39 protein-coding genes and 1 tRNA gene (1 of these 40 cut by a window edge) are annotated in these 41,430 nt (G+C 63.2%); 22 read left to right on the top strand and 18 right to left on the bottom strand.

The window, feature by feature from the left end:
• Positions 1-564 precede the first annotated feature (564 nt).
• Genes trxA through selB form a run of 3 tightly spaced genes read left to right on the top strand, consistent with a single transcriptional unit; the run spans position 565 to position 4,122 of the window.
• Positions 565-891, top strand: a complete 327-nt coding sequence (trxA, locus tag VIG32_10135; GenBank protein HEY8298368.1) for a thioredoxin — start codon at positions 565-567, stop codon at positions 889-891.
• 15 nt (positions 892-906) lie between these two features.
• On the top strand, positions 907-2,244 hold the full coding sequence (selA, locus tag VIG32_10130; protein ID HEY8298367.1) for an L-seryl-tRNA(Sec) selenium transferase: 1,338 nt from the start codon (positions 907-909) through the stop codon (positions 2,242-2,244).
• Positions 2,245-2,250: 6 nt separating this feature from the next.
• Complete coding sequence (gene selB / locus VIG32_10125) at positions 2,251-4,122, top strand: selenocysteine-specific translation elongation factor (protein ID HEY8298366.1); 1,872 nt, start codon at positions 2,251-2,253, stop codon at positions 4,120-4,122.
• Between the two features lie 250 nt (positions 4,123-4,372).
• On the opposite strand, the gene VIG32_10120 is transcribed toward selB, so the two are convergent.
• Positions 4,373-4,669 (bottom strand): DUF6504 family protein, encoded by a 297-nt coding sequence (locus VIG32_10120; GenBank protein ID HEY8298365.1) that lies wholly within the window; start codon positions 4,667-4,669, stop codon positions 4,373-4,375.
• Positions 4,669-5,754: a hypothetical protein gene (locus VIG32_10115; GenBank protein ID HEY8298364.1), complete on the bottom strand. Its 1,086-nt coding sequence runs from the start codon at positions 5,752-5,754 to the stop codon at positions 4,669-4,671. Before VIG32_10115 ends, VIG32_10120 begins: the two co-directional genes overlap by 1 nt.
• A 53-nt stretch (positions 5,755-5,807) precedes the next feature.
• Here VIG32_10115 and clpB point away from each other — a divergent pair, with 53 nt between their 5' ends.
• Both clpB and VIG32_10105 read left to right on the top strand, forming a co-directional pair.
• The gene (gene clpB, locus VIG32_10110) at positions 5,808-8,435 is read left to right on the top strand and encodes an ATP-dependent chaperone ClpB (protein ID HEY8298363.1); all 2,628 of its coding nucleotides are present in this window, start codon (positions 5,808-5,810) and stop codon (positions 8,433-8,435) included.
• Positions 8,432-9,001, top strand: a complete 570-nt coding sequence (locus VIG32_10105; GenBank protein ID HEY8298362.1) for a DUF1003 domain-containing protein — start codon at positions 8,432-8,434, stop codon at positions 8,999-9,001. The genes clpB and VIG32_10105 overlap by 4 nt, the downstream gene beginning before the upstream one ends.
• On the opposite strand, the gene typA is transcribed toward VIG32_10105, so the two are convergent.
• The 3 genes from typA to VIG32_10090 all read right to left on the bottom strand — a co-directional run bounded on the left by typA (position 8,988) and on the right by VIG32_10090 (position 12,143).
• The gene (gene typA, locus VIG32_10100) at positions 8,988-10,814 is read right to left on the bottom strand and encodes a translational GTPase TypA (protein HEY8298361.1); all 1,827 of its coding nucleotides are present in this window, start codon (positions 10,812-10,814) and stop codon (positions 8,988-8,990) included. The two genes, VIG32_10105 and typA, sit on opposite strands and share 14 nt — an antisense overlap.
• A gap of 176 nt (positions 10,815-10,990) precedes the next feature.
• On the bottom strand, positions 10,991-11,425 hold the full coding sequence (locus VIG32_10095; protein HEY8298360.1) for a response regulator: 435 nt from the start codon (positions 11,423-11,425) through the stop codon (positions 10,991-10,993).
• A gap of 73 nt (positions 11,426-11,498) precedes the next feature.
• Positions 11,499-12,143: a response regulator transcription factor gene (locus VIG32_10090; GenBank protein HEY8298359.1), complete on the bottom strand. Its 645-nt coding sequence runs from the start codon at positions 12,141-12,143 to the stop codon at positions 11,499-11,501.
• A 236-nt stretch (positions 12,144-12,379) separates the two neighbouring features.
• On the opposite strand from VIG32_10090, the gene VIG32_10085 reads away from it, so the two are divergent.
• From VIG32_10085 to VIG32_10070, 4 genes are all read left to right on the top strand, one after another.
• Positions 12,380-13,357, top strand: a complete 978-nt coding sequence (locus VIG32_10085) for a helix-turn-helix transcriptional regulator (protein HEY8298358.1) — start codon at positions 12,380-12,382, stop codon at positions 13,355-13,357.
• 148 nt (positions 13,358-13,505) lie between these two features.
• A tRNA-Sec gene (locus tag VIG32_10080) sits at positions 13,506-13,599 on the top strand.
• 293 nt (positions 13,600-13,892) lie between these two features.
• A complete protein-coding gene (locus VIG32_10075; protein ID HEY8298357.1) occupies positions 13,893-14,405 on the top strand; it encodes a hypothetical protein in 513 nt (170 codons plus the stop codon).
• A 578-nt stretch (positions 14,406-14,983) separates the two neighbouring features.
• Positions 14,984-15,193 carry a hypothetical protein gene (locus VIG32_10070; GenBank protein HEY8298356.1) on the top strand — a complete coding sequence of 70 codons (210 nt, stop codon included), beginning with the start codon at positions 14,984-14,986 and terminating at the stop codon, positions 15,191-15,193.
• 579 nt (positions 15,194-15,772) lie between these two features.
• Here VIG32_10070 and VIG32_10065 read toward each other — a convergent pair.
• Positions 15,773-16,513, bottom strand: a complete 741-nt coding sequence (locus VIG32_10065) for a hypothetical protein (protein ID HEY8298355.1) — start codon at positions 16,511-16,513, stop codon at positions 15,773-15,775.
• 6 nt (positions 16,514-16,519) lie between these two features.
• Complete coding sequence (locus VIG32_10060; protein ID HEY8298354.1) at positions 16,520-16,642, bottom strand: hypothetical protein; 123 nt, start codon at positions 16,640-16,642, stop codon at positions 16,520-16,522.
• On the opposite strand from VIG32_10060, the gene VIG32_10055 reads away from it, so the two are divergent.
• Entirely contained in the window at positions 16,622-17,053 is a 432-nt protein-coding gene (locus VIG32_10055; GenBank protein HEY8298353.1) for a hypothetical protein, read from the top strand. The genes VIG32_10060 and VIG32_10055 overlap by 21 nt on opposite strands.
• 21 nt (positions 17,054-17,074) lie before the next feature.
• On the opposite strand, the gene VIG32_10050 is transcribed toward VIG32_10055, so the two are convergent.
• Positions 17,075-18,760: a DEAD/DEAH box helicase gene (locus VIG32_10050; protein ID HEY8298352.1), complete on the bottom strand. Its 1,686-nt coding sequence runs from the start codon at positions 18,758-18,760 to the stop codon at positions 17,075-17,077.
• 74 nt (positions 18,761-18,834) lie between these two features.
• Between VIG32_10050 and VIG32_10045 the strand changes: the two genes are divergently transcribed.
• Positions 18,835-19,725 carry an alkaline phosphatase family protein gene (locus VIG32_10045; GenBank protein ID HEY8298351.1) on the top strand — a complete coding sequence of 297 codons (891 nt, stop codon included), beginning with the start codon at positions 18,835-18,837 and terminating at the stop codon, positions 19,723-19,725.
• 7 nt (positions 19,726-19,732) lie between these two features.
• Here the strand turns inward: VIG32_10045 and VIG32_10040 are convergent, their stop codons facing one another.
• Positions 19,733-20,902: an AI-2E family transporter gene (locus tag VIG32_10040; GenBank protein HEY8298350.1), complete on the bottom strand. Its 1,170-nt coding sequence runs from the start codon at positions 20,900-20,902 to the stop codon at positions 19,733-19,735.
• Between the two features lie 103 nt (positions 20,903-21,005).
• On the opposite strand from VIG32_10040, the gene ettA reads away from it, so the two are divergent.
• Positions 21,006-22,676, top strand: a complete 1,671-nt coding sequence (gene ettA / locus VIG32_10035) for an energy-dependent translational throttle protein EttA (protein HEY8298349.1) — start codon at positions 21,006-21,008, stop codon at positions 22,674-22,676.
• 355 nt (positions 22,677-23,031) lie between these two features.
• Here the strand turns inward: ettA and VIG32_10030 are convergent, their stop codons facing one another.
• Entirely contained in the window at positions 23,032-24,030 is a 999-nt protein-coding gene (locus VIG32_10030; protein HEY8298348.1) for an NADP-dependent oxidoreductase, read from the bottom strand.
• Positions 24,031-24,149: 119 nt separating this feature from the next.
• Between VIG32_10030 and VIG32_10025 the strand changes: the two genes are divergently transcribed.
• Positions 24,150-24,344: a hypothetical protein gene (locus tag VIG32_10025; GenBank protein ID HEY8298347.1), complete on the top strand. Its 195-nt coding sequence runs from the start codon at positions 24,150-24,152 to the stop codon at positions 24,342-24,344.
• Here the strand turns inward: VIG32_10025 and VIG32_10020 are convergent.
• From VIG32_10020 to VIG32_10005, 4 genes are all read right to left on the bottom strand, one after another.
• A complete protein-coding gene (locus VIG32_10020) occupies positions 24,341-25,162 on the bottom strand; it encodes a GNAT family N-acetyltransferase (GenBank protein ID HEY8298346.1) in 822 nt (273 codons plus the stop codon). The genes VIG32_10025 and VIG32_10020 overlap by 4 nt on opposite strands.
• Position 25,163: 1 nt before the next feature.
• Positions 25,164-25,943 (bottom strand): anti-sigma factor, encoded by a 780-nt coding sequence (locus VIG32_10015; GenBank protein ID HEY8298345.1) that lies wholly within the window; start codon positions 25,941-25,943, stop codon positions 25,164-25,166.
• Positions 25,940-26,452, bottom strand: a complete 513-nt coding sequence (locus VIG32_10010) for a sigma-70 family RNA polymerase sigma factor (GenBank protein ID HEY8298344.1) — start codon at positions 26,450-26,452, stop codon at positions 25,940-25,942. Before VIG32_10010 ends, VIG32_10015 begins: the two co-directional genes overlap by 4 nt.
• Positions 26,453-26,599: 147 nt before the next feature.
• On the bottom strand, positions 26,600-27,607 hold the full coding sequence (locus VIG32_10005) for an adenylate/guanylate cyclase domain-containing protein (GenBank protein ID HEY8298343.1): 1,008 nt from the start codon (positions 27,605-27,607) through the stop codon (positions 26,600-26,602).
• Between the two features lie 75 nt (positions 27,608-27,682).
• Between VIG32_10005 and VIG32_10000 the strand changes: the two genes are divergently transcribed.
• Genes VIG32_10000 through VIG32_09980 form a run of 5 tightly spaced genes read left to right on the top strand, consistent with a single transcriptional unit; the run spans position 27,683 to position 35,672 of the window.
• The gene (locus VIG32_10000) at positions 27,683-28,075 is read left to right on the top strand and encodes a hypothetical protein (GenBank protein ID HEY8298342.1); all 393 of its coding nucleotides are present in this window, start codon (positions 27,683-27,685) and stop codon (positions 28,073-28,075) included.
• 59 nt (positions 28,076-28,134) lie between these two features.
• Positions 28,135-30,129, top strand: coding sequence for a glycoside hydrolase family 20 zincin-like fold domain-containing protein (locus tag VIG32_09995; protein HEY8298341.1), 1,995 nt, complete (start codon positions 28,135-28,137; stop codon positions 30,127-30,129).
• Entirely contained in the window at positions 30,122-32,128 is a 2,007-nt protein-coding gene (locus tag VIG32_09990; GenBank protein ID HEY8298340.1) for a hypothetical protein, read from the top strand. The genes VIG32_09995 and VIG32_09990 overlap by 8 nt, the downstream gene beginning before the upstream one ends.
• 9 nt (positions 32,129-32,137) lie before the next feature.
• Entirely contained in the window at positions 32,138-33,514 is a 1,377-nt protein-coding gene (locus VIG32_09985; protein ID HEY8298339.1) for a dipeptidase, read from the top strand.
• Positions 33,515-33,542: 28 nt separating this feature from the next.
• Positions 33,543-35,672 (top strand): hydantoinase/oxoprolinase family protein, encoded by a 2,130-nt coding sequence (locus VIG32_09980; protein ID HEY8298338.1) that lies wholly within the window; start codon positions 33,543-33,545, stop codon positions 35,670-35,672.
• A 2-nt stretch (positions 35,673-35,674) separates the two neighbouring features.
• Here the strand turns inward: VIG32_09980 and VIG32_09975 are convergent, their stop codons facing one another.
• The 4 genes from VIG32_09975 to VIG32_09960 all read right to left on the bottom strand — a co-directional run bounded on the left by VIG32_09975 (position 35,675) and on the right by VIG32_09960 (position 38,791).
• Positions 35,675-36,106, bottom strand: coding sequence for a type II toxin-antitoxin system VapC family toxin (locus VIG32_09975; protein HEY8298337.1), 432 nt, complete (start codon positions 36,104-36,106; stop codon positions 35,675-35,677).
• Entirely contained in the window at positions 36,106-36,387 is a 282-nt protein-coding gene (locus tag VIG32_09970; GenBank protein ID HEY8298336.1) for a type II toxin-antitoxin system Phd/YefM family antitoxin, read from the bottom strand. Before VIG32_09970 ends, VIG32_09975 begins: the two co-directional genes overlap by 1 nt.
• Before the next feature lie 106 nt (positions 36,388-36,493).
• Positions 36,494-38,020: an amino acid permease gene (locus tag VIG32_09965; GenBank protein HEY8298335.1), complete on the bottom strand. Its 1,527-nt coding sequence runs from the start codon at positions 38,018-38,020 to the stop codon at positions 36,494-36,496.
• 57 nt (positions 38,021-38,077) lie between these two features.
• Complete coding sequence (locus tag VIG32_09960; GenBank protein HEY8298334.1) at positions 38,078-38,791, bottom strand: class I SAM-dependent methyltransferase; 714 nt, start codon at positions 38,789-38,791, stop codon at positions 38,078-38,080.
• 63 nt (positions 38,792-38,854) lie between these two features.
• Between VIG32_09960 and VIG32_09955 the strand changes: the two genes are divergently transcribed.
• The 4 genes in view from VIG32_09955 to VIG32_09940 are tightly spaced (each overlapping or abutting the next) and all read left to right on the top strand, a layout consistent with a single transcriptional unit that may run on beyond the window.
• Positions 38,855-40,207, top strand: a complete 1,353-nt coding sequence (locus VIG32_09955; GenBank protein ID HEY8298333.1) for an FAD-dependent oxidoreductase — start codon at positions 38,855-38,857, stop codon at positions 40,205-40,207.
• A complete protein-coding gene (locus VIG32_09950) occupies positions 40,204-40,506 on the top strand; it encodes a hypothetical protein (GenBank protein HEY8298332.1) in 303 nt (100 codons plus the stop codon). The genes VIG32_09955 and VIG32_09950 overlap by 4 nt, the downstream gene beginning before the upstream one ends.
• A complete protein-coding gene (locus VIG32_09945) occupies positions 40,503-41,429 on the top strand; it encodes a BadF/BadG/BcrA/BcrD ATPase family protein (protein HEY8298331.1) in 927 nt (308 codons plus the stop codon). The genes VIG32_09950 and VIG32_09945 overlap by 4 nt, the downstream gene beginning before the upstream one ends.
• A protein-coding gene (locus VIG32_09940) for an N-acetylmannosamine-6-phosphate 2-epimerase (protein HEY8298330.1) crosses the window boundary here: on the top strand, positions 41,426-41,430 show its 5' portion. The gene runs 667 nt beyond the window's last position; the window shows 5 of its 672 coding nt (coding positions 1-5); the start codon lies at positions 41,426-41,428; its stop codon lies beyond the right edge, outside the window. Before VIG32_09945 ends, VIG32_09940 begins: the two co-directional genes overlap by 4 nt.

Below are 41,430 nucleotides of genomic sequence, written 5' to 3'. Positions count from 1 at the left end.
GATCCGCCTCAACGTTAAGGAGATTCGTCAAACCGGCCGCGACGCAAAGGGCGTAAAACTCCAGCGTCTCACCGAAGGCGACGAAGTCATCGCCCTCACCAACCTCGGCAAACAAACCGAACAACTCACCGACATAACCGGCGAACCCCAACAACCAGAACTCTAAAAGCCGCCGTGGTTCGACAAGCTCACCATGACAACAGCACCAACCTCACCATGACAACGACGCTCACCTCATTTTTTGTCATCCTGAGCTTGTCGAAGGACGGAGCTTGTCGAAGGACGCGGTTCGACAAGCTCACCATGACAACGACACCACCCTCACCCATGACTACGACACCAACCTCACCATGACAACGACGCCCACCTCACCATGACAACGACGCCCACCTCACCATGACAAACGACGCCCGCCTCACCATGACAACGCGTCACGCGCCACCCGGGGCCCCTGCCTGTCATCCTGAGCTTGTCGAAGGACGTGGTTCGATACGCTCACCGCGGGGATGAAACCGAGTGGTTGGGGATGTGGTTTACAGACGATGGAGGAATGTTAAGAATACAATGAGTGCATTAGCCGATGTTTCGCAGTCCGATTTCCAGCAAGAGGTGCTGGGCAACGATCAGCCGGTGTTGGTCGATTTCTGGGCGCCCTGGTGCGGACCGTGTAAGATGCTCGCGCCGGTCGTCGAGAAAGTCGCCGCCGCTCACGCCGGCAAGGCGAAGTTCGTGAAGTTGAACTCCGACGACAATCCGAGCCTGGCGGGCCAATATCAAGTCTCGGGGATTCCGTGCTTGATTCTCTTTAAGGGCGGCCAGCCCGTAGATCGCATCGTCGGATACGTCTCGGAGCAGACGATCACGTCGATGCTCAGCAAGCACGTCGCCTAACATCCGGTAGAATCGATGACTGCGTTGCGCGGCCTTCCGGCCGTGCATCGTCTTCTCGGCGAAGCGTCGATCGCTCCGTATCAAGCGCTTCTGGGCCGCGATAGCGTCAAACGCGCGATCGACGTCGAACTCGATCGCGCGCGTCATTCCGAGCCGTTGCCCGAATACGCCGCGCTCGTCGCCGGAATCGTCGAGCGCCTGGAACGCGCGCGTATGGAGACGCTGCTGGCGGCGATCAACGGTACGGGCGTCGTGCTGCACACCAATCTCGGCCGCGCCCCGCTCGCGAGCGAGGCGCTCGCTGCAGCCGCGCTGGCCGGGCGCGGATACTCCAATCTCGAGTTCGATCTCGCCACGGGAACGCGCGGTTCGCGCTACGCCCGCGTGAGCGATCTGCTGCGAACGATCACGGGTGCGGAAGACGCGCTCGTGGTCAATAACTGCGCGGCGGCCGTGCTGTTGATGCTCGACACGTTTGCGAAGGGCCGCGAAGTCGTGATAGCGCGTAACCAGCTCGTCGAGATCGGCGGCGGCTTTCGCTTGCCCGACGTGCTCGAGCGCAGTGGAGCGATGCTGATCGAAGTCGGCGCGACCAACAAGGTCTATCTCCAAGATTACGAACGCGCGCTCTCGCCCCGCACCGCGCTGCTCATGCGCTCGCACGCCTCGAATTTCGCGATGACCGGCTTCACGCACGACGTCGATCCGGCGGAACTTGCCGCGTTGGGGGCCCGTGCCGGTATTCCCGTCGTGGAAGATTTGGGCAGCGGCGCGCTCGTCGACCTTGCGGAGTACGGGCTTCCGCACGAACGAACGGTGCAGGAAGCGGTGACGCAAGGGATGGACGCGGTCGCGTTCTCCGGCGATAAACTGCTCGGCGGCCCGCAGGCCGGAATCGTCGTCGGCAAGGCGACACTCATCGCACGCCTTCGCTCGAATCCGTTGGTGCGCGCGTTGCGCGTCGACAAGCTCACGATCGCCGTGCTCGACGCGACGCTGAGATTATATGTAACGCCCGAGTCCCGTGAACGCATCCCATTTTATCGCATGATCGCGACCTCGCACGATGCGCTGCGCGAGCGCGCGCAACGCTATCTCGAAGCCCTACCCGAGAGCGCGGTGCAGGTTGCTCCGAGCATCGCCTACGTTGGCGGCGGGTCGCTTCCGCAAACGAGCATCGCTTCGCTGGCGATCGTCGTGCGGGCGGCATCGCCCGAGCGCGCCGCCGCGCGGCTGCGCTGCAACGACCCCGCAATCGTCGCGCGCGTCGAAGACGGCCGCGTGCTGCTCGATCTGCGCACCATCGCTCCCGATGAGGACGCGGCGGTTATTTCGGCCCTTCGTTTAATCTAGGCGCCAATGCACATCATCGGAACTGCCGGACACGTCGATCATGGCAAGTCGACGCTCGTTGCCGCGTTGACCGGGACCAACCCCGATCGCTGGATCGAAGAGCGACTGCGGGGCATGACCTTGGATTTGGGCTTCGCTCATCTGCACCTCGACGACGGGGCCGACGCGGGCATCGTCGACGTTCCGGGTCACGAACGATTTCTGCATAATATGCTTGCCGGCGCCGCCGGAATGGAGCTGTTGCTGCTCGTGGTCGCGGCCGACGAAGGCGTGATGCCGCAAACGATCGAGCACCTGCAGATTCTGCGCTTTCTCAACGTGCGCGGCACGATCGTCGTCGTTACGAAAGCCGACCTGCTCGATGCCGACGATCTCGCGTTTGCCGGCGAAACGATTGCGGAATCGCTGCGCGGGACGATCGCCGAGGGCGCGCCGCGCGTAGCCGTCTCCAGCCAAACCGGCGCGGGCCTCGATGCGTTGCGCGAACGGATCGCCGCGGGACTGCGCGCGCTGCCGCCGCGCAACCCGCAAGCCCCAGCGTATCTTCCGATCGATCGCGTCTTCGCTCTTGCCGGCCATGGCACGGTCGTGACCGGTACGTTGATGCAGGGAACGATGCGGGTCGGCGATACGCTCAAACTCGAACCCAGCGCGAAACTCGCGCGCGTGCGCGGTCTGCAAACCTTTGGCCGGTCCGTCGAAAGCGTCGATGGCGGCACGCGCGCGGCGGTCAACGTCAGCGGCGTCGATGCCGGCGAGATCGCGCGCGGAGAAGTGCTCGCCGCACCGCAATTTACCGCCACGCAGTCGTTCGCGCTGACGTTCGAGCCGCTTGCGGGTTCGATAGAGATCCTCAAGCGGCGCAATCCCGTACGCGCCTATATCGGCGCTGCGGAATTGCTCGGAACGCTGGTTTTCGATCGGGCTCCGGCGACGCTCGAGCCCGGGCGCGCGCAGCTGTTTTTGCGCCGGGCGACGATTGCCTATCCCGGCACCGCCGTCGTTCTGCGCCGCATGTCGCCGAAAACGTTGCTGGGCGGGGGGCGGATCGAAAGTACGCTCGACGCGCCGGCCGGTGGCGATCCGGCGCGCGAACCCAACTCGAACGAGGAAGCGGTGCTGGCGGTTCTGCGCAATGCCGGTTTGAACGCGCCGGCAGTCGACGCGATCGGACGGGCCGCGAATCTGCTCGACCAAACCGCGCACGAAACGCTCGAACGGTTGGCGCAAAGCGGTGAGGTGTTGCTCGTAGCGCGGCCGGCCGGCTACGTGGACGGTGCGATCGCGCAAACGTTCTTCGAGCGCGTTCGCGCGCACATCGAAACGCAGCTTCGGGGCGAACCATGGGCGATGGGTCTTACGTCGATCGCGCTGGCTCGCGCGCTGCGCACCGAGGAATCGATCGTCGTACGGCTGCTCGCCGCATTCGCCGACGACGGGCGTCTCGCCAACCGTGCCGGTTACTACGCCACGCCCGACCATACGCCGAAGCTGAGCGACGAACAGCGCGCGTTTTTCGATGGCGCGGTCCCGATCGATCCCGAACAACCGCTCGTTCCGGCATCGCTGGCCGCCGTGGTAGCCGAGGTAAAACAGTCGCGCGTCGAGGGCGTTGCCAGAGCTTTCGATACGTTGCTGGCGCGCGGCGCCTTGATAAAAGTCGGCGAGTCGCTCTATCGCGGAACGCAAATCGCGCAGATCCACACAACGATCGACGCGTTTCTCAAACGCGAGAAGCAGATGACGATGGCCCAATTCCGCGACCTCGCCGGTACGTCGCGCAAGTACGCAGTCCCGCTGCTCGAATGGTTCGACGCCCGCGGCATCACCGTACGCAGCGGCGACTACCGCATGCTGCGCACCCGCAAAGACGCCTAGCCGCTTGTCATGCCGAGCCTATCGAAGCACGACGATGGGACGCGGCAGTGCTGTGAGCGGTTTGCTTTGTCATGCTGAGCCTGTCGAAGCACGACGAGTGGGCGTGGTAATGCTGTGAGCGGTTTGCTTGTCATGCTGAGCTTGTCGAAGCACGACGAGTGGGCGTGGTAATGCTGTGAGCGGTTTGCTTGTCATGCTGAGCTTGTCGAAGCACGACGAGTGGGACGCGGTAATGCTACGATGCGTGGGGTTAGTCTTCGAGGGTGTAGAGGTGCCAGCGGGGGTGGTTGCGTTTGGCTTGGCGTTCGAAATAGATCGACGCTTTGCGGCCGTCGGTTAGGATCACGTCGAAGTAGTGGCGTTTGACGTAGGTGTCGCCGCGGTCGACCTTGGTGGATTTCCGCATCTGGGCGGTGGATGCGATCGATAGGAGTTCGTCGCGCCAGCGAAAGGCGGCCGGCAGCGCCGGTTCGCCGCGTGCGAGGGTCTCGGGGTCGAACGATGCGTCGGCCGGTTCGATCGGCTCGCTGACGAATCGCTTGGGCATTAGCGATGCAGCGTGAGCACGCCGACGACGAGTTCGAGTGCGATCAGCACGATGACGACGATTTCGAGAAATTGATCGCGGGTGCTGCGCGCCTGATCGCTGACGAAGCGGTACATGTCGCCGATGCTCTCGAGCTTGCGATCGATTTGCCGATGCCAATCGCCCAGCGCCAGTCGCGAAACGGCGGCTCGATAGATTCGGGCGTAGTACGCGTCGCCGATGATCTTGAGTGCGTTGTTGGCGCGGTCGGTGAGTTCCAGCACGTCGACGATGAGATAGCGCAGGCTCGCCGCTTGATCGGCGGCGCCGCGGCCGAAGGGCGAACGCACCGGCTTGCCCGGCTGGGCCGCATAAATTGCGTCGAGCTCGCGATCGAGCAGCGCATCGTAGGTACGCAATTCGACGAGCTGCGAATTCGCGAACTCGAGTATGTCTTCGATGGCGTCGGCGCTCTCGCGCCGGTCGTAGACGAGCGCGCCGTCCCATTGCACGATCGTGAGATCGTCGGTGTAATAGGAATAGCGCTGGCGCAGCGATTCGTCGATCTGCAGTGACGAGAACGGGCCGGTTTCGCCGGAAAGCAGCCGCACGAGTTGGGGACCGTGTTCGGCGAGCAGATCGGCGCTCGAGATGGCGTTCGCGAAGCGGTCTATTTCGGCGATGAAGTAATCCTCAACCAGCGCCGGATGCGGGTCGTCGAGAACGTGGGCGACCTCGGCGGTCACCGCGTCGGCGGCCGCACGCGCCAACTCCGAGAGCTCCGCGGAACTGCGCAGGCGCGCGGCGAGGGCGACGAACTCGTCCCAGGAGCCGGCAAACTCGACCGAGAGGCGAATCGAGATGACCCCGTAGTCGAAGAGCTTCACCCGCCGCAAGACGGTCAGGCCGTCGGAGGTGACCGTGGGCAGGCGAGCGATTAACGGAGGAGTGGGAAACTGGAGATAGGACGGCGACGTATGTGGACGTAGCGGGAGATCGGCGGGCGAGAGCCCCTCGCCGCCAACCGTCCGCAACCGTTTGAGATCGATCGTGTCGGCGACGTCGTACAAGTAAAAGGCGCGCAGCGCGCCGGCGGCAATCTCCACGCCGGTGGATAGCGCAACCGCACAGGAGTGTCCTGCTGTTTTGAGTGACGAACATGAACGTTGATCGCATGACGGAGCGCGTACAAGACGCGCTCAATGCCGCATATACGCGCGCGCTAAACGAACGCAACACGCAGACGATGCCCGAGCATCTGCTGGCGGCGATTTTAGAGCAAGAGCGCGGCATCGCTCCGGATATCGTGAAAGCCGCGGGCACCGAACCGAAGACGCTTGCGAGCACGGTCGAAGACGCCATCGCACGCCTGCCCCGCGTGACCGGTTCGAATGCGGATTCCGCTGCGGTGACCCTATCGCCGGAACTCGGGCGGCTGATCTCGGCCGCCGAAGCGGAATCGAAATCGCTGCAGGACGACTTCGTCTCCGTCGAGCACCTGCTGCTCGCGATGGCCGAGGGCAGCGGCGAAATCGGCCGCATCTTCCGCGACGCCGGCCTCACGAAGAACGCGCTCTTGGCGGCGCTCCGTACGGTGCGCGGAAATCAGCGCGTTACGACGCGCGATCCCGAAGGCACGTACAAGAGTTTGGAGCGCTACGGCCGCGATCTGACGCTCGAAGCCGAGCGCGGCAAACTCGATCCGGTGATCGGGCGCGACGACGAGATCCGGCGCATCGTTCAAGTGCTCTCGCGGCGCACCAAAAACAATCCCGTGCTTATCGGCGATCCCGGCGTCGGGAAAACGGCGATCGTGGAAGGGCTGGCACAGCGCATCGTACGCGGCGACGTGCCCGAAGGGCTCAAAGACCGCCGCATCGTCTCGCTGGACATGGGTGCGCTCATCGCCGGTGCGAAGTATCGCGGCGAATTTGAAGAGCGTCTCAAAGCCGTGCTCAAAGACGTTCAGAAAGCCGAAGGCGCGATCGTTCTCTTCGTCGACGAACTGCACACGGTTGTGGGAGCGGGCAAGACCGAAGGCTCGATGGATGCTGGCAACCTGCTCAAGCCGATGCTCGCGCGCGGCGAACTGCACATGATCGGCGCCACGACGCTCGACGAATACCGCAAATACGTCGAGAAAGACGCCGCGCTGGAACGCCGCTTCCAACCGGTGGTCGTCGAACAGCCGAGCGTCGAAGATACGATCTCGATTCTGCGGGGCCTCAAGGAAAAGTACGAGGCGCATCACGGCGTTCGGATTAAAGATAGCGCCCTCGTTGCCGCCGCGACGCTCTCCAACCGCTACATCAGCGATCGTTTCTTGCCCGATAAGGCGATCGATTTGGTCGACGAAGCCGCGGCCAAGCTGCGTACCGAGATCGACTCGATGCCGCAAGAACTCGACGAACTGGGCCGTCGCGTGATGCAGCTCGAGATCGAACGCGAGGCGCTGCGTAAGGAGCACGATAGCGCGAGCCAACGCCGCCTTGCGAAGCTCGAAGAGGAGATCGCCGAACTCAAGCGCGCTCAAGAGGCGCTGCAAACGCAATGGCAATCGGAGAAGACCGCCGCCGTAACGACTCGCGCGCTGCGCGAAGCGATCGAGCAGACGAAAGTGCAGATCGAACAGGCCGAACGCCAATACGATCTCAATCGCGTTGCGGAACTGCGGTACGGCAAACTCGCCGAACTCGAGAAGCAGCTTCGCGCCGATGAAGAACAGCTGCACTCGCAGCGTAACGGCAGCGCGCGGCTTTCGAAAGAGGAAGTCGACGAAGAAGACATCGCCGAAGTTATCAGCCGCTGGACCGGCGTGCCGGTGACCAAATTGCTCGAGGGCGAGATCCAGAAACTCCTCCAACTCGACGTCGAACTGCACCGGCGCGTCATCGGCCAGGACGAAGCCGTCGACGCGGTCGCCGAAGCGGTGCTGCGATCGCGCTCGGGCCTGGCCGATCCGAATCGGCCGATCGGTTCGTTCATCTTCCTCGGGCCGACAGGCGTGGGGAAAACGGAGCTGGCGCGGGCGCTCGCCGACTATCTCTTCGACGACGAGCGCGCGATGATTCGGATCGACATGTCGGAGTATCAAGAGAAGCACACCGTCGCGCGGTTACTCGGCGCACCGCCGGGATACGTCGGTTACGACGAAGGCGGCCAACTGACCGAGGCCGTTCGCCGCCGTCCGTACTCGGTGATTCTCTTTGATGAGATCGAGAAGGGCCACCCCGACGTCTTCAACATTCTCTTGCAGATACTCGACGACGGCCGGCTGACCGACGGTCAGGGGCGCACCGTCGACTTTAAGAACACCATCGTCATCATGACCTCGAACATCGGCAGTCATCGCATCCTCGACTATAAGGGGTCGTTCGATGGAGCGGAGTACGCGATCATGCGCGCGACCGTGCTCGATGAACTGCGCCAGCATTTTCGCCCGGAGTTTCTCAATCGCGTCGACGAGACGATCGTCTTTCACGCGCTCACCGAAGAAGAACTGGGCCAAATCATCGAAATACAACTCGGCCGCTTGCGCGCGCGCCTAAGCGAGCGTCGCATTACGCTCGAGTTGAGCGACGCCGCGAAGCGCCATCTCGTGAAGGCGGGTTACGACCCGGCGTACGGCGCGCGCCCGCTCAAGCGCACGATTCAAAAAGAACTCGAGACGACGCTCGGCCGAAAGATCCTCGCCGGCGAGATTCGCGACGGCCAACGGGTCGTTATCGACTACGACGACCTCCGCGGGGAGCTAACGTTCAACGCGAGCGCGCTATCGGCGCGATGAACGATCGGGAGAATCCGCCGCACCTGGAATCGGCGACGCAGTCGCTGGCCGATCTGCACGCGGCGCATAGCGAGAACGCACCGAGCATTCAGCTGGGCATCGAACGCATCACGCGCAGGATCGGCCGGCCGTGGACGGCTTACGGAATCCTGACGTTCGTCGTGCTATGGATCGGTATCAACCTCGGCATGCTGCTGGCAGGCCGCCGCGCCTTCGACCCGCCGCAGTTTTTCTGGCTGCAGGGACTCGTGAGTCTCTCGTCGCTCTTGATGGCGACGTTCATTCTGATTACCGAGAATCGGCAAGGCGATCTTGCCGAATTGCGCGCGCAGACGACGCTGCAGATCGCGCTCGTCTCGGAACAGAAGATCGCGAAAATCATCGAGCTGCTCACGAAACTACGCGAAGACGATCCCCACGTGGAGGATCGTCGCGATGCCGTCGCCGATGCGATGTCCGATCCGACCGACCTGCGAACGGCCGTTTCGACCCTCGAGGTCGCTCAAGACGAAGCCGTGCGCAAGCGCGTGGACTCGGCGCAGCCGAGTCCGCCTACGCGCGAGTAACTTCGCGCTTGCGGTTGCGCAAGCGCTCGGTTTCGTTGAGCGTGCGTTTGCGTATGCGAATCGACTTCGGGGTTACCTCGACCAGTTCGTCGTCTTCGATGAACTCGATCGCGCGCTCGAGTGAAAGCTCTTCGGGCGGTGCGATCTTCACGTTGTCATCCGAACCCGAGGCTCGCATGTTCGTCAACTTTTTCGCGCGCACGACGTTTAGCGAGATATCCTTATCGTCGTTAGCGCGACCCACGACCATGCCCTCGTACGCCTCGGTGCCGGGACCGACGAAGAAGCGGCCGCGCTGCTCGACGCCGGCGAGTGCGTAGGCGGTGATCGTTCCGGTATCGCTCGCGACTAGCGCGCCGACGTTGCGGCCCGGCAATTCGCCTTGCCATTCCTGGTGATCGTAGTAGGTGTGCGACATGACGGCCGTTCCGCGCGAGAGCGTGAGCAATTCGCCGCGTAGACCGAAGATCGCGCGCGTCGGCATCGTATATTCCAGGCGGCGCGATTCACCGACGTTGATCATGTTCGACATGATGGCTTTGCGGCGGCCGAGCGATTCGATCACGGGGCCCGAGTACTCTTCCGGTACGTCGACGACGACGTACTCGACCGGTTCGAACTTCTTACCGTTTTGCTCCGTGAGAATGACCTGCGGCTTGGAGACCTGGATCTCGTAGCCTTCGCGGCGCATCGTCTCGATAAGGATCGAGAGATGCAGCTCGCCGCGTCCGCGCACTTCGTACGTGTCGGCGCTCTCGGTATCCGCGACGCGCAGCGCGACGTTGGATTCCAATTCGCGCATCAAGCGGTCGCGAATCTGACGCGACGTGAGGTACTTGCCCTCGCGGCCCGCAAACGGTGAGTTGTTCACGCTAAAGGACATCGAAACCGTCGGTTCGTCGACCGCGATCGCGTGGACGCCTTCCGGCGCGCTGAGATCGGCGATGGTGTCGCCGATGTTCAACCCCTCGATGCCGGAGACGCACACGATATCGCCCGCACTCGCTTCCTCAACCTCGACGCGTTCGAGGCCCTGGAAGGTCAGCAATTTCGTGAGCCGCAATCCGGTCTCGACCGTTCCGTCGCGCGCGATTTTGGCGATCGGCGCGTTGATGCGCATGCTTCCGCGGAAAACGCGGCCGATGCCGATGCGCCCCACGTACTTGTTGTGATCGATCGCCGAGATCAGCATTTGGAATCCGCCGTCTTCGCCCGGCGCTTCGGGGACGTGCTTGGAGATGATCTCGAAAAGCGGCTCGAGATCGTCGCTCACATCCTCGAGGGTGCGTTTGGCGATGCCGGCGCGCCCGTTGGTAAAGACGACCGGAAAATCGGCTTGCTCGTCGTTTGCGCCGAGTTCGATAAAGAGGTCGAAGACTTCGTTGACGACTTCCATCGCGCGGGCGTCTTTGCGGTCGATCTTATTGACCGCCACGATCGCTTTGAGATCGAGCTCGAGCGCCTTACGCAACACGAAGCGCGTTTGGGGCATCACGCCTTCGGCCGCATCGACCAGCAGCAGCACGCCTTGAACCATCTGCAGTACGCGCTCGACCTCGCCGCCGAAATCGGCGTGGCCGGGGGTATCGACGATGTTGAGTTTGATGTTGCCGTGGCGGATCGCCGTATTCTTCGCAAGGATGGTGATGCCGCGCTCGCGTTCGAGCGGGTTCGAATCCATAACTCGCGTCTCCATGTGCTGGCCTTCGCGAAAGACGCCGCTCTGCTTGAGCATGGCGTCCACCAGCGTGGTCTTGCCGTGGTCGACGTGCGCGATGATCGCGACGTTACGGATGTCCGGACGAGTCTTCATGAGGTCCTTATAACGTGAAATGGGGCGTTTGCGCCACAGGTTTTGTCAGTTCGGGACCGGGCCGGTCCCACCTAAGGCGGGGCAGCATGAACCTCAAGAAACGGGTGACCTGCCCCGGTTCGCCCTGGGGCCGAATTGTTCCGCCCGGGCGCCCGGGGCTCGAGAGGGCGGGCGGGCTATCGCCAGGTGGCCGCCGCGTCCCCGTCGTCGCCGAGGTATCGTCCGTCGGTGTAGGCTCCCACGGCGAGCGTGCTGCGAACCGCGACGAGCAGCTCCGAGTCGGTGGAGAGCTTCGTCAGCACGGCGTTCGCCCCGGCCACGTGACAGAGTTTGGCCCAGCTGGCGGCCATCTGTGAGGTATAGACGCAGATCAGGCTCTGCGGGCTCTGACGCCGCATTTTGCGGATGGTCGAGGGGGCGTCGTTGCGAAAAAAATCGATGTCGGCAAAAACCACGTCCGGCGCCGTTCGATGCATGTACGAGTAATCGACGTATTCGGTCACCCGCATCACGTCGAGATCCGCGCTCGATAAGATGCTCGTGAGGTAAGGCACGACAACGCTAAGCCGCTCGATAACATAGGTTTTCTTACGCGGGCCTCGGCTATCCATTAAAGACTAGCCTATGGGACACACCTCGCCCGGGCAAGGCCCGTTCTTCCTGGGCCAAATTGCACCCAAGGGTTTAGGCGAAACCACTACGGATCGCGTGAATTGCCACCTGCGTTCGAGCCGTCATGTGCAACTTCGAAAAGATGCTCGACACGTGATTTTTGATCGTTTTATCCGAAAGGAGAAGCCGCTGGCTGATCTCCTTGTTCGAAAGCCCCTGGGCGATCAGGCGGACCACTTCGGTCTCCCGGGGGGAGAGCTCGGCGATGTCGCGTTCCCGCCGCTGAGCGCGTTGGCGGAGTACCACGCCCGAGAGGCGCGGATCCGCATAGAAGTTGCCCTGTGCGACGGTTTTGATCGACCCGAGCATTTCCGCGGGCGAGATATCTTTCATGATGTAGGCGTCGGCCCCGGCGGAAAGCGCCCGCAGCAGGACGTCGGAGTTGAGGAACTCGGAGAAGACGCAGACGTGCGCGCTCGGAACCGCGCGCTTGCAATCGGCGACTAGCGCCGTGAGATTGCTGATGGAATCATCGGCATCCAAGATGATGAGGCGTGGGGCCAGCGCGGCGATCGCTTGGGGATCGACTTTGTCGGCGGATCCGGCTACAAGGAGGTCGTCGTCCTCCGCGATGAGCTGACAGATCGCCTTCGCAAGCAGCGCTTGGCGTTCGATGACTAAGACGGTCAATTTTTCTTTTACGGGTGTAGCAAACATAGGATTTCTCCAAGATGTGATCGTCGCGTTTGCCGATTCGAGGGATGGTTTTTGTCGCGCGTCCCTTATGAAAAAACAACCAGTTCGGCTAGAGTTCTTAGCCCCTATACCGTATACTAGGTAAGTAGTAAAACATACTCAAGTCGTTAATCTCTACCACGGTTTGGTGTGTTTTTCTGCAGGGGTCGATAGTTCTTTAGAATCACGAGCGCGGGTGTGCTCCATGGGTGGCAAACATGGCCAACGACGAACTCGCTGCGTTCGAAGGAAATATTTCGTCCGACGGACGAGGCCGAGCCGGGATCGAAGGGCTTTTGACCGGGCTCGGCGCCAACTACTGGATTTGCGGAATTTTCGATATCCGCCGCCGCCTCGTGCGCCGTTCATCCAGCGGACCGCTGCCGCGCAATCTCGTTTTCGAATTACTCTATAGCGTCGAAGCCGAACATGAGGTAACGCTGCCTCGCGGTCCGCTGCGCGTGGGCGGCCGCGCGTTCTCGGCGGTACACCCGCTCGCGTCGGGCGGCCTCATCAAAGTTGTGGTGCTCTACGACGCGACCTGGGCTTCGCAGGGACTGGCCATCGGCGAGAAACTTCGCGGCGTGCTGCGCGCGTACGAATTTATGCGTTCGCCCGAAGTCGGAGAAACGGTTAAGCCGGCGCAGGTGGTACGCGCGCGCCGCTCCGCTCAACTCGGTATCTTCACGCTCGATCGGGACCTGCGCGTACTCGGCGCATGGCTCTGCCCCGATCCGGCCTTAGCCGAGATGTGCGCGATCATCGCGCCGAGATCGTCGGCGTTACCGGACTTTCTCGAGGTCGCTCTACGCGAGGCGACGGCGCATTGGAATTGGGACGATCCGGCCGGTACGCCGACGCAGGTGGTCGTTCCGATGCCCAATATCGTCGTGCGCGCCATACCCATGCGCGAGAGTCCAGCCGTCGGACTCGTGGCCCTCGTCGAGCTTTTGCACGTGCGTTATGCGCTCGCATCAGCGCAGCGCGATTTTCATCTTTCAGATCGCGAAGTGCAGGTGTTGCAACTGCTCTTCGAAGGGTATCGCGCCATTGAGATTGCCGGGCGTTTGTGTTTGGCGGAATCGACCGTGCAGGATCACATCAAACATGCTATCAGCAAGACCGGCTCGGTGAATCGCGTCGAAATGACCGCTAGACTCCTGGGCTGGTTACGCAAAGAACACGAAACCGCATAACGAAGCGATCAGCGCGTTCGGCGCTCCATGCGTTTAACAGATCGATCGAGCGCGAGTTCGGATTCGCTTGCGAGCCCGGCAGGACGTGGCCGTAACGTAAGCGCAAAGCCTGCATATGTAGCCCCTATGGGAATTCTCCGCATTCTATGGGAGAGTACGGATCTGGTGGTCCGCACGGTCTTCAAAACCGCTGAGGCCGGTGCAAGCCGGCTGGTAGGTTCGATTCCTACACTTTCCCGCCACTATCACTTCCCGCCTTATTGCTAGCGGGATTTCGCCGCGACACGCTACTCGCTACACCGTTTGCTACACGGCGCACCCTATGCCGACGCCCGATCTGTGGAGTGCCCGACGGGACCTCGCCCTGATCAGCGTCGCCTCGCTGAAGCCGGTCACATCCTCGGACCGCGGCCTCGTCGAACGTTATCCGCGATTCCGGCCAGAGGATCGGGGTTCTTCACGCGCCGCCTAAGACTGCCACATCGCGCACGGTCGACCAGCAGTTGGAAAGCTGGATAAAAACGAAGCACCGGCCATGACCGACACGGACGTTTTTCAAGCGCCACAGATTTCTTTTAACGACTTGTTGAGACGAGCGGGGTTCGACCCGAAGAACGTGAGGCTCATGCGGCACAGGGACAAAGATTCGCTTCCAGGACGTTCCCTCTACGAGCTGTGGCGCGACACCCCGCACGAGTTTGAACGCTATCAGTCGTATCAGTCTGACGACGGCCTTCGCAATTCCGCCCATTGGGCCTCGTTTATCGTCACGCCGCAAGGTGACACGCTTTTTGTCGGTCTGTACGATATCCGGAACCTCGGCCCCACGACGATGGCGCTTGAGTGGCCCACAAACGGCAAGACATCAGAGCCTGGAGAGCACCATCTCTTCGAGACAACGAAAAACCCGGTTCTGGCGCTCTACGAGGGTCGTCTTGTAATTGACTGGGGACGCGGCCATCTCGCGTGGTGTCAGTACGCCGATCGGAACGACAAAGCGATCATCGAATTGAAGAAAGCCCTTGAATACTCGTTCCCGGATATCTAAAGTTCATCTCGCAATTCTCCGCATCGAGACGCTACCGCAAGCATGGATCAACATGTTGCGCATTGCAAAAGGCGTGTATGTTTTAACCTGTCCGCGTGACCGAAAACATTACATCAGTTCTGCGTACGGCGAAAATGGATCTTACGGTCGTTGGGCTGAGTAGGCCGACAACGGCCACGGTGGTAACATCCAACTCATGAGGTCGCGAGCCGAGCGCCTTTCAGGTGTCGATTCTAGAAGTTGCCGGAAGTTCGATGACCGAACAGGACATCCGGAACCTCGAAAACGCCACTAGAAGAACAAACTGCAGTCGCGATCTATCGGCCTAAACAGTAATTGAAATCGACGAGCGGCGACTACGACCCACGCGATGAACGCGCGTTAACCATAGTTCGTATCTCCCAACCCCTTGCGACCCACCATTCCTGCGGCTTTCCCGGAATTGCTGTGGGATGTTCAACTAGAACACACAGCGTGTCGCCGGCCCATGCATACCCTTCAGCGTCGAAGGAGCAGCCGGCGATCACTTCGTACCACCGCTCGGCCCCGAGCCCGTACATGAGGGCGAACGTTGGTCTGTGCTCGAGCAGCCGTTCGCGAATGTGCGCGCATCGCTCTCTTCGGAAGGCATCTCGATCGCGTTCGACGGCCAGACTGTTCGCCGCGAGCGCGGAGAGCTCCGCAACAACGGTCTCGCCGCGTGCAGATCCCCAGTCAGCCGCCTGATACTCCCCAATGGCATCGTTGTCGGTGCGCTCGCCCTTAAACGCAAGCAGCAACGTAATTAGACGACGCCAGGTGCTCTGGGTCGGCGGTCGCATCGAGTGACCGTTAACGGGAACTGCCATGCGCCTTGAGCGTACATGCCATTTCGTGTGCCTGAGGGCGACGTGATGCGACCTACAGTCGAGCAACTCCGGCGAACCGAGCTTTGCCCATGCCTCGCAGCGCTCTAATAGATTGTCGCCTTCACTTTTTGCCATCCCAGGCTCAGGCCCGATGAACCAGTATGGAGCCGTCCATTCCCCGTAGCCGTACCAAGATTCGGCTGCAAATTTCAGAGGATCATCGATCAATGTTATTCCTCTCCCTTCGAGGGCATCGCGCGAGTTTGCCCGGGTCGGCTGTTAACGCCGGACGAGAAGCGACCCAAACTCCTAGCCGATCGCGGCTTAATTCGACGCACCCCTCGCTTTGGATTGGGCCGCAGAGACGCTGATACCCGCCTTGCGCTTTGATAGCTTTCGCACTAATCATCGCGACGCGCTTATGTGCAGCCGCGCTGCTCAAACCATCGCCGAGCTCATCGCGCTCTGCTCTTGAAGGATCTGATGCAAGGCCGATCGACATCTCGATCGGGCGTTTTGCTAGCAATTAGAACCGGTACGGCAGCTCGGCCAGACCCGCGGATTTACGATGTGGCCCGCTGCAGATCCGGAAAGACTCTCGATATACCACGTCTTGTTGCGTAAAACGAATTTCGCGATCGCGGGGCTCTCGGTGGGGCCTAAAATCACGCTATGCGACTGGATAAAGTCGTCGTTTGCCCACGCGGCGCTCGGGCTCGGAGTCCAGTCGAAAGCCGTGCGAAAGACGGCCACCCGGTTCGGGCCGTTGCCGTCTCGTTCGTAATGTATTGGCTGCGTCCAAACGATTCGGTGCGGCACCAGCTTTGAATAACACAGAAAGGGCCGTTCCATCCGATTGTCGCCGCGCTGATTTCGGATGTCTAGATAGGCGAACGCCGCCATCGTTATATGGTAGTGGGCTCCATCGCGCGTGGTCTCTTTGCTCACCATCCCGGCTGCGGCTAACTTTTCGAGCATGACGCGTGCAACGCGCGCGTCGGGAGTCTTGAGATTGCGAGGAGCCTGCGCGAGCCACGGCGGCGGTAAGTACCAGTCGCTTTCGGTGATCTCGGAATTGTAACTCGGAAAAAGCGACCCGTCGTCCAAACGCACGGGATTCCAACCTAGGGGAACGCACCCATGAAATTCGTCCGCTAATTGCTCGTGCAGTTCCCTTGCGACGACCCAATTGCTCGTCGGCGAGCAAGCAACGACGCACAGCGATGCGGCCAGCAGTGCGAACGCCCGGGATAGATGCACGTCGAGTTAGCTCGTCATGAAGTGGGCGTGCAGCGTGCGTAGTTTTTCCGGGTTGCGCATCGCGTAGATCGAGGTGATGCGGCCGCCGGCCGTTTCGAGTGCGACCGCGTGGAGCAATCCGTTGAGCATGACGAGTTCTACGCGCCGGGTCGCGGCAGCGCCTTCGCGCACAAGGCCAACGGGCAGCGCATTGCCCGCGTAGGCCGCCTGCGCGGCAACGAAGAAGCGGCGACGATGATCACTAGAATATGGCGTGGCTGGACGACGCCGCAGAACGCCGACGCATACGAACGATTGCTCTTGAACGAAGTTACCCCGGGAATCGCCGCTCGCGAGATCGCCGGCTATCGAGGCATCACGGTTGGACGTCGCGACCTTGGAGACGAAGTCGAATTCGTCACCATTATGCGATTCGATTCGCTCGACTCGGTCAAAGCGTTCGCGGGCGAAACCTACGAACGGTCGGTCGTACCGCCGCACGCCCGCGAAGTCTTGAAACGCTTTGACGAAGCGGCGCAACACTACGACATCTTGTTATAGGCGATCGTCGAAGTGCATCGTCTACTTTCCGCGATCGCGCCGGGCGGAGATTTTCTTGCCGCGAATCGTGGTTCCGCGCAGGGCCGCGATGATGCGGTCGGCCGATGCCTCCGGCACCTCGACGAGCGAGAAGCGATCGGCGATATCGATCGCGCCGATCTCGCGCGAATTGATCCGCGCTTCGTTGGCGATCGCACCGACCAGGTCGGCTGGCCGAATGCCGGCGTTGCGGCCCACGCCTACATAGATCTTCGTGACGTCCTGCGCGGCGCCGCGCACGTTCGGCGCCGGCTTCGTGCGTTCTTTGGGAATCAAGAACGTCGCAACCGTCGGAATATCCGCATCGTCCTTTTCACCGCCGTCGCGTACTTGATCGGCGAGTTTGACGGCCGCGGCGGCCAGATCGAGCACGTCGTGTTCGGCGGCCAGCGACTCGACCACGAGCCGATACTTCTCGAGGCCGCCGGCATCGAGCGCTTCTTTTAAGGCCGCCCGGGTGAGATCGAGCCGCCGCGCGCGCAGGTCGTGCGCGGTGGGCACGGACTCGATCGAGATCTTGCGTTTGGTGTGCTGCTCGATATTGCGCAGGAGACGATGTTCGCGCGCCTCGGCGAGCGTGATCGCAACGCCCTCTTTGCCAGCCCGGCCCGTGCGGCCGATGCGATGCACGTAGGCGTCGGGAGACGAGGGCACGTCGAAGTTGACGACGTGCGAGAGATGTTCGATATCGAGCCCGCGCGCAGCGACGTCGGTCGCCACCAGAATCTCGGAGATGCCCTCGCGAAAACGGCGCAGCACGCGGTCGCGTTGTTCCTGCGAGAGCCCGCCGTGGATCGCCTCGGCCTGGTAGCCGCGCCCGCCCAGCGTTTCGGTCAATTCGTCGACCTCGGTGCGCGTGCGGCAAAAAACGATCGCCGACGTCGGCGCTTCCATATCGATCACGCGTGCGAGTGCCGCGGCCTTGTGCGCGCGCTGCACGACGTACGCGACTTCGCGAATGCGCGGTTTTTTTCCGGGAGCCGCCGTTTCGTTGGCGATGGTCACGTGTACGGGATCGCGCAGGTAGCGTTTGGCAATCGACTTGATGCGCGGCGCGAGCGTCGCCGAGAAGAGCGCGCTTTGCCGCTCGGCCGGCAGCGTTGCGACGATCGCCTCGAGTTCGTCGGCAAAGCCCATGTCGAGCATCTCGTCGGCTTCGTCGAGCACGAGAAATTCGACCGTTCCCAAATCGAGCGTGCCGCGTCGAATGTGATCGAGCGCGCGACCCGGCGTCGCGACCACCACGTCGACGCCGCGGCGAAGCGCGCGCAGCTGTTGCGAGAGCGATTGGCCGCCGTAGATCGGCAGCACGCTCACCTGGAGCAGACGCCCGTATTTATGCACGGCTTCGGCCACCTGCATCGCAAGCTCGCGCGTCGGGACCAAGATGAGCCCGCGAACGGTGCGTGCGGCTTCGCCCGCGGCGCCGATGCGATGCAGGAGCGGCAGCGCGAACGCCGCCGTTTTGCCGGTTCCCGTGGCGGCTTGTCCGAGAACGTCGCGTCCGCCGAGCAGCGGAGGAATAGCCTCCCGCTGGATCGCCGTCGGCTCTTCGTAGCCGAGCGCCGCGGCCGCACTCACGAGTCCCGGGTGGAGGCCGAGCGTGCCGAAGCCGTCGCTCGCTAGCTGCTCGGAAGGTGCGGATACATTCTCGTCGTTACTATTCACTTTTGCGTACTTCGCCCTCGAACGGTCATTTCCGTATCGGTGCATCGACGCAAGGGGGAGGCGCTGGTTTTTTGATGCGGAGGATCTGGTGGATCGCCGGTGTGGCGCTCGTGCTCGTTATCGCGGCGGCGGCCTTCTTGTATTTTCGGTCGGGACACACGCGGCTAACCGAGCTTCCGCCGCTGCCCATCGCTAAGGCCGGGCACATGCCGGTGCGGCCGGCACACGTGATCGTGATCGTCGAAGAGAACAAGGCGTACGAAGATATCGTCGGCGACACGAAGGATGCGCCCTACCTCAACGAACTGATCGCGCGAGGCGCCCTGTTCACGCGTTCGTACGGCGTCGCGCATCCGAGCCAGCCGAACTATTTCGCGCTCTTTGCCGGCCGCGTCAACTCCAACGGCGACGCTTGCGCGGTCGCCGGAATTCCGACGGACGCCCCGAATCTCGGAGCCGAACTTCGACGTGCCGGGAAGAGCTTCACCGGCTACGCCGAGGGCCTCCCGGAGCCGGGTTATTCCGGATGCAGCGCCGGCTCGTACGCGCGCAAACACGCTCCGTGGACGCACTTTTCCTCCGTGCCCGCTTCAGAAAGCCAACCGTTTTCGCGTTTTCCTCCGTACGCGAACTTGCCGACGGTCGCGTTTCTCATTCCCAACGAACTCGACGACATGCATAGCGCGAGCATCGCGCGCGCGGACGCATGGCTGCGCCGTAACGTGGCTCCGCTCGTCGCGTGGGCAGAGCTTCACAACACGCTGGTGATCGTTACCTGGGACGAAAGCAGCAAGCCGCTTACGAACCATATTCCAACGCTCTTCATCGGGCCGATGGTGCGGCCGGGCCGTTACGACGTCGTGATTTCACACTACCACGTGTTGCGCACGATCGAATCGTTCTTTGGCCTGCCGCCCCTGGGTTCGTCCGCCGGTGCCACGCCGATTGCGGGGATTTGGCGCTAGCGCGCCGTTAGGTTTCGACGGCGGCTTCGGGCGCCGGCTCGTCGAGCGGCGCCTCGCGCGGGGCCTCCGTCAGCGCGGGCTGCGCTTCTTCGGCGCTGGCCTTCGGCGGGATTACGTGATAGGCCACGACGCGCAAGATGCCCGCCACCGGAACGGCGATGAACATGCCGACCACGCCCATCAAATCGCCGCCGATCAGAATCGCAAGCAGCACGGCGAGCGGGCTCAAAGAAACGGTGCGGCTCACGATGTGCGGGGCAATAAAATTGCCCTCGGCCTGGAATATGGCGATGAACAACCCCGCAACGATGAGTGCGTTGATGGGGCCGTTGGTGAAAGCGGCGAGCAGCACGGCCGGAATGAATGCGGCCACTGCGCCGACGTATGGAATGACGTCGAGCACGGCGGCGCCCACGCCGATAAGCAGCGCGTACGGTACGTGCATGATCATCAGCATGACGGTGATGAGGATGCCGACCGACGCGCCGACCAAGATTTGTCCGCGGATAAATCCGCCGATAACTTGTTCGAGTTCGGAGAGTACCTCGAGCGATTTTTCGCGTTTGGATTGCGGAATCAATCCCATCGAATACCGCTTGAGGTTCTCCGAATCCATCAGCAAGTATGCCGAGAGAACCGGCACGATAACCATCGCTGCAACGGCGCTCAACGTTCCGGTCAAAACGGTGAGCGCCCCGACCGCGGCGTCCGAGCCGTGCACCCGCACCCAGGCTTGCAGCTCTCCGGGGACGTTGGCCAGCGTATTGCGCAGCCACTGCGGCAGGTGTGAGATGTACGGCGTCGAGGGGTTGCGTAGCGCATTTTGCGCGGTCGCGATCGCGCGCGGGTACCCTTGGACGATCGTGGAGATGTCGGTCGAAAGCGGCGGGATGATGAAGAACGCCGCCAACGCGAAGAGCACGAAGAGCGAACCGTAAACGACCAGGATCGCGCCGATCAGCGGCAATCGCCGATTCAACGCTCGAATCACGGGATAGAGCAGGTAGGCAAAGAAGATCGACGCGATCAGGATCACGACGATCGTCTCGATGCGCGCCAGAAACGTGAGGATGCCGCCGAGTACGTACGCCGCCGCGATGACCAGCAGAAGCGTCTTGAGCCAGTAGGTGACGCGGGCCTCAGTGAACCAGGCGTACAGGCGCGGTGGGTTCGGCATGCGGTAGTATGCCCAAAAGGTCCGTAACTCATGTTCCGCGGAAGACTCCACCCGGCCGCCAGCCGGCCATCCCCCTCAGCGCCAGCGTTTAAATAGGTAATCCGTGTCGCAATACGTCTATACGATGCATCGGGTCAGCAAGACCGTGCCGCCGAAGCGTCAGATCCTCAAAGATATCTCGTTGAGTTTTTTCCCGGGCGCCAAGATCGGCATTCTCGGGCTCAACGGTTCCGGGAAATCGTCGATCCTGCGCATCATGGCGGGCGCCGACACGGAGTTCGACGGCGAGGCGAAGGCGCTGCCGAATCTATCGATCGGCTATTTGGAACAAGAGCCGCGGCTCGACCCCGACAAAACGGTCCGCGAAACCGTAGAAGAAGCGCTGCACGAATTACTCTCGGTGCGCAAGCGTCTCGATGCGGTCTACGCCGCCTACGGCGAGCCGGACGCCGATTTCGATGCGATTGCGGCCGAACAAGCGAAGCTCGAAGCGATCCTCTTCGCGCACGACGGCGACAACCTCGAGCAGCAACTCGAGATCGCGGCGGATGCCCTGCGGTTGCCCCCGTGGGACGCCAAGATCGGACCGCTCTCCGGCGGTGAAAAACGGCGCGTCGCGCTTTGCCGCCTGCTGCTCTCGAAACCCGATATGCTCTTGCTGGACGAACCGACGAACCATCTCGACGCCGAGAGTGTGGAATGGCTCGAGCAATTTTTGCAGCGCTTTCCCGGAACGGTCGTCGCGGTAACGCACGATCGTTACTTTCTCGATAACGCGGCCGAGTGGATATTGGAACTCGATCGCGGACGCGGCATTCCGTGGAAGGGCAACTACAGTTCGTGGCTGGATCAAAAACAAGAGCGGCTCGCGCAAGAAGAAGCGACCGAATCGGCGCGTCAGAAGGCGCTCAAGCGCGAACTTGCGTGGGTTCGCTCGGGCACGAAAGGGCAGCAGGCGAAGAACAAGAGCCGCATCGCGCGATTTGAAGAGCTCTCCAGCTACGACTATCAGCGTCAGAACGAGACGCAAGAGATCTTCATTCCGGTTGCCGAGCGCCTCGGCGATCGGGTGATCGATTTCACCAACGTGCGCAAGGCCTACGGCGACCGGCTGCTCATGGACGACGTGAATTTTCGCATCCCCGCCGGCGCGATCGTCGGGATCATCGGGCCTAACGGCGCGGGCAAATCGACGCTTTTCCGAATGATTACCGGCAAGGAAACGCCCGACGCCGGCGAGATTCACATCGGTCCGAGCGTCAAGCTCGCGGTCGTCGATCAGAGCCGCGAATCGCTGGACAACACGAAGACGGTATTCGACGACGTCAGCGGCGGCCTCGATCTCGTGATGGTCGGAAAATTCGAGATGCCGTCGCGCGCGTATCTGGGACGCTTCAACTTCAAAGGCGGCGATCAGCAGAAACTCGTCGGAACGTTATCGGGCGGCGAGCGCGGACGGCTGCACCTCGCGAAGACGCTGCTCACCGGCGCGAACGTCCTTCTGCTCGACGAACCCTCGAACGATCTCGACGTCGAAACGCTGCGCGCGCTCGAAGACGCGCTCAGCGAGTTCGCGGGGACGGTGCTGGTGGTCAGTCACGACCGGTGGTTCTTGGACCGCATCGCAACGCACATCATCGCGTTCGAGGGCGACTCGTCGGTCTATTTCTTCGAGGGCAACTATCACGAATACGAAGCGAACAAGAAAGCCCGTCTCGGCGAGGCCGCCGCCGCTCCCCACCGGATCCGTTACCGCCCGCTCACGCTGGGATAAAAGTATAGAAAAGGACGCGTCGCCCGCAGGCGGCGCGTCCTTTTCTATGGATTCGGCTAAAACCGATCCGCTACGCCTTGTGGCAGTAGCCGTGGACCATTTTCCCTTTACGCATGTAGCCCTTGACCCAATGTTGGCCCGCAGGGCATGAATGCGACATCATCATCTTGCTATGATGCGTGTGACCCTTCATCGTCCCGGCCGAAGCCGAACCGACGGCGAGAGATGCGATGGCAGCAAAGGTGAGAAGCGACGTAAGAAGACGTTTCATTCGAAGATCCTTCCGAAGAAAGTACGTGCCGAGAGCGTTCGGCGAGCCCCGGCCCGCTCCCCTTAAAATTCAGACAAAAGTCGCTTAGCCACTCACGCGCACGAGCAGTTTGCCGAAGTTCTCACCCCGGAGCATACCCGCGAGCGCGCGCGGCGCGTTCTCGAGCCCCTCGACCGTGTCTTCTTTATAGTGAATGCGGCCCTCGCGCAGCCAGCCGCCCACGTCGCGCGCGAACGCATCGTGGTGCGCCGCATGATCCCCAACGAGGAAGCCTTCGATCTTCGCGCGCGCGACCAGCAGCGGCGAGAGATTCGGACCTTTCGGCGCGGCGGTCGCGTTGTAGTGTTCGATCAATCCAACGAGCGCGATGCGCGCGTGCAGGTTGATGCGGCGCAGTACGGCCTCCAGAATTGCGCCGGCCGTGTTGTCGAAATATACGTCGATGCCGTCGGGACAGGCGCGGCCTAGAGCCGCGTGCAGTTCCTCGGAGCGCCGGTTGATGCACGCGTCGAATCCAAGCGTTTCGATAACGTACGCGCACTTCTCGTCGCTGCCCGCCACCCCAACGACCCGGCAACCTTTGATTTTTGCGATCTGTCCGGCGACCGACCCGACGGCGCCCGAGGCTGCCGAAACGACCACGGTTTCGCCCGGTCGGGGTGCGCCGATGTCGAGCAGCGCGCAGTACGCGGTGAGGCCCGGCATTCCCAAAACGCCGAGTGCATACGAAACCGGTGCGGCCTTGGGATCGAGCTTGCGCAGGTCGCGTCCGTGCTCGATCGCATGGGTGGTCCAGCCGCTCTCCGCGGCCACGATATCGCCGGCCGAAAACGCGGGATCGCGCGACTCCACAACGGTCGCGACCGTACTGCCGGGCATGACGGCGCCGATTTCGACCGGTGGGGCGTACGATTTCCCAGCGTTCATGCGTCCGCGCATGTACGGGTCGAGCGAGAGCAGCAGCGTCTGCAGCAGCACGTTGCCCTCACGCAGCGCAGACAACTCCGTTTCTTCGAATCGGAAGTCTTCGGCCGCCGGTTCGCCCGCGGGCCGGCGAGCGAGAACGATCTGTGTGGCTTTCATGGCGCCCATGACCCCGGCCGCGCAGCAAACGTTCCAGGGGGATTTCCGAAGGCATCGCGCCCTCCCGCACGCAACCTACCGCTGGGTACTGTTAGGCCGTTTTTTAAGGGAGGTTTTCCGTGGGTGATTTCGTCGTCCATCTCCTGCACGCCGGCGCCTGGATCTTCGGCATCGTCTTTCTGTTCGCGATCATCGGGGTCATCGCCGTGATCGGTTGGATCGTCAACCTCTTCCGAAAGACCGAGACGGTCGTTATGACCGGCGTTCACGACGTTGAGAACGTCGTCCACCATCACGATCGCACCGATGTCTAAAACAGGATCGTTGCGAATTCCCCGGCACGCGTAAAGCCGACGCGCTCGTAGAGCGCGAGCGCGGGCGCGTTGAAACCGTTGACGTAGAGCGAGAGCGTGGGATAGTCGGCCAGCAGCGCCGCGCATATTCCGTGCAGCGCCCCGGTGGCGAGCCCGCGACCGCGCGAATGCGGCGGCGTCCAGATGCCCTGCAGCTGCAGCGTTTGCGCGCTGTACGGTCCGGCGTTGCAGAAAAAGCAGATCCGGCCTTCGAATTCGCCGAGCCACCACAAGCCGCGCGCGATCATCTGCCGCACGTTTGCGCCGAAATCGACGGAGTACGCGCGTGGATCGTAGCCGAGTTCGTGCTCGATCATCATCGCCGAATTCTCGGTCACCACAGCCCACTCGTCCTCGCGTGCCCGGCGCACGGCCACGCCGCGTGCGTCGCCGCGTAAATCGTGCGGTTCGAGCGCGAGCAGCGGTTGACTTTCGCGCACCATTCGTGCCGGAGTGTGCCAGCCGCGTACCTGCGACCAGTACCGTTCGACGAGCCGCCTCGGCCCGACGATCATGCGCTCGAAGCGAAATGCCGATGCGACGCTCGCAAAAGCGTCGGTGATCGTTTCGTCGCCGGCGAGCACTACCTGACGGCCGAAGAACGCAACGCCGCGCACGCGCGCGGCATCTAGATACACGTGAAGACCCGCGCGCGTTGCGCTCGAACGATCGCGCTCGATCAGCCACGTGAGGAAAACGTGTTCGTAGGGCGACTCCGCGAGAAAGGCCAAAGCGGCGCGCTCGTGCGCGGGTGCGAGGCGCTGCACGCCAGCGCCCACGTTAGCTCAGCTTAACGAGAAAGGTCGGCGCGCTCGTCGGTTGTTTGCTGCCGCCTTCGGGCTCGACGCTCAACGCGACGGCCGCGACTTGGGTCCCGTTTTCGGGAAGCGCGACGACGGCGACGCCGTTACGATTCGGCACGAACGTTACGGATGGCGACATCCCCTTCGCGCCGGTCTTTTGCGTCCAAGCCTGATAGACTTTTCCCTTGGGCGGCGCCGGCAGGTCGCGCATCGCGATGTACAGCCGCGCGCCGTGCCGGATCACTTCGCCATCGGCCACCTGGAAGTGCTGCGAGCCGGTGTTGATGAGATCGGCGATGGTTTGCTTCTGCGACTCGACGGCGCGGGCGAGCGTTGAGGAGCGCGCGCTCGTCGCCTCGACTTCGTTTTGGGATTGTTTGAGCGACGACGTCAGCGAGCTATTGATGCCGCCCATGAGGAGTGCGATAACCAAACACGCGGCGGCGACCGCATAGGCGGGCCACACGATCGGGCGCACCGCCCGCACGGTCGCGGCGCTTGGCGCGATCGCGCCCGCACTCGGAGCGGCTTCGGTGCGTACGTGCTTCATCAGGCGCGCTTTGAGCAGACGGCTCGGCTGCGCCGCGGACTCCGCGGTTAAGCCGACGAGATCGGCCGCCGGGCGCAAGGCGCGATACTCCGCCATGCACTCGCGGCAGGTCGCGATCTGCGCGCGCATCGCTTGCGCTTGCGGCGCCGCAAGCGAGCCGAGAGCAAAGACGGCGACATCGTCGAGCGAGTGATCGTGCGGGTTCATACGGTCACCGCTCCCTCGAGCGAGGTGCGCAAACGCCGCAGCCCGGCGCGGATGCGCGTCTTGATCGTGCCGAGCGGAATCCCGGTGCGGCGCGCGATCTCTTCGTGCGTGATGCCGTTCAGGAAGCCCAATTCGATCGGCTCGCGCTGTTCTGCCGGCAACTGCGCGAGGGCCGTGCGAACGGCGGCCGCATCGATGTGCGCGAACGCGGCGTCTTCGATTTGCTCGTCGTCGGGAACCGAACAGGGAAGTTCACCCTCGGGACGCTGCGCTTTGCTGCGTAGAAGGTCCAAAGCACGGTTTCGCGTGACCCGGGCAATCCAGGCCGCGAAATTGCCGGTTTCGAACACCGTAGGCGAACTCCACAATTTTAGAAATACCGCTTGCGTTACGTCTTCGGCCGCGCTCACGTCGGTGAGAATTCGCACGGCGACGCCGTAAACGAGACGGTGGTATGAATCGTACAGGGCTTCGAATGCCGATGCGTCGCGGGCCCGAACGCGGGCCATGAGCCGGCTTGCATCTTCCACGTGAGTTTGCTTCGCTTCATTCGTCCGTTGCCCTCGGTTGAACTAACGCGGCCGCGCCCGGGGCAGATTCGCGCCGAAATGAAAGAATCGTGTGAAGAGCGCGATGGAAGGCTTGCTTCGCCTGAGTTACGGCGGAAGCGAGATCGGCGGACCGCTATCGTCTTCGTAGGTGCCCGTGACGGCGGGTATTTCCGGCATCGCGGGGAGCAGATCGTCGTAGCCGCTCCACGCCGGCGGATCGATAAACGGCTCCCGGGGCGCCGCTCGCGGCGGTGGCGAGGCCGGTTCGGGCTCGGATGCGGGCGGCTCCTCCGGCTTCACGACCGTTTGCGCGATCGCCGCTTCATCCGGCAGCCGCAGGAGTTCCTCTTCGGCTCGCTGCGCGAGCCCTCGCACGATGTACGCCTTTTGCAGACGTTTGAGTCCCTGCAGCGGCAGCGTGCTCGCCGGCACGCCGACGAATTGTTCGGCGACCGGCTCGAAGGTGGTCGCCGACGCGAGTATGTAGGCGTTGAGTTCCTCGGCTGCGAGTTGCAGACGGGCGGCAACGTGCGCGGTGTTTCCCACGACGGCAAACTCGCGGCGCCGCGCGAATCCAACGTCGCCGGCCACGATCGCTCCGGTGCTCACGCCGACGGTAATCGCGTACGGTTTGCGCCCCTGCGCGCTCCAGCGCGCGCTCATGCCGTTGACGAGGCGCACCATCTCGAGCGCGGCGGCCAGCGCCCGTTCCTCTTGGAACGGCGTGTCGATCAATACGCCGAAGACCGCCGTGATCGTATCGCCGCGTAGGCTCTCGATAATTCCGCGCCGGCGTTCGATCGAGCGCCCGGCTATGGCATAGAACTCGTTGAGATAGCGCAGCGTTTGCTCGGGGGTCAGCGCCTCGGCGAGCAGCGAGAAATTCCGGATGCGCGCGCAGAGGACCGTCGCGTGATAGGTCTGCGCGGTGAACAGGCGGGAGTCGTTGCGCTCTAAGAGTTCGTCGACGACCTGTTCGGGGACGTAGCGGGAAAAGAGCGAGCGCACGCGTCGATTCTCGTCGCGTTCGCGCGTGTAGCGCCGGAGGACTCGCTGCAGCGCGATCGAGACGCCGACGGCGACGACGATCGCGAGGGCCAGTAGTACGCCCATATCCCACTAGTTGTCGGCCCCGCGCCGCCCGGAATCGAGGCGGGTCCGAGCCGAGCCTTCGGCGTAGGTGGCGGCATGGCGTTGCTGGAGCAGGTCCAAGCGGTCATCCCGGAGTTCGCCGGCTACGGTGCCGAAGCGGCGCGCCGGCATTCAGACGAGCTGGTCCGCGCCTATTTGGGCGAACGGCTCGCGAGTTTTGCAGCCGCCCACTCGGGCGACCTTGGAGACCAAGGCGACGCGTTCGACACGCTCGTCGTGCGGTGCGAATTTGCGAGCCACCGCGGCTTGCGCCCGTTCGAAGACCGCGATCCCGACCCCGCGCAACACGACGCGCTGCTGACGGCGGATCTGGCCGTAACCACGCTCGCAGCCGATATCGGCGAACTCAAGGCGTCCGAAGTCGGAACGTTTATCGCGCGCGCGAACGCGGCACTCGACCGCCGCGAAGCGGCCATGCGCGCCGTGTAGCGTTTCGCCGAGCGACTCGCGGGGAGGAAACCCTTTGCGCGAGCGGATAAGGCAAGCTCATGCAGCGTTTGGCGGTTTTTATCTGCGCGATCGCGACACTCGCGCCGTTCGTCGCGCGCGCGGACGGGAACGCGCTCCACGTGTTGCCGAAACCGGCGTCCGTGCAAACCCAGCGGTGCGCCGCACCGTTTGCATTCACCCGGCCGTTACGCGTTGGCGAACGTTTCGACGCCGCCGCCTTCTCCGAACTCGACCGGCGCTGGCGCGCGCTCGGACTGCCCGGGGCCGTACGCTCCGCGCATCCCGACGTTCGGGTCGATCGCGCGTCGATGGCGCCGCAGGCCTACCGATTGAACGTCGGGTCGAATGGATCGGTGGAGATCGCCGCCGGGGATTCGGCTGGCGCCTTCTACGCGGCCATGACGCTCGCGCAGCTGCCGCAGCGAACGGGTCGCCGCTGGAGTCTGCCGTGCGTGCGGATTACCGACGCGCCGGCGCTGGGCTGGAGAATACTCTCCGACGACGTCTCGCGCGGTCCGCTGCCGACGATGCGCTATTTCGAAGAACGCATTCGCACGATCGCCGATTTTAAGATGAACGGCTACTCGCCGTACATGGAGCACGTCTTTGCGGATCCGAACGAACCGCTGCCGGCACCGCTCGACGGAATTACTCCGGCGCAACTGCGCGAACTTAACGCCTATGCCGCGCGCTATCACGTCGCCTTCATCCCCGAGCAGCAGACGTTCGCGCACATGCACAACACGCTCGACCTCGAAACCTACGCGAGCGCCGGCGAACTGCAGCACGATTTCCTGCTCAGTCCCGCCTCGCCGCTTTCGGCCGAGTATCTCAAGCGGCTGATCGCCGACGAACTCGCGGCCGTGCCGCATCCGCCGTTTTTCCACATCGGCTCCGACGAAACGTCGGAACTTGGCGACGGCCAAACCAAGGCGCTGGTTGCCCAACGCGGCAAGGCCGCGGTCTATGCGGATCACATCAAGGCGATGAACGCGTTGATCGCACCCTCGGGCGCGCGCACGATGCTGTGGGACGACGGGATCGAGAACGATCCGTCGATCATGCCGCTGCTGCCGCGCAACGCGGTGATCGTGAACTGGCACTACGGCGACGAAAAAACCTTCGAGCCGTACATCAAACGCATCGCGAGCGGCGGATTCGATCAGATGGTCGCTCCCGGCGCGAACAACTGGAACGAGATCTACCCCGATATCGCCCGCGCGCTGCGTAACGAATCGACGTTTATCGACGAGGGCAAGGCGGCGCACGTTTTCGGCCTCTTCCAAACCGTTTGGCACGACGACGGCGAGACGCTCTACGAATCGACGTGGTATCCGGTGCTGTACGCCGCCGCGAGCGCGTGGGAGAGCGGATCCGTCGACACGGCACGCTATGAAAGCGATTTCCCGCATGCGTTCTTCGGCAGCGACGACGCGCGTTACGGGCGCGATATCGCCGAACTTGCCGACGCGCAGACGCGCGTGACGGCGAATCCCTACGATAGCTCGGACTACGTGTTCTGGGCCGATCCGTTCGATTCGCGAATCGCGGCGCGCATGGCGAACGTCGACCTGCGCGCGGTGCGGCTCGAGTCGGAGGCCGTGGAGCGCGATCTGCTCGGAGCGCCGCCGCCGCTGCACGCGGCGACCGCTCGAGCGATGTACCTCGCGGCCCGGCGGTACGATCTGCTCGGACGAAAATACCAAGTCGCGCGGGAAGTGCGCGATTACTACGCCGATGCCCAAGCGCAGATCGGGGTGCCCCACGCCCGCACGATTCGCGACCTCTACTGGTGCAAGTATTGGTTCTGGGAGTTGCGCGACGATTACGAGGCGATCGCGCCGCTCTATCGCCAAGCCTGGGATTACGAGAGCCGGACCGGCCACCTTGCGAGCAATCTCGAGCGTTATCACATCGCCGCCGCGCGCGCGATCGACCGCGCGGATCGCATCAATACGATGACTTACGAAGACTACGTGCGTGCGAAGAAATTTCCGGCGCTGGAAGACGTACTTGGGTTGACGCATGGGTAGCGGGCTGCTGATCCTCGCGGTGTTCGCCGTTTTCGCGGCGCTGATGTACGCGCGGGTGACGCCGGCGATCCTCGCGGTGCCGCTGATGGCCGTCGCCATGGCCTTCGTTGCGGGCGTACCGGTCCACGATCTCGGCGGCATCGTCGTCGACGGCGCGGCCAAACTTTCGCCGGTCTACATCGCCGTGATTTTCGGCGCGATGCTCGGGCGGGTCACGCTCGATACGGGCATCGCTAAGACGATCGTGAATTTTGCTGCCGAGTTTGGCGGCGAGCGGCCGATGGCCCTCGCGCTGGTTCTCTGCGCCGTGGTCGCCGTGCTCTTCGTCTCGCTTTCGGGGCTCGGCGCGATCATCATGGTCGGCTCGATCGTGCTGCCGATTATGATGACGACGGGCGTGCCCCGTAAGGTCGCCTCGACGCTCTTTCTCATGTCGTTTGCGTTGGGCTTCATCTTCAATATCGCCAACTGGAAGTTCTACACCAAACTCTTCGGCGTGGGACAACAGCAGCTCTACGGCTTCGCGCTGCTGCTCGCGGCGATCGATGCGATCGCGCTGGTCGTCTATGCGATCGTTGCGTTTCGCACGACGCGCGATTACGCAACGTGGGCCGTGCGCGCCGAGAAGCCCACTCGCTCGCCGGGCGTTCCATGGTGGTCGCTGATCACCCCGGTGCTGCCCATCGCGCTCTACTTCTTTCTCAAGATCGATGCCACGCTCGCGTTTATTCTTTCGGCAATCTACGGCGTACTCACCACGCGTCCGCGCATGAGTATCCCCACCTTGGTGGCCGCGGCGATTCGAGGCGTCGAAGACGTGGCTCCGGCGGTGATGCTTTTCATCGGCATCGGGATGTTGCTGCAGGCGACGACGCAACCGCAATTCTCGGCCGCGCTGCAACCGCTCGTCGCGGCCGGCGCGCTGCACAATCCGATCGTCTTCGTGGTGATCTTTGGCCTGCTCAGTCCGCTCGTACTCTATCGCGGGCCGCTCAATCCGTTCGGCGTAGGCATCGCGATCTTCACGGTTCTGCTCACCGCGCACGTTTTTCCGCCGGTCGTGCTCGTCGCCACCATCATGGCCGTGGTTCAGGTGCAGAACGTCTGCGATCCGACCAACACGGCGAACGTTTGGGTGGCGAACTTTACCGGCACGGCGATCGCCGAGATCACGAAGCGAACGCTTCCGTATCAAGTGGCGGTTGCGACGGTCGCCTGCATCGCAATCGCCGCCGCGACCGGGCCGCTCTTCGGAACGCACGCCTTCGCATCGCTCGCCAGGCCGGCGGCGGCCGCGGAACTGCATCCGGGACTCTTCGCTCCATCGAGCGCGGCGAATCGCATCGCGGTCGGCGACGACGGCAGCGCGTACGCGCGCCGATCCGTCGCGGCCGTGGTCGCCGCACTCAACGGCTGGAACGGCGTGCGGGCGTTTGCCTCGCAGCAAGATCCCAATGCCGGCGATTGTTCGCGCAAAAAGTATGTGGCGTATATCGAGACGACGTCCACGTCGTTTCAAATCAGCGCGGGGACCGACGTGGATATCGGCGTGGTCCTGAGCGATTGCGGCGGCTGGCAGGTGAGCGAATGGCACGATCATGCGGTCTTTGCCGCCGCTCCGAGTGCGCCCGAGACCGACGCGCTCGCTCGAGCGGGGATCGTGCGGATGCAGGCCTGGGCGCAAGCGCACGCCGTCGCCGGAGCGCATCTGCTAAGCGTCGGGCTCGCCTACGATCCGGCGGATCCGCCGTCGTACTATTTCTCGCTGTTTAAGACGGTCGACGGCAACATGCGAACGTTCGTGCGCGGCGGCGGACCGGCGTATACCGCGGGGCTGCGCAGCAACGACGTCGTCGACAAGCTCGACGGCAAGTTCTGGTGGGAGTACGGAACGTATCAGACGCAATTGCGGGCCTACGACGGAAAGCCTCACTCCTTCGAACTCGAACGCGACGGGAAGACCCTCGACGTGCAACTCGGCCAGCCGTTTCAAGGATAGCTCTGGGATATGACGACGATCGATACGAATCTTACGGCCTACTGCGACGCGCACCAAGACGCGTACGTCGACGAACTCAAACGCTGGATAGCGATTCCGTCGATCTCGTCGAACCCCGATCACAAAGCGGACGTCCGGACGTGCTGCGAGCGGTTGGTCGAACGCATGCGCGAGATCGGCCTCGAAGCGCAGGTCTTGGAGACCGACGGCAATCCGCTAGCCTACGGGCAGTGGCTGGGCGCGCCCGGCAAGCCGACGATGCTCGTCTACGGTCACTACGACGTGCAGCCCGTCGACCCGCTGGAACTCTGGACGAGCCCGCCATTTGAAGCGCAGGTTCGCGACGGCAAGATTTTCGGGCGCGGATCGGTCGACGACAAGGGTCAGGTGCTCATGCATTTGGCGGCCATCGAGGCGCACATGAAAACGCGCGGCGCGCTCCCGGTGAATCTCAAAGTGGTGATCGAGGGCGAAGAAGAGATCGGATCGCCGAATTTCGAAGCCGCGCTCGCGCGCTATCGAGAGAAATTCGTCGCCGATATCGCGGTAATATCCGACACGGCGGTGTTCGCCGCCGATGTGCCGTCGCTCACGACCTCGATTCGCGGGCTGGTGCATTGGGAGCTCGCCGTCGAAGGCCCGACGAACGATCTGCACTCCGGATACTACGGCGGCATCGTGCGCAATCCGATCGAAGCGCTGGCCGAGATCATCGCCGCGTTGAAAGACGCCGACGGACGGGTGCTCGTCCCCGGATTCTACGACGGTGTCGCGGATCTGCAGCCGCGCCATCTCGCAGAACTGCGCGGCCTGCCGTTCGACGAAGCGCGCGAAGCAAAGTCGCTCGGCGTCCCCGAACTCTGCGGCGAGCGCGGCCGGCTCGCGCTCGAACGCATGTGGTTTCGGCCGACGCTCGAGTGCAACGGTATTTGGGGCGGTTATCAAGGGCCGGGCAGTAAGACGATCATCCCCAGCTGGGCGAAAGCGAAGATATCCGCGCGCCTGGTCGGAGACCAGGATCCGGCCGTCATAAAAGAGGCTGTCGCGCAGTACGTGCGGCGCGTCGCGCCGCCGGGCGTGCGCGTGAGCGTGGAATCGGCGGGCGACACGCGCGGGGTCGTTACCTCGCGCGATCATCCGGCGGTGGCCGCGGCCGCGCGCGCGATGGAAGCGGGCTTCGGCAAAGCGCCGGTCTTCATCGGGACCGGCGGCACGATCGGTCCGGTCGCGAGTTTCGATCGCATCCTGCGCCTGCCGCAAGTGCTCATCGGCGTCGGACTGCCCGACGATCAAATTCACGCGCCGAACGAGAAGTTCACGCTCGCGCAATTCTTCGGCGGCATCAAAACGCTCGCATACCTCTACGACGAATTGGCCGCGCTGTGAGCGATTGCCGTAGGCGCATTCGCGGGTAATGGCGCGCAAGCTTCGGCTGGGAATCGATGTCGGCGGTACGTTTACCGATGTCGTCGCCATCGACGCGAGCAGCCGCGAATTACTCGCGCGCGTAAAAGTGCCGACCTCACACGACGCGCCCGAAGGCGTCGCGGCGGGCATCGTTTCGGGCATCGAACGGCTCTTGGCCGAACACGCGATCGATCCGAACGACGTTGCGTTCATCGCGCACTCGACGACGCAGGCAACCAATGCGCTGCTCGAGGGTGACGTGGCGAGCGTCGGCGTGATCGGCCTGCTCGACGGGTTTGCGCCGCTCGCGCGGGCGCAGATGCGGTTCGCACCTTTCGATTTAGCGCCCAATGCCCCGTTCGTTCCGCGCTTCGAGTTCGTGCGGGGTCAGCGAACGCGCGAGGCCGTCGATCGGTTGCGCTCGGCCGGGGTCGACGCAATCGCCGTATCGCATGCGTTTGCGGTCGACCGGCCGGAAGAGGAAGCGGCGGTTGTGGACTACGCCCGCGCGCAAGGCTTGTATGCCACGGCCGGCCACGAGGTGAGCTCGATGTACGGATTGCGCGCGCGCACGCGTACGGCCGCACTCAACGCCGCGATCTTGCCGAAAATGGTTCGGACCGCGCAAATGACCGATGCGGCCGTGCAGCGCGCGGCAATCGCCGCTCCGTTGATGATCATGCGCAGCGACGGCGGCGTGATGGACGTGCGGGAAATCGAGCGCCGCCCGATCCTCACGTTGCTCTCCGGACCCGCCGCGGGCGTCGCGGGAGCGCTCCTCTACGAAAATGTGACCGACGGAATTTTTATCGAAGTCGGCGGGACGAGCGCGGACTGTTCGGCGATTCGCTCGGGCATGCCGCAGATGCGGCCGGCGCGCGTGGGCGGACATCGCACCATGCTGCGCACGCTCGACGTGCGCACGCTCGCGATCGCGGGCGGCAGCATGATCCGCATCTCGGCGGACGCGATCGTCGACGTTGGCCCGCGCTCGGCCCATATCGCGGGGTTAAAGTATGCGAGTTTCGTCGCGCCCGAACTCTTCGACGGAGCGCGCGTCGAGACGATTCGGCCGACGCCGCACGATCCGCCCGACTACCTGGCGATCGTCGCGCGCGACGGCACGCGCATCGCGCTCACGCCGACCTGCGCGTCGAACTTCCTCGGGTACGTGCCCGAGAGCGCGTTTTCGCGCGGGAACGGCGAGTCGGTGCGGCGCGGCTTCGAGTTGCTCGCCGAGCTTCTCGGCGGCGATGCGCGCGCGCTCGCGCGCGCGGTGCTCGATCGTGCGACCGATAAAGTGATTGCGGCGATCGACGAGCTGGTCGCCGACTACGCGCTCGACCGGCGCACGCTGGTGGTGGTGGGCGGCGGCGGCGGTGCCGCCGCGCTCGTACCGTACGCCGCCGAACGCAGCCGGCTCGATTTTCGGCTCGCGCGCGACGCCGAGGTGATTTCGCCGATCGGCGTGGCGTTGGCGCTCGTGCGTGAAGTGGTGGAACGAACGATCGTCGATCCGGGGCCGGAGGATATCGTGCGCATTCGCCGGCAAGCGCAGGACGCGGTGATCGCCGCGGGTGCGTCGCCCGAACGCGTCGAGGTTGCCATCGAGATCGATCCGCAGCGCAACCTCGTGCGGGCGACCGCTTCGGGCGCGAGCGAACTCGCCGAGACCGCCGCGCGCGGTGCGAGCGGCCCGCAGGAGCTGCACGCAACGGCCGCGCGAATGTTGCGCGCGCAACTCCACGAGGTACGGCGCATCGGTGGAACGGATGCGCTTGCAATCTACGAGCGCGAAGTGCGCGTACCCGGCCGTTTCGGGCGGATGAAAACGCTGCGCGATCTGCGCGTATTGGACGCCACGGGCGTCGCGCGGTTGGGCTTGCTCGATGCGAGTCTAACGCAGTCGACCGCGGGCGCGGCCCCGGAGTCGCTTGGCGAAGCGATCGAATCGGCCACGGCATTCGGCGATGTCGGGCGCGCGCTGCCCGATCTGTTCGTTCTGCACGGCGCGCGGATTGCCGACTTCAGCGGCCTCGCGAGCGCCGGTCAAGCCATCGCACTCGCGCGCGAAGAACTCGCCGGGCGCGAACCCGACGCGCCGATCGTCATCCTCACGTCGAAGAAATTAGCCTGAGACTATTGGGCGGACCATGGATTGGCGACATCGAGCGCGCCGAATGCGGCGACGTCAAAGTGCCTCACGTTCCGAGTGACGATGGTCAGTCCGTGGGAACAGGCGGTGGCGGCTATCTGAGAATCGGTCGACGGGAGCGTCCTGCCCTTAAGGCGAGCGTCGGCAACCGCCCGACCCCAAATTCGCGCCGACGCGACGTCGAACGAGAGAATGCGCCCTTCGAATTCGTCGATGAGGTTCTGCAGCCACGCCTCTAACGTGCGCCGGCGCTTGGTCGCTCCGAGCAGGCGGATTCCGATCTCCAACTCACCGATGGAAAGAGCGCTCACAAATGCCTCGGCCGCTGAGTGCGTAGACATCCATGATAAAAATCCGGAATTAGGGAGCGGCTTTGTAAGTTCCGACAGCGCCGTAGTGTCGAGAAGAAACGGCACTATGCGCGCTCGTCGTCAAAGATGTCGGATCGCGGATCGTAGCGTTCGTCCGCATGCGAGAGATCCAGTTCGGAATGCATCAGCGGGGAGTGCAACAGGAAAGACACGAGAGATTTCTGCGGGTGAAGCCGCTCATACTCGCCGATCGAGACCACTGCGGCCGCCGCCTTTCCTCGGCGTAAGATTACTTGCGCTTTTCCGGACTCCGCGAGATCCACGAGCTCCGAGAGTTTAGCCTTCGCGTCTTGAAGATTCCAAGCTCGCCGAGGGGTAGTTTTCATATAACTAGTTTAAACTAGTTTGTCCTTGCGAGGCAAGCTTTGTCCCGGAAAAGAACAACGAGTCGCGTACGACGCGGCTCGTTGTTCTTTCCGGGGTTCGGGTAGACTAGTTGACTGGTGGTTGGGCGATCAGCAGTGCGTTGGCCGCTTCGTCTTGCGCCACGGTGCTGTGTTTTCTGCCGTAGGTAAAGTAGAAGATCAAACCGACGACGAGCCAGATGATGAACCACAGCCACACGATCGGGAAGAATCCCCACGCGAGCGGGTTGCCAACCTTTAAGTAGTAGATCAAGCCGAGGGCCGTGATCGCGGAGAGTATCGGAATGATGTACGGCCCGAACGGTACCGTGAACGAGCCCTTGAGATCCGCGTGACGCCTGCGCAGGATCGGTACGGCGATCGAGACGAGGATGAACGCGAAGAGCGTGCCCATGTTGGTGAGCGATCCGACGATATTGATCGGCGTGAAGGCCGCGATCGCGGCGATGCAGATGCCGAAGAAGACCGTCGAAAAGACCGGCGTGCGCCACGTCGGATGCAGCCGCGTAAACGACGGCGGAATCAATTTGTCGCGCGACATCGCGAAGAACACGCGACTCTGTCCGAACATCATGACCAGCAGCACCGTCGTCAGACCCGCAAGCGCGCCCAGCGAGATGATGATGGAAGCGGCCGGTCCCCACGACAGACCCATGTGGAGGACGGCATACGCAACGGGGAACGCGTTGTTGAGCGTGTAGAACGGAACTACGCCGTTGAGCACGAGCACGACGATGATGTACAGAATCGTGCAGATCGCCAAGCTCCCGAGAATGCCGATCGGCAGATCCCGTTTGGGATTCTTGGCTTCTTCGGCGGTGGTCGAGACCGCATCGAAACCGATATACGCGAAGAAGATGAACGCCGCGCCGCCCAGCATGCCGCTCCATCCGAAGGGCAAGAAACCGCCATCGTGAGTGAGCGGTCCGGCCGGGAGGTGGTAGTTAATGATGTTGATGTGCTGCAGTCCGATGACGATGAAAAACGCCACGATGCAGAGTTTGATCGCGACGATGATCGAATTCACCAGTCCGGACTCGCGCGTGCCGCGAGCGAGCAGTGCGGTGATGATCAGGATGATGATCGCCGCCGGAACGTTGGCATAACCCGACGGGCCGGCCTGACCCGCGAGGCCCCAATGCGGTCCGTTCGCCCATTGCGGCGGAATGTTCCAAATATGCGCCTGCGCGAGCAGGTTCGCGAAGTAGCCGGACCAGCCGATGCTGACCGTCGCCGCTCCGAGCGCGTATTCGAGCACGAGATCCCACCCGATCACCCACGCCATGAATTCACCGAGCGTGGCATAGGTGTACGTGTAGGCGCTGCCGGAGATCGGGATCTTGCTCGAGACCTCGGCGTAACAGAGCGCCGCTAGCGCGCTAACGATGCCGGCGACCACGAACGAAAGCGCCAGCGACGGGCCGGCGCGAGTCGCCGAGGCAACACCGGTCAGTACAAAGATGCCGGTTCCGATAATGGCGCCGATGCCCATTGCAGTCAGCGCCCAAGGGCCGAGCGATCGCTTTAGGCCGTGTTCGCTATCTGCGCCCTGGGCCAGTATTCGCGATAGAGGCTTAACTCTTTGTAAAAGCATTAGGGCGGAAAATACACCTTCGGCGGGCGACTCCCTGGTTTTAAAGCCGGAAAAGTCTCAGAGAACCGGTGCGGTGCCAACAAAGAGGCCGCGTCCCGTTAGCCCGATCTCGTCGAAGCTGACGGTCAGACGTGCGTTACGAAATGCATTTGCGTATTGCTCGTGCGTGAAGAGCGTGATGCGGTGCGGTTCGGTGAAGTTGCGGATGCCGTCGCGCGAGGCGACCATATAATGGAAGTGCAGGACGGCCACGTTCCCGTCGCGCCGGCTCACGTTCATGCGGGCGATCTTTAGGCCCGGCTCGTCGACGTAGAGTGCGTTGACGTGGCCGTCGTCCCATTGTTCGGGCGTGAACCACGGTTCGAGCACCACGACCCCGCCGGGCTTGAGGTGTTTGGCGAAGGTCTGCAGCGTCTGTTCGAGGCGCACCAGATTCGGCGCGTAACCGATCGATCCGAAGAGGCAGAGGATCGCGTCGAAGCGCTTGCCGAGATTGAAGCTGATCATGTCCGCGAGGTGCATCGGCAGCCCGGGATTGCGCTCGCTTGCGATCGCGAGCAGATTGCGATCGATGTCGAGCCCTTCGGCGGCGAACCGGTCGCGGAGCGCTTCCAGGTGCTTGCCCGTTCCGCACGCGACGTCGAGGAGCGCGTTGCCGTCGGAGCGTTTGCGATCGGCCACGATCTCCGAGATGCGCTGCGCTTCGGTCGCGTAGTCTTTGCCGAGCGCCTTGTAGAGTGCGTCGTAGTACTTTGCCGATTGGGTGAACATGAGCGCGCAAGCTTTACGTCATACTTTGAAATGGCCTGCCGACCGAGCGTAGAAGCTCCGGCCATGCGCGATTACGACGTGATGGTTATCGGCGGCGGAAATGCCGGTTGTGCGGCGGCGCTCGCAGCGGCGCGGCATGGCGCGCGCACGCTGCTGGTAGAACGGTACGGATTTCTCGGTGGTACCGCGACCGCATCGATGGTCGGACCGTGGATGACCTTTCATTCCGGAAGCAAGCGCATCGTTGGCGGAATCGCGCAAGAGATCGTCGAGCGCTTGCAGCGCATGGGCGGTTCCCCGGGCCACTTGCACGATTCTTCGGATTACGTGCCGACGATCACGCCGTTCGATCCCGAAGTTCATAAGGCGCTGCTCTTCGAACTCATGCGCGAGTCGAACGTGGATCTGCTGTTGCACGCGTATTTTTTGGACGCGATCGCCGGTCGCACGAACGACGGACCGGTCGAGGTGCGCGGCGCTCGTTTCGCGACGGTCGCCGGCGTGCGCGAGTACCACGCTCGGCTGACGATCGACTCCACGGCCGACGCCTACGTTGCGGCGTCGGCGGGCGTCGCGACGCAGCAGGGCGACGCGCGCGGCCGCGTGCAGCCGGCGAGCTTGATGTTTCGTTTGAGTCACGTCGACCTAGCGAAAACCGCAACCTACGTGCGCATGCATCCCGATCAAATGCGCACCTCGTTGAAGGCGCACGAACGCACGGCGCACGCCCTGACGGCGGTGGCGGGACTCTACGAGCTGTGGCAAACGGCACAAAACGAGGGCGACGTTTCGATTCCGCGCGAACTCGTCTCGTTCTTCATCACGCCGTACGAGGACGAGGTCAGCGTCAACATGACGCGCGTCACCAATATCGATCCGCTCGATCCCGACGATCTGACGCGAGCCGAAGTCGAATCGCGGATGCAAGTGATGCAGTTGCTCGAGTTCTTTCGCAAACGCGTGCCGGGATTCGAAAACTGTCGTCTGGCGGCAACGGCGACGCAGATCGGGATTCGCGAATCTCGACGCATCGTCGGCGCCTACACGCTCACGCGCGAAGACGTGTTGGAGGCGCGCCGATTCGACGACGCCGTGGCGCGCAGCGCCTATCCGATCGATATTCACAATCCCGCCGGCAGCGGCACGACCACGCACCGTCTGCCGGCCGGCGAGAGTTACGAGATTCCCTACCGCTGCATGGTACCGGCGAGCGTCGAACGATTGCTCGTTGCCGGGCGCTGCATCTCCACCACGCACGAAGCGCTCGCATCGACGCGGCTCACGCCGACGGTCATGACGCTCGGCCAGGCGGCCGGAACCGCCGCCGCGCTAGCGAATCAACGTGCGGTGTCTCTGCGAAACCTCGATCCGCGGCTCCTGCGCGAAACGCTCGTCGCCGACGGGGTCATGCTGTGAACCGCGCAATGCGGCTCGTGCGCGAGTACGGCGTCGCCGTCGAGTTCGCCGACCTGGGGGATTGGAGCGCCGACGCGCTGCGATCGGAGTACGATCCCGCCGGTCCGACGATCCGCTTAAATACGCGCGTCATCGAAGCGCTGGCGGTCGAGCAGATCGGGGAGTTCGTGACGCTCGCGCTCGCGCACGAGATCTATCACCATCGCGAACGTCTCGGCGAGATCGAACGATTGCCGCGGCGCGCGGATCGCGAAAGCGCCGCCGCCGATTTTGCGGGCCGCATGCTCGCCGCATCGTGACCCTCTTCGCCGGAATCGACGGTGGTCAAAGCTCCACGATTGCCGTCGTCGCCGACGAGACCGGACGCGTGCTCGCGCGCGGCCGCGCCGGTGCCGCCGATGAAGTCGCGCAGGGAGCGGAATCCACCCGCCTGCACGACGCGCTCGCGCGCGCGCTCGCCAATGCCTGCGCCGCCGCGAAGATCGATTCGCAGACGCGCTTTCGGGCAATCGTTGCGGGCGTGAGCGGTTACGAAGGCAAGGTCTACGGCAAATGGCCGGAACTTGGGGCGGAACAATTGACGCTGATGCACGACGCGCCGATCGCGCATAGCGGCGCGTTTGCCGGCGGCCCGGGTATCGTGGTTATCGCCGGCACCGGGTCCGTGGCGTACGGCGTCGATTCGAGCGACGCGTGCGTAACCGTCGGCGGATGGGGATACCTTTTTGGCGACGAGGGGAGCGCGTTCTGGCTCGCTCGCGAAACGCTCGCCGATGCGATGTGCGAATCCGATGCGGAGGTCGAAAACGATCTCGTCGCGCCCGCGCTCGCATATTTCGAGATGCCGTCGCTGCGCGCGCTCGCGCGCGCGTTCTATGCTGGCTCGATCGCACGCGCGAAACTAGCGGGTTTCGCCGTCGAGATCGTCCGCTCGGCGGAGAACGGCAGCCAACGCGCCGCCCAAGCCTGCCGCGAAGCGGCCGGCGCGCTCGCAACGCTCGCCGCGAACGCGGCGTCGCGCCTCGCGCTCCAATCGCCGCACGTTGCCTTCATCGGCGGTCTGACGAGCGGTGCGACGATGCGCGAAGCGATCGCCCGGGCGGTGACCGAACGCCTGCCCGACGCGCAAGTGGTCCAACCGCAATACGATCCGGCGATCGGCGCCCTGTTGCTCGCGTACAAGAGCGCCGGACTCGACGTGCGCGTGGTGGAGGAAGCGTGAG

The organism is Candidatus Baltobacteraceae bacterium, from assembly GCA_036559195.1.
In the GTDB taxonomy this organism is placed as follows: Bacteria; Vulcanimicrobiota; Vulcanimicrobiia; order Vulcanimicrobiales; family Vulcanimicrobiaceae; genus JALYTZ01.
The sequence above is the reverse complement of the archived record's forward strand: the minus strand, read 5'-3'. Positions and strand labels throughout refer to the sequence as shown.

Bases quoted from the DNA above. Each gene is read 5' to 3' on its own strand.
- VIG32_10045 (HEY8298351.1), top strand. From the start codon at position 18,835: ATGCGGAGGATCTGGTGGATCGCCGGTGTGGCGCTCGTGCTCGTTATC.
- VIG32_09990 (HEY8298340.1), top strand. From the start codon at position 30,122: ATGGGTAGCGGGCTGCTGATCCTCGCGGTGTTCGCCGTTTTCGCGGCG.
- selA (HEY8298367.1), top strand. From the start codon at position 907: ATGACTGCGTTGCGCGGCCTTCCGGCCGTGCATCGTCTTCTCGGCGAA.
- VIG32_09955 (HEY8298333.1), top strand. From the start codon at position 38,855: ATGCGCGATTACGACGTGATGGTTATCGGCGGCGGAAATGCCGGTTGT.
- VIG32_10030 (HEY8298348.1), bottom strand. From the start codon at position 24,030: ATGAAAGCCACACAGATCGTTCTCGCTCGCCGGCCCGCGGGCGAACCG.
- VIG32_10085 (HEY8298358.1), top strand. From the start codon at position 12,380: ATGGCCAACGACGAACTCGCTGCGTTCGAAGGAAATATTTCGTCCGAC.
- VIG32_10075 (HEY8298357.1), top strand. From the start codon at position 13,893: ATGACCGACACGGACGTTTTTCAAGCGCCACAGATTTCTTTTAACGAC.
- VIG32_09965 (HEY8298335.1), bottom strand. From the start codon at position 38,020: ATGCTTTTACAAAGAGTTAAGCCTCTATCGCGAATACTGGCCCAGGGC.
- VIG32_10105 (HEY8298362.1), top strand. From the start codon at position 8,432: ATGAACGATCGGGAGAATCCGCCGCACCTGGAATCGGCGACGCAGTCG.
- VIG32_10005 (HEY8298343.1), bottom strand. From the start codon at position 27,607: ATGGGCGTACTACTGGCCCTCGCGATCGTCGTCGCCGTCGGCGTCTCG.
- VIG32_10120 (HEY8298365.1), bottom strand. From the start codon at position 4,669: ATGCCCAAGCGATTCGTCAGCGAGCCGATCGAACCGGCCGACGCATCG.
- VIG32_09970 (HEY8298336.1), bottom strand. From the start codon at position 36,387: ATGAAAACTACCCCTCGGCGAGCTTGGAATCTTCAAGACGCGAAGGCT.
- VIG32_10000 (HEY8298342.1), top strand. From the start codon at position 27,683: ATGGCGTTGCTGGAGCAGGTCCAAGCGGTCATCCCGGAGTTCGCCGGC.
- VIG32_10095 (HEY8298360.1), bottom strand. From the start codon at position 11,425: ATGGATAGCCGAGGCCCGCGTAAGAAAACCTATGTTATCGAGCGGCTT.
- trxA (HEY8298368.1), top strand. From the start codon at position 565: ATGAGTGCATTAGCCGATGTTTCGCAGTCCGATTTCCAGCAAGAGGTG.
- VIG32_10060 (HEY8298354.1), bottom strand. From the start codon at position 16,642: ATGCTCAACGGATTGCTCCACGCGGTCGCACTCGAAACGGCCGGCGGC.
- selB (HEY8298366.1), top strand. From the start codon at position 2,251: ATGCACATCATCGGAACTGCCGGACACGTCGATCATGGCAAGTCGACG.
- VIG32_10040 (HEY8298350.1), bottom strand. From the start codon at position 20,902: ATGCCGAACCCACCGCGCCTGTACGCCTGGTTCACTGAGGCCCGCGTC.
- VIG32_09980 (HEY8298338.1), top strand. From the start codon at position 33,543: ATGGCGCGCAAGCTTCGGCTGGGAATCGATGTCGGCGGTACGTTTACC.
- VIG32_09985 (HEY8298339.1), top strand. From the start codon at position 32,138: ATGACGACGATCGATACGAATCTTACGGCCTACTGCGACGCGCACCAA.
- VIG32_10010 (HEY8298344.1), bottom strand. From the start codon at position 26,452: ATGGCCCGCGTTCGGGCCCGCGACGCATCGGCATTCGAAGCCCTGTAC.
- clpB (HEY8298363.1), top strand. From the start codon at position 5,808: ATGAACGTTGATCGCATGACGGAGCGCGTACAAGACGCGCTCAATGCC.
- VIG32_09995 (HEY8298341.1), top strand. From the start codon at position 28,135: ATGCAGCGTTTGGCGGTTTTTATCTGCGCGATCGCGACACTCGCGCCG.
- VIG32_09960 (HEY8298334.1), bottom strand. From the start codon at position 38,791: ATGTTCACCCAATCGGCAAAGTACTACGACGCACTCTACAAGGCGCTC.
- VIG32_10090 (HEY8298359.1), bottom strand. From the start codon at position 12,143: ATGTTTGCTACACCCGTAAAAGAAAAATTGACCGTCTTAGTCATCGAA.
- typA (HEY8298361.1), bottom strand. From the start codon at position 10,814: ATGAAGACTCGTCCGGACATCCGTAACGTCGCGATCATCGCGCACGTC.
- VIG32_10015 (HEY8298345.1), bottom strand. From the start codon at position 25,943: ATGAACCCGCACGATCACTCGCTCGACGATGTCGCCGTCTTTGCTCTC.